This window comes from Acinetobacter sp. AOR18_HL (assembly GCF_027855145.1).
Classification (GTDB): Bacteria; Pseudomonadota; Gammaproteobacteria; order Pseudomonadales; family Moraxellaceae; genus Acinetobacter; species Acinetobacter pittii.
The window spans coordinates 1-57,671 of record NZ_JAKTIG010000005.1 but is presented as its reverse complement, the minus strand read 5'-3'; the positions used below and the strand labels follow the sequence as shown (position 1 = coordinate 57,671).

Genomic DNA, 57,671 nt, shown 5'->3' with positions numbered 1-57,671 from the left:
GTCGTCTGTTTTTTTGCGAAAACAGCGAGAGTTAAACTCGTCACAAAAAACAACGCTGTTAAGATAGCAGTAAGTCGAGTAAGGAAGTTACCTGAACCTGAAGCACCAAATACAGTTGCTGCTCCGCCACCGCCGAAAGAAGCACCAGCATCAGCACCTTTACCATGTTGCACTAGAATCAAGGCAATCATCAGTACCGCTAAAATAATATGTACGATCAGTACAAAAGAGTGCATACCCTATCCTCGTTATTTACTTTGTGCAAAGGCTTGTACAATTTGATAAAAAGATGCTGCATTTAATGAAGCACCGCCTACCAACGCACCATTAATATCTGGACATGCCGCCAATTCGACCGCATTTTCAGCTTTTACACTACCGCCATATAAAATCGCAATGTCTGAACCCGCTGAGGTAATCTGACTTAAACCTTCACGAATCTTAGCATGCATTGCCTGTGCATCTTGTGGAGAAGCAGTTTTACCTGTCCCAATTGCCCAGATTGGCTCATAGGCAATTACAATTTGCTTTTGCCACTGCTCAACAGTCACTACAGGAGCAATATCACAAATTTGTTGCAATACAACTTGCTCTGCCAAACCTTGTTCACGTTGTTCGAGGCTTTCACCAACACAATAAATGACAGTCAAGCCCGCATTTAATGCATTTTGGAGTTTAGCTTTCAAAATTTCAACGTTATCGCCAAAAATATCGCGACGCTCAGAATGTCCAACAAGTACAAAATTAATTTGGCTATCTTTTAATAGTTCTGCGCTGACTTCGCCAGTATACGCGCCAGTACCCGCTACACGCGATACATCTTGTGCAACTGTATATACTGTTCTTGCAGCATCTTGCAATTGTGTTTGTACCATTGCAAGTGCAATAGAAACCGGAGCAACCCCTACATGACAGCTTTCATCTGCAATTTGGTTTTGTTGCAATAGTTGTTTAAATTCTTCTATAAGTTGTTTGGCATTGGCACGCATTGGGTTCATTTTCCAGTTGCCAACTACCCAAGGCGTAATCGTCGAACCCGACATACGGCTCACCTTTCATCAAAAATGCAGCACATTCTACACGCATTTATACAAATTTCAGATACTTTTCTTTAACGGCTTTGCCCATATCTTTTCTACTAATTGAAAACAGTTATAAAACTTTATTGAATCTAAAGAATCGTCTTTCAAAAATTAATGAATAAAAACTTCGACTAGTTCAAGCTTTGGCGAATGGATCAAGACCAGAGCATCATTTTCTCAGGTAGTAATTTTAGATAACAAAAGTATAATTTTTTATATACCAATTATAAACATATGAGTACAGGTAGGCAGATGTCAGTCTTAAATACATCTCCAAAATTTTCGGGGTTTTTTCGGCGATTAGTCGAAGAAAAACATGTGTCGGCAGCGACCATGCAAACAGCATTAGATGCAGCAAAAAGAGCTAAACGGGATACGGTGGCGTACCTGATTGAAGAGGTTCATCTCTCCCCTTCTTTATTAGCAGAAACAATTTCTATTGAATTTGCTGAACCATATTTTGATCTGGATGTTTACGACACAAACCAAATTCCCAAAGATTTGGTTGATCAGAAACTTGTTTTAAAACATCGGGTCTTACCTCTTATACAAAGAGGACAGATTTTATATGTCGCGACTAGCAATCCAAGTAATATTGAAGCGATTGATGCCATTCGCTTCAATAGCAAGCTCATGGTTGAGCCAGTTATTGTCGAGCACCATAAGCTTGAGAAAATTCTGGCACAGCAATTTACCGAAGAAAGTAGCTTCGAATTTAGTGATGAAGAGTTTGATCTTGATGTAGATCTTGAAGCTCCACCCTCACAAGAGGATGAGGAAGAAACGCCTCAAGGCGATGAAGCACCTATTGTTAAATATATTAATAAATTACTCATCGATGCAATTCGTATGGGGGCTTCAGACTTACATTTTGAACCCTATGAGAAATCATATCGGGTCCGTTACCGAGTCGACGGCGTGTTGCGTCAGATTGCAAATCCGCCTTTGCAATTGGCTAACCGTTTAGCTTCTCGTTTAAAAGTCATGTCTCAAATGGATATTTCCGAAAAACGAGTGCCTCAAGATGGTCGTATCAAGCTTAAGTTATCAAAAACTAAAGCCATCGATTTTCGTGTGAACTCACTTCCAACTTTGTTTGGTGAAAAATTGGTTCTGCGTATTCTAGATCCATCTAGCGCAATGCTCGGCATTGATGCTTTAGGATATGAAGAAGATCAGAAAGCTCTTTTTTTAGAAGCACTCGATAAACCACAAGGTATGCTTTTAATTACTGGTCCTACCGGTTCTGGTAAAACGGTATCTTTATATACTGGCTTAAATATTTTAAATACTGAAAGCTCTAATATTTCCACTGCCGAAGATCCAGTCGAAATTAACCTTGAAGGCATTAATCAGGTTAACGTTAACCCAAAAGTAGGTCTTACTTTTTCGGCCGCACTGAAATCATTTTTACGTCAAGACCCTGACATTATTATGGTCGGTGAGATTCGTGACTTAGAAACGGCTGAAATTGCGATTAAAGCTGCACAAACCGGTCACATGGTCATGTCCACACTGCATACCAATAGTGCTCCAGAAACACTTACTCGCCTACGTAATATGGGTGTTCCATCCTTTAATATCGCAACGTCTGTCAATCTGGTGATTGCTCAACGTTTGGCGCGTCGGTTATGCCCACAGTGTAAAACACCTGCCGACATTCCTAAACAGAGCCTATTAGAAATGGGCTTTACCGACCAAGATTTAACCCATCCCGATTTTCAAGTTTTTCAACCTGTGGGTTGTACTGAGTGTCGTGAAGGCTACAAAGGTCGAGTAGGTATTTACGAGGTGATGAAAGTTACACCTGAAATTTCCAAGATTATTATGGAAGATGGCAATGCTTTAGAAATCGCTGCTGCTTCTGAAAAACTGGGGTTTAATAATCTGCGTCGTTCAGGATTAAAGAAAGTCATGCAAGGGGTTACTTCTTTACAAGAAGTCAACCGTGTGACCAGTGAATAAAAGACAATTTAAAATAAGGATAATTCATGACTGTCAAAAAGGCACAAATGATGCCGACTTTTGCTTATGAAGGGGTTGACCGTAAGGGCGTAAAAATTAAGGGCGAACTTCCAGCTAAGAATATGGCCTTAGCCAAAGTCACCCTACGCAAACAAGGTGTAACTGTCCGTAACATTCGGGAAAAGCGTAAAAATATTCTTGAGGGTTTATTTAAGAAGAAAGTATCAACACTCGATATCACAATTTTTACTAGGCAACTTGCAACGATGATGAAAGCAGGTGTGCCACTGGTACAAGGCTTTGAAATTGTAGCGGAGGGTCTAGAAAACCCAGCCATGCGCGAGGTGGTACTCGGGATTAAAGGTGAAGTTGAAGGTGGTAGTACCTTTGCTTCAGCTTTAAGAAAGTATCCTCAACACTTCGATAACTTGTTTTGTTCTCTCGTAGAGTCTGGCGAACAATCTGGTGCGCTTGAAACCATGTTGGACCGTGTAGCAATTTACAAAGAAAAAAGTGAATTACTTAAGCAGAAAATTAAGAAGGCTATGAAATATCCAGCAACGGTTATTGTTGTCGCTGTGGTTGTTACCATTATTTTGATGGTTAAAGTAGTTCCTGTTTTCCAAGACCTGTTTTCTTCTTTTGGTGCAGATTTACCTGCATTCACCCAAATGGTCGTGAACATGTCGAAATGGATGCAGGAATACTGGTTCATTATGATTATTGTGATTGGGGCAATTATTGCCGCATTTCTGGAAACCAAGAAGCGTAGTAAAAAATTCCGTGATGGTTTAGATAAACTCACACTGAAACTACCTATCTTTGGCGATCTGGTTTATAAGGCGATTATTGCCCGTTATAGCCGCACCTTAGCCACTACGTTTGCCGCTGGTGTCCCACTCATTGATGCGCTTGAGTCAACGGCTGGTGCAACCAACAATGTCATTTATGAAGAAGCCGTCATGAAAATTCGTGAAGATGTTGCTACAGGCCAACAACTCCAATTTGCAATGCGTGTTTCAAATCGTTTTCCATCTATGGCTATACAAATGGTCGCAATTGGTGAAGAATCTGGTGCACTAGACAGCATGCTCGATAAAGTTGCCACTTATTATGAAAATGAAGTTGATAATGCCGTTGATGGTTTAACTTCAATGATGGAACCTTTAATCATGGCAATTTTAGGGGTGCTCGTAGGCGGTCTAGTGATTGCGATGTACCTTCCAATTTTCCAAATGGGCTCAGTCATATAATGCAAGAAATTATTGCTTATTTTATTCAAAACTTAACTGCACTTTATATTGCAGTTGCACTATTGAGCCTATGTATTGGTAGTTTTTTGAATGTGGTGATTTATCGCACCCCGAAAATGATGGAACAAGATTGGCAGCAGGAATGTCAAATGTTGCTTAATCCCGAACAACCCATCATTGAGCATGAAAAGCTGACATTAAGTAAACCTGCTTCATCATGTCCAGAGTGTCATCAACCTATTCGTTGGTATCAAAATATTCCTGTCATCAGTTGGTTGGTTTTAAAAGGTAAATGTGGGCATTGTGAGCATGCAATTAGCATGCGCTACCCAACCATCGAACTATTAACAATGGCATGTTCACTGGTTGTGGTCATGGTATTTGGTCCAACCATACAAATGCTTTTTGGACTAGTCCTGACTTGGGTTCTGATTGCTTTGACATTTATAGACTTTGATACTCAGCTGCTACCCGACCGTTTCACTTTACCTTTGGCTGCTCTCGGCTTAGGTATTAATACATTTAATATTTACACCTCGCCTAACTCAGCCATTTGGGGATATTTAATCGGCTTTTTATGTCTTTGGATTGTGTATTACTTATTTAAAGTGATTACAGGCAAAGAAGGTATGGGGTACGGCGACTTTAAATTGCTTGCCGCATTAGGGGCGTGGATGGGGCCATTGATGCTGCCATTAATTGTGCTATTGTCATCTTTACTAGGTGCAATTATTGGCATCATTTTACTAAAATTGCGTAATGATAATCAGCCCTTTGCGTTTGGGCCATATATTGCCATTGCGGGTTGGGTTGCCTTTTTATGGGGTGACCAGATTATGAAAATTTATTTGGGAGGTTAAGATGGCTTTTATTCTGGGAATCACAGGTGGTATTGGCAGTGGAAAATCTGCTGCAACACAATGGTTTGAATCCCAAGGAATCCAAGTCGTCGATGCCGATATTGTTGCTCGCGAAGTGGTTGAAAAAGGCCAACCTGCCCTTCAAAAAATCCAACAAACTTTTGGAGATTGGGTACTTCAACCCGACGGCAATCTAGACCGCCGTGCACTACGTGAATATATTTTTCAAAACCCTGAAGCAAGACAAACACTTGAGAAAATCACGCATCCAGCCATTCGCCAATCCATTATTCAACAGCTACAAAACCCAAAAAGTCCGTATGTGATTTTAGTTTCACCCCTACTTTTTGAAACCAACCAGCATGAATTGGTTAATCACACTCTATTAGTTGATGCGAGTGAACAAACTCAAATTCAGCGTGCAAGCCAGCGAGATGGGCAAAACCAAGAACAAATCCAGAAAATTATTGCCGCACAAATGCCACGCGAGCGTAAACGTGAACTTGCCAATGACATTGTCTTTAATGACGGATTACTCGAACATTTATATCAGCAATTAGAGCATTTACATCAAAGCTATTTGAAGCGCGCCAACTAATCTTGCTTATTTTGCTGCTGAATCTTTTGTGCCAAGCTATCTGGTCGAAACCATCGCCAAGGTTGTAAGGCACCCACTCCCATTCCAACTAAACCTACAACAATCGATGGGCTTAACGCCTCCCCTAACAGAGGTACGGCCAATATGGCTGCAATAAAAGGCGCCAAAGTGACGATACTTCCAGTTTTAAAAGCACCAACTCGCTGAATGGCTGCCACATAAGTCAAAGTTGCAATAATGACTACAAACACCCCATGGAAAATGCCTTGTATGGCTAAATGAACAGGGCTAACTTCCATGAAATGCTTAGGCAAAAATAAAACATAGATGGGCAAATAAATAATTGCAGACCAAATCGCAACACTTGCCATTGAGTGCCATGCAGACAGTTTCCACTGTTTAAGTAATACAGTGAAAATGCCCCACCAAATCGCACTAATAAAAAGGAGTAAATCCCCCACACCAAAGGCCGAAGCATTACCTTGCAGCATCAAAACACTCATGAGACCTAAAGCAGCGATCATGATTGCTAGACTAGCCCATGTATGCTTATCAAATGGTTGTCTAAATAAAATATATGCTGCGAACGCAGTACAAATTGGAATACAACCATTTAAGAAAATTGCAGCATGAGCGGCGGGAGCATAGAGAAATGCGGTGTAGACGGTGAGACAATAAATGACCCCACCAATCAAGGCCAGAATAACCGCATGCTTACTCCATAAAAAAGCGAGATCTTTTTTATAGATCAAAATAGGCATTAAAATTAAGAAGGCTATAGCGAAGCGCAGTGCGGCAATATCCCAAGCACTGATGTGCCACTGTGCATTTAAACGGGCAAAAAGCGTAAACCCACCCCAAATGCACATGGTCACCAATACAAAGAAATAGCCTTGCTTACGGGGAGACATATCAAGATGACTTAAAAACTAGAAAGGCAGCTAAATTATACCTCAGAACGCTGACGACAAGCCTCATAAAGTGCCATACCCGTTGCCACACTCACATTTAGGCTTTGTAAATTTCCAGACATCGGAATATAAACTTTATGATCACACTGTGCCTGTGTAATTGGGCGTAAACCCGTATCTTCTGCTCCCATCACGATCACGACTGGACCAGAGAAATCACATTTTTGAATTGGCATTGCACTTTCATCAAGCATAGTGCCAATAACACGTGTATGAGTCGTCTCTTTGAGATGGGCTAATGTACGAGCCAAGTTTGTTACTTGAATGAATTTAACTTTCTCAGCTCCACCCGCTGCAACTTTACGAGCTGTTGGGGTTAAACTTGCCGAACGATCACGAGGTACAATCACCGCTTGCACGCCCATTGCAGCAGCGGTACGAATGCAGGCTCCTAAGTTATGCGGGTCTGTCACCTGATCTAATGCCAGCAATAAAGCATCTGGAGTTTCAGCCAAAATCTGATCTAGATCTTTTTCATTTAAAGTCGGATGCGGACGTACTGCTGCAACCACACCTTGATGAAACGGCAGACCTGCAAGCTTTTCGAGACTATCACGGCTTGCTTTTTGTACACTAATTCCAAAAGGCTCTGCCAATTGCAAAATCTTTTGCAAACGCTGGTCATCCCGTCCTTTTAAAGTAAACAGGGTTAGCACACGTTCCGGCTCAAGTTCTAACAATGACTCCACTGAATGAACGCCATAATAATATTCCGGTTTTGCCATGCATGACCTCTAACAACGTTTGAGCAAAAAAATAAAAATCCTGCAAAGCCAACTTCACAGGATTTCTTTGGGCATAGTGTACCCGATTTGAATAGGAATTTCTTAGCCTTCTAAATGGCACACGTAATCGAGCACTTCATCAGTTTCGATTTTAAAAAGACTATTACCAGGCACATAAAATGATTGGCCTGCACGGAACAACTCACTTTCATTACTGTCCGCAATTGTTACACGGCATTCACCTGAAATAATTTCCATACGCTCAGGAACATGAGTTTCAAAAGTTAAAGCTTGCTCAGTCGGCAAAATAACACCTAGTGTTTTCTTCGTTCCATCTTCAAATTGCACGGTATGGCTGATACATGCTCCACCAAAATAAACGTTTGATTTTTTGATGACCGTTACATGATCAAATTGGGTTGAACTCATGCACACTCTCCAGATAATGCCGTATTTATATAAATTATGATGAATGTAGTTTAATTGTGCCTAAATAACTAATCAATCAGTTTTCATACGGATAGACTTGTAATTTCCACTGCTGTGCCTGAATTTTTTTGGCAAAAGCATAAGGTAAGTTAATCTCAATATTTCGACTACTCGACACAATTGCATCGTATCTGCAAACTTCGACCTGATTTTCATCTAGAAGTATCCAACATACTCTTTGTGCAGTTGGATGGGCAACTGCTGTAGTAATTATTGGTGAACCGTCATTCATTCCTACATGAAAATTTTCACTGTCGTTTTGCATTAACGCCAGATCATAAGCTGGAAAATCGATAGCATCTGAATCAAATTGCTGACTATCGTGTATAAGCACACTTTGTTTTAAAGTCGGCCAAATACAATAGCGCAAATAATGTTGATCCATCACCCGATTATCGAGATAACGTCCGGTGGCAACATAATCCCTGATATGTGCTTCAATATTATGAAAAATCCCTGTACACCCGCCCCACATACCCGCCAGAATTAACTCAGTATGAGAATAATTATCTCGCATTAAGTGAAACCATTTATCACTCTTGAGCCACACATCTACAGCTGCTTTTTCGCGGTGCGAGACAATGGAGTCGGCATCACGTATCAGAAAACGCTTAATTGTCGGATCATCCATTACCAAAAAGCGCCAGAACAGACCAGATAGCTGTTTTTGAGAATCTGCAACCTGAATAACTTGCGCGCCCTTCTCTTTTAAACGCTGTTGCACCAATACTGGCACCGTATCATCGACATAAAAGCGACACGTCCATTCAGGATAAATTTGTTTGGCTAACTGAATATTTAAAATAGAGGTTTCACAATAACGAGGGTTTGCCCCAAACAAAGAAAAAGCAATAATATTTTCTTGAGGGTTTGCACTAAAGGTTGGTGGTACCTGATCTGGAATTGCCAAAACAGGTTCGCTCTTCGCTAGTTCTTTTTTGGTTGCAATTGCCAAGCGTCCAAATTTGATTGTTTCTTCTTTTTTCTTTAAATGATGACAAACTTCTGTGAGTCCATCATATAAATTTGTATTTACGTTAGCTCCACTTGCTTGAATCGCTTGTAAATAATGTTGATGGGCATCGTTATAACGGCCTAAGCGCAATTCGGTATAAGCTAAATCTGATAAGGCGCCAGCATGCTTGGGAACCAAATTAACAGCTTGTTTAACATGTTGATAAGCTTTGGCATAATCCCCTTGTGCTGCTGCCTGTTTAAATGCATTAAAATGCTGATTTAAAATTTTATTCATTTCCGCAGGATTATTTTTTTTATGGCGGTTGATCATCCCTATTGGTGGTTTCGGTAAGCTTAATGTTTTTTTCATTGTAAATATCCGCAATCTTGCTGTTCTATAATTTCAGTTAGAATAATAGATCACTTGTAGCAAATTCAAAACTTCTCTATCTTTAACCCATAATTTGGCGCGTTGGATGCGTTTATGCTCACACATTTAACTTTAATTAATTTTGCATTAGCTAATCATTTGGCTATTGATATAGAACAAGGATTTAATGTTCTAACAGGCGAAACAGGTGCCGGAAAATCATTATTACTGGATGCACTCTCTGCCTGCCTAGGGGAACGTACAGATACAAATTATGTCCGTTATGGTTCGGACAAAGCGGATATCACCGCTGTTTTTACCTATCAGAATAATAGTCCTGAAGCAAAATGGCTCCAAGACCATGAGCTAGATGATGATTCTGGGGAAATTCATTTACGTCGTGTTATTTTTGCAACCGGACGCAGCAAAGCATGGGTTAATGGTCGCCCGAGCAGTCTATCTGAACTTAAAGAGTTAGGCCGTTTACTGGTTCAGCTCTATAGTCAGCACAGCCAGCAGCAGCTGCTTGAACCGCCTTATCCAAAGCATTGGCTAGACCGTTATAACAATTTTTATGCTGAAGCGAACAATGTACGTGAAGCCTATAGCACATGGCAACGTACCATCCGTTTGCATCAAGCAGCCTTAGATGCACAAGCAACCCGACTACAACGTATTGGCACTTTAGAGCATCAAATTGAAGAACTCGAAGAGGTCATTCAAACTGACTATAAAGAAATTGAGCAAGAGTTCGATCGCCTCAGTCATCATGAACATATCATGCAAGACTGTAGCTATAGCTTAAATGTATTAGATGAAGCTGAGCAAAACATTACTCAAGAAATGTCTTCGATTATTCGCAGATTAGAATCTCACGCGGGCCGCAGCGAACAACTTTCCGAGATTTATAATTCTTTACTGAATGCTCAAAGTGAAATAGATGATGCAACGGCAAACTTGCGACAATTTATTGATCGACAAAGTTTTGATCCAGAACGAATGGAAGAGCTCAACTCTAAACTTGAAGTTTTCCATCGTTTAGCGCGTAAATACCGAACTCAACCAGAAACGCTTAAAGAAGAATATGAAGCTTGGCAAAGTGAGCTTGAGCAATTGCATCAACTTGAAGACCCAGAAACACTGGCAGAACAAGTTGAAAAGTCACATGAGGAGTTCTTAGAGAAAGCTCAGCATTTAGACCATATTCGTCGTGAAGCTGCTGCCCCACTTGCTAAACAATTAACCGAACAAGTTAAACCTTTAGCACTGCCAGAGGCACATTTTGAGTTTAAGTTTGAACCACTAGAGCAACCTACTGCTGAGGGTTTAAGTTTTATTCAACTATTATTTACTGCCAATAAGGGTATTCCTCCACAACCATTAGCACGAGTAGCTTCAGGTGGTGAACTTTCACGTATTGCACTTGTCATGCAAGTGATGAACGCTGAAAAAACCGAAGCAGAAGTGTTAGTGTTTGATGAAATTGATGTCGGAATTAGTGGTGGAACCGCAGAAGTTGTCGGACGTTTACTTGCTGACCTAGCCCAACATGTTCAACTTTTATGTATTACTCACCAAGCACAAGTTGCTGCTCAGTCAGATCAGCATTTATTAGTGAAGAAACAACAAACTGATCCAGCAAGCAGTACCATTGTACAACTTGATGAAAATCAAATTATTTCTGAGTTAGCACGCATGTCAGGCGGTGTTGAAATTAATGAAACAACCTTGCAACACGCAAAACAATTACGCCAACTTAAATTTCAGGCTTCTTCAAATTAATAAAGAAAATGAGAGAAAAAGATTGGCGAAAACCGATTAACTCTTGTATGTTGATAAAAAGAACCTATATAGATAAAAGGGTCGAGAGACCCTCTAGTGACATTTTTTGAGGGAGAACCGCTTAGGTGACCAAACAATATCTGACTCACCGTTGTCTGATTGCCCCGCCAGAAATGGCAGATGACTTTTTCGCAAACACTGTAATTTATCTTGCCCGTCATGATGAAGAAGGTGCTCAAGGCATTATTATTAACCGCCCTTCCGGCATTCAAATTAAAGAATTACTCAATGATCTCGACATTGAAGCAGATAATGTAAATCCACATGTGGTTTTACAAGGTGGGCCATTACGTCCCGAGGCTGGATTCGTTCTTCATACTGGACAACCGACATGGCATTCATCTATCGCTGTAGGTGAAAATGTTTGTATTACCACCAGTAAAGATATTCTTGATGCGATTGCCCATAATGAAGGTGTTGGTCGATATCAAATTGCTTTAGGTTATGCGAGCTGGGGTAAAAATCAGTTAGAAGATGAAATTACACGCGGTGACTGGCTCATTTGTGATGCGGATATGGATCTGATTTTTAACCTGCCTTATGACGATCGTTGGGATGCAGCTTATAAAAAGATCGGTGTAGATCGTGCATGGTTAGCATCTGAAATCGGACATGCTTAATGACCGAAACACAATCAAACTCGATTATGGCTTTTGACTTTGGTACTCAAAAAATGGGAATGGCGATTGGCCAGTCTTCAATTGAAAGTGCCAATCCTCTCCCTTTATTTGTGATGAAAGATGGAATTCCAAACTGGGATCAACTCTTAAAAATCGTGAAAGAATGGCAACCTGATCTATTTTTGGTTGGTTTGCCTTTGAATATGGATGATAGCGAGTCAGAACTTTCTACACGTGCTCGCAAATTTGCGAGACGTTTACGCCATCAAACCAATATTGAAACATTAATGGTAGATGAGCGTTTAACTACACGTGAAGCACGAGAAGAACTCGGTTTCTACCAAGAGCAAGGTCGAGCAAAAAAACTTTCTGCAGATAGTTTTGCAGCCGCCTTACTCATTCAGAGTTGGTATCGAAATCCAGTCGGTCTAACCCCGTAATATAAAAAAGGAAGGCTAAAGCCTTCCTTTTTAATTTCTTGTTTTATTTCTCGATAATATGCACAGTTGCCGTACGTCCAGAGACGAAAGCAAGCTGGTTCTTTGGTGTTTCATCCAATACGATTTTCACAGGCACACGCTGCGCTAAACGAACCCAACTGAACGTTGGATTTACATTGGCAAGAAGTTTAGAACTGCTTGAGCGTTCACGATCTTCGATACCAGATGCAATACCTTGTACATGGCCTTTAATTTTCTGGCTATCCCCCATTAACTGTACACTGGCCTGATCGCCGACATGAATACGGTTTAACTTCGTCTCTTCAAAATAGCCCACAACATAGAGTTGTTTACGGTCAAGTAGTGCCGCAACAGCCTGACCAACTTGAACATAGTTACCTGGGCGCATATCAAAGTTAGATAAAGTACCATCAGCTGGAGCAATCACCGCAGCACGATGCATATTAAGCTCGGCCAAATGCAAATTGCTCGTTGCCGCCTCAATCAGAGCCTGTTGTTGCTTAACAGTTGCTTCTGCTTGCTGAATGGCAGCTTGGAGTTGCTCATGTTCAGCATGGGATTGATCACGTGTTGCGAAAACTTGATCTTGTTCTTGTTTAGAGATAGCGCCATCCATAAGGTTTGAATAGCGGCTTGCGTTTTTCTCGGCTAACTTAATATTCGTTTCAGATTTAATCAGGTTCGCTTTTGCTTGTGCTAAACCCGCCTGCGCTTGGGCAAAGGCTGCATTTGCTTTTGCTAAATCAGATTTTGCCTGCTCTACGTCTAAAGCTCGGCGAGAAACATCAATTTTAAAGAGCACCTGACCTTTTTTTACAGTCTGGTTATCTTGAACCAATACTTCTGTCACAAGCCCCGCGACATCCGAAGATACTTGAATAACGTCACCACGAACTCGACCATCCCGCGTCCACGGCGCCGCGTTATAGTAATTCCACAAATGCACAATGGTATAGACCGCCACCATTAATGCGACAATCAAAATTACTGGACGGATGACTTTTTTCAAATCCACCTGATTCATTTCACTCACCTAACTCAATCTTTAATTTCGCAAACATCTCTACGCACCGACCCCAACAAAAATTTGATGTATTACCAAAAGTAATAAGAGGTAAAAACACAAATTAAAAATACTAGGTAATGCAATCCAGCCTTGTGCAATCAACTTATTTGTTAAAGGACTTAACCCACGGAAACAGAAATATGCCAAGAGTGCTTGAACGAGCAAAGAAGGCACATAAATACCATAAACATTAAACTCACCCATTTGCTGTGGCTCCTCTCAGGGTGCTATTTTCATTCATTTGCTCTGATGAAACGTGGCACATGCTATAAGCAATATTGTTCAGTGAAATGAGTAGTCTTTGTCGCATAGTCATATCTTCAACATTTGAAGCAAGCTGTTTTAATTCAAATAACGCTCGGTAGATCCGCTCTACTAAAGCAGTCATATCATTTTCATCGTTTTCTTTAGCTCTAAACAGCTCATCCAGATTTTGTTGCAAATCGCCAATATGCTGAGTGAGTTCAGATGCTTGAGGAAACTGATTGGCTAACTCTTGCAATCGGCTTAAATCAACAATACTACTCGACTCAATCAGGGCCTGATGAATTGAAGTTTTAATCTCGTCTGATTGCACCATTTTGCTGTTTAGAATCCCAATCCGATCTAGCATACTGCGTAGATGAACTTTAAAATCAAGACCATATGGCAGATAGATCGCTTGTCGCATGGCACGGTAATGCAAGGCTAAAATACGGCTTGCACTCGTGTCTGGTGACATGGCGCGAACAACATCAATGACAATCAAAGACACTAAAACACCTAAGATCATGGCAAATGAACTATCAAGATAAGACACTGCATCCATGCTATAAGCATTGTGCAGGTTTAATCCCATCATTGTATTAATACCCAAAACCATTCCTACCGGCATCAGCATCTGGTTAGCCATCATAGACACTGCGAATAAGAACATCGGTAATAAAACCAGTCCAAGTTCCCAGAAAGTGGTGACATGCGGGAAAATACCAAATGCATAAACGAAGACTAAAACTGCTGAAGCTATACTGCCCCAGATAAAAATACGCAGAACCGGAACCGGGTTATCTAAGGCCGTTAAAATACAGGCGGTTACTGCGCCCATCTGTGCCATCATAAATCCAGCTTTCCACCCCGAAACAATCCAGACTCCAGTCACAATAAATGTAATAAGGACTGCACTGATACCGCCTCGTATCGCTACACCATGGTCACGGTGCAAACTTGGATATTTGGTCGTCATTGGGGTAATGTTGTCAGGAATTTCTTTATTACCTTGCTGAATTCGCTGCCACAAAACTTTAACCGCTAAAACATTGCTAATGAAATGACGCACATCCATTTTCATGGCTGCAACTAAAACTTGTTGATGTGTAGAAGCCGACTCCATCAAACTTGCAAAATCGCTTTCAAACTCATCAGGCAACTGCAAAATATTTTCATCAACGATTAGATCTTTTTGCTCTAAAAACTGTACAACATGAGCTGAAAGCTGTTGCAGTTTTTCTGCATGAGTCTCGATAAACCGAAGTTCTTTAAGCTGCTTAATACGCTCAGATAAAGCGACTAGATTAGCCACCACCATTGAGATTTGATGAAGCATTTCCTGCAAGGGTTTGGTCATACCATGCAGTTCGCCCTTTTCATAGCTCAAATGTACTGCCAAGGCATGGATGTCTGTTGTGTCGCGAGTAATGGCAGCCAAAAGCTGGGTATTGTTCTGCTGCAAATCTGTATTTAATAAATTAGCAAACAGATTCTCTGTATCTTTTAGGGTTTTTATCACCCGCTGTTTAATTGCCGAGCCAATATGCATTGGAAGAATCGTGGCAGAAACCACTGCACTTGAAATCACGCCAATCGAAATTTCTATAACCCGAGCTAAAGCAATATCGAATATATTGTATTGATCAATATAGGTAATCGCATTGAAGACGATCATAGCTGTCGAGTAACCGGCCAGCATAAAAGCATAACTACGTGGAGTACGATCGAGTAACGACACATAAAGCGCAAAACCCACCCACAACGACAACACCACGGTAAATATCCAAGGTGTATTAATTAAATGTGGTGTTAGAGTTAAGGCAATCACAGCTCCGCCAATTGTCCCTACCACTCGATAGACACATTTAGAGGACACCATTCCTGAATATGGATTGGCAATAATCAGGACCGTACCAATCGACCACATCGGGTTAATCAGATCTAATTCAAACGAAACAAATAGTGCCAACATTCCGGCAATAAATGTTTTTAAGGCAAAGATCAGATCAAGCCTACTCGGGCGGAACGCCAGTATTTGCTTTAATAACATGAACTCATCTCAAATACAGATTTGAACTGATGAGCATGCCCTTCAATATTTGATCGTCTTTCTAAAGACAACACAACTTTGCCATTTGCCTCAAAGCAAATGATATGAGGAGCATCCTTCAATACAATGATTTTTCCACATCTCGCCTGATTGGCAGAGATGATTTCAGTTTGGGCGCCATTTAAACGGCCAAGCTTTGGAAAGAAGAGGTATCAAGAAATCAATCTGGAACCGACCAATTTCTCGATTAGATATTTTGTTTGTCAATTTTTTCAAAATAAAGCGATTTAGTCAACTAAAATATCTCTATTTGATAATTTGATATATTTTTTAATTATCGTATATGATGTATAAGCCAAGAGAAGTTTTCTCTTTGTCAGAGTAAAATACTCAAATCAGGCATTTATTTTAGAATTGAGACAAACCTTCTTTTTTTCTGTTATAAAAACTCAAAGATGACTCGTTGTTAAAGGATACGAACAAGACATTATGGCAATTTCAAGTTTTGGCAAAATTTTAACAGTACTGGATCTATTTTCAGTTTCGCGTCCAATCATTAATGTCGATATTATTTGCGAAGAACTTGGCTTGTCCAAACCAACGAGTTACCGTTACCTCAAAGAACTAGTATCGGCTGATCTATTAAAGCGTATTAATGGAACCTCTGGCGATTATACCTTAGGCTCAAAAATTGCTGTTCTTGACTATATATCCAGAACAACCGATCCATTAGTTCAGATCAGCACACCGTTTATGCGAAATATTGTAGAACGTACCGAACTGTGCTGTTTGCTTACCTATTTAAATGATGACTATTGCATTGACATACATCATGAAATATTTAAAGACACTGAGCTACTTTCATATGGCCGAGGGTGCCCAAGACCGATTTACGTTGGATCATCTCCAAAAACAATGGTTTCGCATTTAAGTAAGCAGCGCATGCAAGACTACTACCACCGTTATCAGCAAGAATTAAAACAATCAGGTTTTGCTGAAGATGAACCAAGCTTTATTCAGCGTATGCGTAAAATTAAAAAACAAGGGTTCTATTTCTCACAAGGTGAGATTGACCCAAATGTTTCAGGTCTAGCGGTTCCTGTTCGTTTTTCAAACAAAGAAGTACCTTTGGCTTTGACCTTAGTTGCCTCTAAAAATCGTTTTGACTTTTTAAATGTTGAAAAGCTCATCGAAATTTTGCAAGAAAATGCAGCACTTATTGAACAACGTTTTATGGAGTTATCTGAAAAAGGTGAAATCTAAAACCCCACCTTATGATAATTTAAACTTTTCTTACACTTTAAAACATTGAATATATCACAATATTCTCATATTATGATTTTAACTCCTATTGATGATTCTTTTCATCAGCAGCTCATCAATAGAAGCATCCCCCTCAGAGGAATAAGCTCATGCTGCCATCATGGGCTTTTTTCTTGCCCTATTTTTATAAAAACTTAAATTGCCGAAAAGTAAGATTAATACGTGGTTGTAAAATCTTTGTTGAGCGATTTAAACGGTGTTGCCAATATTGTTGAGTCTCACCACGCATCACAATGAGTTGGCCTGGCTGTAGCCACAATTCAACTTTCTCTTTACTTTGAATATGCCTAAAAGAAAATTTACGGGTAGCACCAAAGCTTAAAGAAGCGATTGTTGTCGTTCTTGCCAAAGAAACATCCGAGTCACTGTGCCAAGCCATACCTTGAGTTCCATCTTCATAAAGATTTGCCAAACAAGAATTAAATTTTTCTGAAAGTATTTGCTCTACCTGTTGTTTTAGTTTGGCGAGTGCTTTGTCCCAAGGTAAAGAATCACGTGCGACACCCGAATATTTATATTGATAGTAGTCATCTCCATACCATGCAACTTTTCGAGCTGTAATAAAGTGCTTGCCATACAACTTAGCCTCATCATGTTTCCATGCGAGGTGTCGGTAAAGGTAGTGAAAATATTGTTCAGCTTCTTCAGGGCTTAAAATACAACCATAGTCCTGAACTTCACCATCGTAGGGTAATAAATTCTCACAAGGCTCTGGAGAAAATAAATCCAAGGTCATACAGTTTCTCCGTGTTGCTTTGACATCTCCCAAGCTAACAATGCCAATTTACGCCCCTTTTGCCAATGATATTCTCCAACCATGCCTGTGGCACGGATCACTCGATGGCAAGGAATCAGATATGCAATCGGATTTTGTCCAATTGCAGTAGCAACGGCTCTAACTGCTTTAGGCTTCCCGATTTGCTCTGCAATATCTTGATAAGTACGCAATTGGCCTTCTGGAATGGTGAGCAAGGCCTCCCATACTTGTAGCTGAAATGGAGTTCCAGCCAAATTAAGAGGAAGTTTTTGCTGTAAATGTTCTGAAAAATCCTGTTCAAACCACTTTGCAATTTGTTGATGCCAAATCGGCGACTGATTTTTTAATCGAGCCTTTGGAAAGGACTGTTGAATAAGATGTTCAATATTGTCGTGAGTTTCGATAAATCGAATAGAACATATCCCTTTTTCACTACTGACCACCAACAACTCACCAAAGGGGCTTGCCTCAATCGAATAATTAAGTGTAACCCCTTCACCTTGCAGTTTATATTCACCAGGCGTCATGCCTTCAAGCTGAATAAACAGATCGTGTAAACGTCCTGTGCCAGATAACCCCGTATTTAAAGCAGTTTCCAATAAACTCCGTTGTTGCAACAGATGATATTTGGCCTGTTGCAAACTCATATATTGCACAAATTTTTTGGGGCTAATCCCTACCCATTCCTGAAACTGGCGTTGAATATAGCTTGGGCTTAAATTCATATGACTCGCAACATCGTCAAGACTGGGTTGCTGATCTAGATGTTCATATAAATATTCAATCACAGTGGCAATTACAGCAAATTGCCGAGAAGAAAGCATTTGCATGTGTCACCTCCTTAGCACTTATATCTTACATTAAAGTAGCCAAAGCCCTATGACGACCCAATTCTTGCACTCTTTAAAAATAAAAAAAGCCTTTCATTGTAGAAAGGCTTAATCATTCAATATGCAGCACTTAAGGTTGCTTTAAATAAGGCCAAGCTGCTTTAAGATAAATAAACATTGACCATAAAGTTAAAATGACTGCCGTATATAACAAAGCATATGCGAGCATTTCTAAAGGCTGCCAATTGAGTAAGAACACACTAATGGCAATCATCTGAAAGGCTGTTTTATATTTACCTACAGTCGATACTGCCACACTGGTTCGTGCGCCAAGTTCCGCCATCCATTCACGTAAAGCAGAAACTGTAATTTCGCGTGAAATAATCACAATTGCTGCAAAAGCCATTGAGATCGTTGGATTCCACTGTACTAAAACGATCAGTGCAGCCGCCACCATGAGCTTATCTGCAACTGGATCTAAAAAACGGCCAAATGCTGAAGTTTGGTTTAAAGTTCGTGCCAAATAGCCATCAAACCAATCGGTAATAGCAGCAAACACAAAAATAGCCGTCAAGATAATATGACGACTCATACTTCCTTCATGCTCACCAATACCCATTGCAGGCGGCCAATACGCGATCACCAAAAATACAGGAATAAGCGCGATACGCGCTAATGTTAGGATATTTGGGATATTCAGGATTCGCCCTGTGGTCATAAACACCGCCAATTAAGTCTTCATGCATCTTGTAACAGACAAAAATACTTTCTTCAATATTGTATCTATCTGTAACAGCCACTTTATACGAAATATATGAATCGAGGAAGTGGACTGCTTAGGTAAATACCGTAACAGTTTGCCGTAAAATTGCAATTAAATGATCATTTTGGTCCCAAAGATGGGCATATTCTGTGGAATAACCTTCACCTGCATATTCAGTTACCACTTTATATTTAAACCAGTCACACAATTGATGTGGAAACGGATGTACATAGGTAATGTGCCAAGTTAAAGAGCTCGCAGGAGCAACTTGCTTAAACATTGGCAAGACACCAGGCGGCCAAATATCCATCAAAACAATTAAATCTGGCAAAGTCATTTGACGATTTTCATGCTTATCGGGATTAAACCTTGACCATCCTCCAAAGTCAGCATACTGACTTCCTGTAACAGGATAATGACCTTCTGCCCAACATACATCAAAATGTTGATAGCATTCTGGCATTTGTCTAGCAAAAGGAATAGGTTGCAACTCTTCAGGTTGCCTATAAACTGGAACGATAGGCTCATGTCGCACTTCAATATTCGATGCACGAGGCACACCAAAGCTTGCGACCAAAATCGTTTGTACCGCCCCATCTTGCCATAAACGTGTTTCAAGTGTAGTGACCGACTTTCCTTCTCTTAAAATTTCAATAGTCAATTGGGCAGGTCCCTGCTGTACAGGGCCCACGAAAGTAACACTACAACTTAATAATCTTTTATTTGGATCTTGAATATTGCAGCAAGCTTTTTGCATGAGTAGTCCAGCAACAAGACCACCAAAAACAGTTCGTCCTTGTAACCACCCTTCGGGTATTTCAATCGATTCCTTTTGCTTTATTTCTTCAAACAATTGCAGTAATGACATTCACTTCCCTAAAGCACTCCGACTCTTGATGAAACATCTTTCATCATTTTAAAGAGAATGTGAATGATCATTCTTCTACTTATATGCCAACTATTTGGTCACTCGGCATAGAAACCTATCGTTATTCATGCAGAATTTTATAAATCGTTCTTGCCATCATTTCACCAAAACCAGGCACAAGGGTAAGCTCTTTTTCAGATGCTTTTAAAACACCTTGAATCCCACCAAAATGGGTTAATAAATCTCGACGGCGCTTTGGCCCTAACCCTGGAATTGCTTCTAAAACTGAGGTACTTCGACGTTTGTCACGTTTAGCACGATGCTTGGTAATCGCAAAACGATGGGCCTCATCACGCACCTGCTGAATTAAATGCAATGCCTTATGGTCTTCCGGTAACTGGATTTTTGTGCCATCGGTAAAATGCAGAGTTTCAAGTCCGGGTTTACGCCCTTCACCTTTAGATACACCTACCATAAAAGCGTCCAGCCCAAGCTCTTGCATGACTTCCATTGCCATATGGAGCTGGCCTTTACCACCATCAATCAACAGCAAATCAGGCAATATGGCCTTTTTATAACGTCGTGTTAAGGCTTGACGCATAGCAGCATAGTCATCGCCTGCTGTAATGTCTTGAATCGCAAATTGGCGATAGTCACGCTTACGAGCGCCCCCTTGATCAAACACAACACATGAGGCAATTGGGGCTTCCCCCATGGTATGACTAATATCAAAACACTCAATACGATCGACAGGTCTTCCCACTACTTGCTCTAACTGATGGAAACGCTCATTAAGCTCTAAATGATTACTCAACTGCCCCTTAATGGCATGTTGAACGTTCATTTCGGCTAGCTCCAGCCACTCGGCACGAGTTTCTCGAACATTATTCTTAATCTGAACTTTTTTGCCAAACTGCTGTGCCAATGCTTCTTCTAATTCTTTGCAGTCAGGCAAAGCAATATTTACGATAAGCTCATTGGGAACTTCATCTGCAACCTGAAAGTAAAAATTCGCCATAAAGTCACTGAGCATTTGCCCAAGATCATCACCGAGCATGTCTGGGAAATAACTTTTTCCACCCAGCATTCGCCCGTTGCGTACATACATAATTTGCACGCATGTCACACCTGCCTGGTATGCAATTGCCAGAATATCCGCTTCGCCTTTGACTTTAAACACGGCTTGTTGCGCTTGAACTTCACGCAGTAAAGACAATCGATCACGGTAAAAAACAGCTTTTTCAAATTCAAGCTCAGCCGCTGCTTGTTCCATTTTGGCAATGAGTTCTTGATTAAGCTCTTTGGTATCACCTTGCAAAAAGCGAATACTATTATTAACGTCTTCTTTATAATCTTCGGGTGAAATCAGACCTACACAAGGGGCTGAACATCGCTTGATTTGATATTGCAAACATGGACGCTTGCGCTGTGCAAAATAACTATTTTCGCACTGACGCACATTAAAAAGTTTTTGCAAAACCAGTAACGTATCGCGTGCACTATAGGCACTTGGGTACGGGCCAAAAAACTTACCAATTTGGTGCTTACCTTTACCACGCCCACTAGCAAGCCGAGGATAAGGCTTATCAGCCGAAACAAAAATATAGACATAAGACTTATCGTCCCGCAGCATAATGTTATACGGCGGGCGGTGTTGTTTAATTAAGTTTTGTTCTAAGAGTAAAGCTTCGGTTTCTGAACGAGTAACCAAAGTTTCAATATCATAAATTCGCGCAACTAAAGCTTGTGTTTTAGGATGCTCAATCGTTTTAACAAAATAACTCGACACCCGATTTTTTAGATTTTTTGCTTTACCGACATATAACAATTCACCCTCCTTCCCTAGCATTTTATAAACACCTGGAAGCTGGGTCATGTTGGCTAAAATTTTTTCAATATGAGGACGAGCGTTTTGATTCACTATTGGCATGCATGGCTTAATACTGAATACCTAATGTGATGTTTTCATCCTTACTTTTCAAGTGCTTTACTGTGCCAGAACATAAATTTGGAAAGCGATTTAAATATGGTCCGACAGATTGTGTCGTACTTGCTTAAGAGTCTAGACGATAGTAACTATATTTAACGTCTTTTTCTTTGTAGACAGCATAGGTTTTTTGACGAAAATCCGAGAACCAACCATTGCCTGTATAGCCTGCAATATGACCATAAGTGTGGCCACTAGTTCGCTCAATAATGTAAATGTCACCTTCTTGTGGACGGTTGAAAGCAGGTTTAATTTTCTTATAACCATTCTTTTCTAGCGTTTGCCCCCAATCAGAAGCAGCTACAGGATGCTTTGACACATCTGCTCCAGCCGCTTGTAGAGCAATACGGATATTTTGGGCGCATTTCTCTTTACTATGGTTGGCAGAGATACTTTCGAGCTTACTCGAGAACTTATGCAGATTAATATTTTGATCTTCAGTTTTATGATTTTTAGTTCTAGATCGTTTAGATTTTTCAGTCGTCGAAGCGGCTTGTCTTAACATCACTTTTGTTTTTAAATCGCCTTGAGAACGGTCTTCTTTTCTCTCTTCGATATGATGAACATGTGCATGAGCTGCGTGATGAGCATGAGCCATTTTAAAACCTACTTCCGCTGACCAGTCTTCGAAAAAACCGCGCCATTGTAGAATCAAAATTACCTATTGGCTTTTAATAGTTGTAACAAATTGCCAGCACTGTGAAATAGGTCACAAAAGTTATTAAATGCTTTATGTCATAAAAAACGCCCTTTCGGGCGCTTTAATATTTGTATAAATATACATTACAAATCAAATTCAATTACTGAGCTTAAAACCCTACTTGTAAAAGTAGAGTATTTGCCCGTAATTGGTTAATCGCATTCCTTTCAATACGACTGACTAAGCATTTATAAAGAGTTTTAGGATTAATTTAAATTATTTAAATAAACCGTTCGCTCTATCGTTTTTTGAGTAAAGCACTGTGTATATTGCATCTCTTGGTTTTGTTTACGCATATCAGCCGTCCAATAATCGGATTGCTTTTGGTAAGTTTCTAAGTCTTTTTCAGGAATTTCATCTACAGTCTTTTGTGCCAGCACCTTACATTCAACATCACGTTTTTTAAACCAATCCAATTGATCTTGTTTAAATTGAATTTTTTTCTCAGCACTCAATTTGTCCCAAGTCTGATTTAAGCGGTCCACTTGCTTCGCTTTGTCACTATCCAATTCTTTTTTACGAACATCCATGGCTTCCTGAGCCAAAACAGTCTGCTCTTCATTATTTTGTTCAGATATTTGCTGATTTTCTTCAATATTTTCTTCGATCAACTCATTTTGTTTAACATAGGCTGCATATTGCACAGCTTTAGTGGCAACAAAAACCAATCCTTCAATCACACTATTTTGAGTTGGCAAGTCAAACACCAAACCCTCTTTATCTGTTTTTGTGATGTTATAGAAAAAGTCACCTTTCAATTGGTCATTTTCAAGAGTCAAAGATGATTCATTATCCGAAAAATAGTCATTGAGCGTCTGTGATTCTTCATCAGAATGACGCAGCTCTTCAATATATGCTTTTTCCGCACGTTTTTGTAAACCTTTCGGCAGTGAAATGACCAATTGGCTTTCACAGCTTAATTGTGTATTTTTTTGGCTTTCGTCTTCTAATGGTAAAGTGCGGATATTTTTAATTTCAAACTTCAAACCTTGATTAATTTTATTAAGAATATCTGCATCAACCTGATATTGACTTTGTCTTAAGCTACGTTCAATTTGCTTCAAATATTCTTTTTTCAAAGAAGTTTGAATCTGTTTTAAATTCTCAGGGTGTGTACAACTCCAATCCGAAACTACCTCAACTTTTTCTGTTTTTGATTTTGGCTCTGGCTTAGATTTATCACATCCAGTCAATATTACTGCTGCACTGAATGTAGTTATTACTAAAGCTTGTTTTATCACCGTATTCATTTATATTCCACGCAAATTTTTAAATTTTTTAAGTACAAGAAAGGTATATATTTACCAGTTGTATTATCATCCCAATAATTAATATAAAATTCACCTAAAATTTTAAATAAAGTACTATTCATGCTAATAATCTTTTTCTAAATGCATAAAATAAATGCAAATTATTTAAATAATCAAAATAAAAAAACGCCCTTTCGGGCGCTTTAATTAAAATACATATGGTCGAACAAAAATCAGGAAGAAAATTCCAAGCATCAAGAACCATTTTAAGACGTAATACAACTTACGGTTATTAGCTTTTAAAGCCTTAGCTTTAATACGAATTTGATAGATATAACCAAAAGCTTTATTTAGACCACCTGTTTGGTCGCCTGTTTCATTCGGTGAACTTGCCGCAGTCATTACATTACGACCAAACCAATGGTTGAAACGCTCCATCCATTTTACTTTCATTGGACGTTCAACGTCTGCAAAGAAAATAATACGGTTTTGGTCAGTCTTATTTTCAGCATAGTGAATATAAGTTTCATCAAACACGACACTTTGACCATCACGCCAAGAATATCTTTCGCCATCGACATCAATAAAACAACGGTCATCATTTGGTGTAATTAGACCTAAGTGATAACGCAATGAACCTGCATACGGATCACGGTGTCTTACCAAACGGCTGTCAGGTGCAAGCTCGGTAAACATTGCTGCTTTAATTGTCGGCAATGTTTTAAGAAGTGCTGTAGTTTTTGGGCAAAGCTCAGCAGCAGATGGATGACTCGATTCATACCATTTGAGGTAAAAACGCTTCCAACCTGTTTTAAAGAATGAGTTAAAACCTAAATCGTTATAGGTACTTGAAGCTTTAATCCCACCTTGGTCATATAAAGCTTTCGCTTCATCACGAATCATTTCCCAATTTTCATCCAGCACTTTTAAATCTTTAAAATGCTGTGTGTCGATATAAGGCTGATTCGGCACCTTTGAAAAGATGTACATTAAAAAGTTAATCGGTGCGAGCAAGGTTGAATGGTCAAAAAATTGACGATAAAACGAGTGACGCACTTTGCCGCGATGTTGGATATACAATGCTGATATCACAAAAATCGCTAATATGATCCACTTAATCATATTGCTACTCTTTCAAAAGATTAGGGGCAACTTCACCTTATATTTAAGGTAAAAGAAACCAGAAGTTTATTTAATTGGCGCAAATTTTAACAAAATTGACTTAGAAAAAGCGAATGTAAAAAAATTAAGTCAAATAATAGACAATACTGTTGTAATAAAAATTTTAAATATAGTGTATTTTTCCATAACTTTAAGGAAGTGAAAATTTATCACTATTGCTACTGTTATTTACAGATGACCCTATTAACAATTGACATTTTTGACAAAAAATTAACTTTTAAAAGTTACTCGTTTTTATATAAAAATTTGATAATTGCGATGCGTTATAAAGAAAAAATTAAATTAAAACAAATGTGTTGGACTAGCACCTATCTTTATGATTTCTTTTATGCATTTCATATAGATGAATTGAATAGTAAATAAGATGACCCTTGCGTCACGGCTTGATACAACTTGTCAGGTTTTTTTTAGATATAGTTATCGTAAGATTAGCGAAGCATAAATGTGTACCTAAGATGTGCACACGCTTCATAACATCAACTTAGAAGTCCTCCAAAACTAAGGAGATCAGGCATGATCCACGCTGGCAATGCCATTACCGTCCAAATGCTTTCGGACGGAATTGCAGAATTCCGCTTTGACTTACAAGGTGAGTCGGTCAATAAATTTAACCGTGCAACAATTGAAGATTTCCAAGCTGCTATTGCTGCGGTAAAAGCAAATAATGATATTAAAGGCTTAGTTGTTACCTCAGGCAAATCGACATTTATTGTTGGGGCAGACATTACCGAATTTGGTGAAAACTTCGCACAAGGCGAAAAAGCGATTGTTGACTGGCTTATGCCTGTTCACGAAATCTTCAATAGCTTTGAAGATTTAGAGATTCCAAAAGTTGTTGCTATTAACGGTATGGCGTTAGGTGGCGGTTTTGAAATGTGTTTAGTTTGTGACTATCGTGTGATGTCAGAAGCTGCACAAGTGGGCTTACCGGAAATTAAACTTGGTATTTACCCAGGTTTCGGCGGTAGCGTACGTTTAAGCCGTCTGATCGGTATCGACAACGCGGTTGAATGGATGGCGATGGCTGCTCCTAAAAAACCGGCTGCTGCCCTAAAAGATGGTGCGGTAGATGCGGTTGTAGCTGCTGATAAATTACTTGAAGCTGCAACTGACTTAGTTAAGCAGGCAATTTCTGGTCGTTTAAACTGGAAAGCAAAACGTCAAGAAAAGCTTGAAGCTGTAAAATTGAACCCACTTGAACAAATGATGGCGTTCAATACTGCAAAAGGTGCAGTGCTTGCTAAAGCAAACCCTGCTCAATACCCTGCTCCAAAATTATTACTTGATTCATTACAAGCGGGTGCAAGCCTTGCGCGTGACGAAGCATTAAAAGCGGAAGCGGAAGGTTTTGCAAAAGCTGCGATTACGCCACAAGCTGGTGCATTGATTGGTTTATTCCTCAATGACCAAGTTGTTAAGAAAACTGCTAAAAAATATGAAAAAGGTGCACACCCTGTAAACCAAGCAGCTGTACTTGGCGCTGGTATCATGGGTGGTGGTATTGCTTACCAAGCAGCAAGCAAAGGTACACCAATTATCATGAAAGATATTGGTAATCCACAACTTGCTTTAGGTATGAAAGAAGCGAACAGCTTGCTAACAAAACAAGTTGAACGCAAGAAAATGAAACCTGCGCAAATGGGTGAAACGCTTGCACGTATCCGTCCTACTTTAAGCTACGATGAGTTTAAAGAAGTCGACATCGTGATCGAAGCGGTTACAGAAAATCCAAAAGTTAAAGAAATCGTTCTTGCAGACACTGAAAAGCATGTTCGTGAAAACACGATTATTGCGTCTAACACGTCTACAATTTCAATTACACGTTTAGCGAAAGCATTACAACGTCCTGAAAACTTTGTAGGTATGCACTTCTTCAACCCAGTTCACATGATGCCGCTTGTAGAAGTCATTCGTGGTGAAAAGACTTCTGAAGAAGCGATTGCAACTACTGTTGTGCTTGCTCAAAAAATGGGTAAAACACCAATCGTTGTAAACGACTGCCCAGGGTTCTTGGTTAACCGTGTATTGTTCCCTTACTTTGGTGCGTTTGACCTTCTTGTAAAAGACGGCGCAGACTTCCAGCAAGTTGACAATGTAATGTCTAAGTTTGGCTGGCCAATGGGCCCTGCTTACCTCATCGACGTTGTTGGTATCGACACGGGTGTTCATGGCGCAGAAGTTATGGCTGAAGGTTTCCCAGACCGTATGAAGCCAGACTACAAAGGTTCAATCCAAGCAATGTACGAAGCTAAACGTCTTGGTCAAAAGAATGACGTTGGTTTCTACAAATATGAACTCGATAAGAAAGGCAAGAAAGCAAAAACTGTTGATCCAACAGCGTATGAAATCATTGCTCCTTTCGTAACGGGTGAAAAACGCGAGTTTGATAACCAAGAAATCATTGACCGCATGATGCTTGCTTTCTGTAACGAAACAGTTCGTTGCTTAGAAGACAATATCGTTGCAACTGCTGCTGAAGCAGACATGGCAATGATTATGGGTGTAGGTTTCCCTCCATTCCGTGGTGGTCCATGTCGTTATATCGACCAGACAGGTGTTGCTGAATATGTTGCACTTTGCGACAAATATGCGCACTTAGGTAAGGCTTATGAAGCGCCACAAATGTTGCGTGACATGGCTGCTAACAACAAAAAATTCTACGGTTAAGGAGCAACGTGAATGGCTACTTTAAATCCACGTGACGTTGTCATCGTTGATGGCGTACGTTCTGCAATGGGTAAAACCAAAAACGGTATGTTCCGTAATGTACGTGCTGACAGCTTATCTGCTGAATTGGTTCGTGCACTCGTTGCCCGTAACCAGTTTGATGTAAACGAAGTTGAAGACCTGATCTGGGGCTGTGTAAACCAGACTCTAGAACAAGGTATGAACATTGGCCGTAACATCGGCTTATTGGCTGACTTACCAAAAACTGTTGCTGGTCAAACAGTAAACCGTCTTTGTGGTTCTTCTATGCAAGCGCTTCATACTGCTGCTGCACAGATTGCAACAAACCAAGGTGATATTTTCATTATTGGTGGTGTAGAGCACATGGGCCACGTAGGTATGATGCATGGCATCGACCTAAACCCAGAAGCATCTAAACACTATGCAAAAGCATCTAACATGATGGGCTTAACTGCTGAAATGTTAGGTCGTATGAATGGCATTAGCCGTGAAGAGCAAGACGCTTTTGGTGTTGAATCTCACCGCCGTGCTTGGGCTGCAACTCAAGAAGGTCGTTTCAAAAACGAAATCGTTGGTGTTGAAGGCCACGATGCTAATGGCTTTAAAATCCTTTGCGACATCGATGAAGTAATTCGTCCAGATGCAAACCTTGAAGCGTTCAAAGCATTACGTCCTGTATTTGACCCGAAAGGTGGTACGGTAACGGCTGCTACATCTTCAGCTTTATCTGATGGTGCTTCTGCAATGTTACTTATGTCTGCTGAACGCGCACAAGCGTTAGGTTTAAAACCACGCGCTGTAATTCGCTCTATGGCCGTTGCAGGTTGTGATGCAGCAATCATGGGTTACGGTCCAGTTCCAGCAACTCAAAAAGCGCTTAAACGTGCTGGTTTAACGATGGCTGATATTCAAACTATCGAGTTAAACGAAGCATTTGCTGCTCAAGGCTTATCAGTAATGAAAGGCTTAGGTATTTATGACAAGCAAGACATCATTAACTTAAATGGTGGTGCGATTGCTTTGGGTCACCCACTAGGCTGTTCTGGTGCACGTATCACCACTACATTGTTGAACGTAATGGAACAACAAGATACTCAAATCGGTCTTGCGACCATGTGTATCGGCCTTGGTCAAGGTATTGCAACAGTGATCGAACGTGTTTAATTAACACCAAGATAAAAAAAATCCCCGCTCAATGCGGGGATTTTTTATGCTGATTTACTTATATCAGCAGAATCTAATAATTTTTGAATCTCGTATTTAACATATGGAGGTGTTTTACCAGAAATAAGTGCACCTTCTCTAATCCGACACAATAAACCATATTCAACTGGAGTATGTAAAGACAGGCGTCCATTTTCTACACCTCTTTTGATTGGCTCATATTCCTCGTATCTCAAACCTCTATAATTAACATAGCTTTGATGGCTAATGAACTCATGCTCACCAGATTCAATAATACAACTAGTATCATGTATCATACCTGGACGTACAGATGTAAAATTAACTTGAGCTAAGTGAAGTTTTTTTCCAAAACTTGTATCTATTGGTACCTGAGGATCAAATAATACAACAAATAGATGATTTCCAGATGGTCCCGAAGGCACTAATAAAGTGTCACCAGCTTTTGCATCCCACTGTATACTCGATAAAGTCTTTGTAATTTGTTCTTCATTCGCTTTTTTATTATCTTCTGAATTATTACCTTCGACCATGAAATTAAGCAGTCCTATACCAAATTTGAAAAAAAACTATCTATATCTGATTCTTCATTCAGGTAATCTTCAATGCTTGAAGCAGTTTGTTCATCAAACTCTAAAGCTTTAAATAAATCTCTATATGTTATTGGTCTACTTGACCCATTCGGATCTGACCATTCTGGACATCCACCATTGTGCGTATAGTCTCGAATTTCCCATTTATTCATATGACCAAACTCATTCCATACTTCTTCTAAAATATTTTGGTCATCTTTACTCAAGTATTTTAAATCACTATTTATAGAAATATTTGATTTTAGAGAAATATTATAATTTTCTTTATCAGATAAAAGTTCTCTCATATATGTATTTCTACAATTTCCATTTAATCTATCATAAGTTAAGGACAGAACTGGACCATGAGGCATTGAGACAAGATAGTCGCCAATTATAGGAAAATGGTGCTGTTTAAAAGACTCTCTTTCAGCAAGATACATCAATTTCATTAATTTTAAAACAGGCAATTGACCATCAGATCTAGAAAGAAAGTACGCAGCTACTTCTGCTGCTTTAACATCACTAAATAGATTCATAATAATCACCTTTAAACATCTCATTTATAAATATTAGAATATAGAGATTACAAATATTAAATTAATGCTAATTTTATCATTTTTGTCTAAAAAATGTCTATCAGCTACAGATGAATAGCAAAAAATTCAAAAACTATTTTGAGAGAAGTTATCTTCACAGATTAATAAAATTACGCAATACGAATTAATTTTTTCATTCTACTGATACCTTTCGCACAAAACCATATACTATTTCATATAATCCATTGATAAATTTATAAATAAAAAAAATAAGTTACATAATAATCTTGGAAAGGACCTTCTAGTGTTTATTTTTAACGGCCTTTTAAACCATCTTGAATTTGCTGTTGTAAATTTATGAGGTCATTAAGGTTAACTTTCATCGTACCATCACGATAAGCACCAACATTACTTCGGTTAATATTCAAAGGTCTTAACATTTCAAAAATGCCATTGGTTGGATCAGAAGACTGTATTCCACCCGCTACCGCTAAAATGTATTGTTGTAAGAATGGAGAAAGTTGAGACAAATCAGGCTGTGCCATAACTGGCTGATAATCTACTGTAGTCATACCTTCAGGGACTAAAGCATTCTGTATATCGTAATGAGTTTTATACTCATGATGTTGCAGCGCCTGACGCACTTTTTTATCTTCTTGGAAGGGTACAAATCCCACCTCTTCACGTAGCTCAGATTCAGCCATAACGCGAATTGTTGGTAAAGTAGCCACTTCTTCTGCTTGAACAGTCGGTAAACCCATAAAAGCAAATGCAGCAATGAAGGCTGATTGTTTTAGAAAGTTCATAACTTGCTCCAAAAATCAGTCACCCTATTTCAATTAAAAGATGATGATTAAATTAAAAGTATCTATAAATAGGCTACAACAAAGTCGAATATGATTCAGTAAGGCTCAGATAAACGGTAAATATAATTAAAATTTTTAATGTAATAGTAAGGGACTTTATTTATTCAAGAATGAAATTTATATAAAACACTCTATAACTTGAACAAAACAAAAGTATTCAGATTATAGAGTGCAATTTAACTTATTGGTTTTATTTGCTATCTAACATCTCTTTTAGAGAATCAACTAATTGCTGAAATTTCGTATAACCTTCTCTACCCAAAAAATGCCCACCATTAGGAACGGTAATGTACGGCGCATCAATTTCTTTCGCCAATTCAATAGTCAGTTTGGGCTGAACCAAATCATCATTATCAGATAAATACACCAGCTTTTTCTTTATGCCCTTAAAGTAATTTGTATCGACTTTACTCTTGGTTATATAACTATTAAGTACAGAAGAATCTGAAATGAAACCAGAGAATCCGGATACTAAAATCATTCCTCCAATATTTTGATAATCATGTCTTTGCAAAAAGTGCAGTAACGTAATCACCCCTAAACTGTGCGCAACAAAATAGGTATTCTCATCCACCTTAGGGATCTGTTGGTCTAAAACCTTTTGCCATGCATCTACATCAGGATTCTCAGAATCTGGAAATGGAATTAAGGTAACGGTTGTATGTTCATTTTCTATTTGATGTTTTAAATCTAGAAACCAATGATCATCGATAGAAGCAGAGTAACCATGAAGCACAAATATTTGACGCATGTTCTTCTCCTGAAGTTCAAGTGTTTTGGCATTTGCAACAAATGACATTAATCCGAATAACACCCATAAAATGAGTTTTCTGATCATTGAACAAGTACCATTTTGAAAGATAAAAACATGCTAAACTATGACACCACTGTTAAGGTCAACCCCATTTTATGAACTTAGCTAAAGTTGCCGAACTCACGAAAGTTAGCCCGCGTATGCTGCGTTATTACGAAAGTTTAGGACTTATACATCCTCATCGAGCAAGTAATAATTATCGAAGCTATACACAAAAAGATATTGAAAATATTAAGAAAATTAAAATATTAAATGATGCGGGCATGCACTTAAAAGACATTCAAGCCTTGCTGCCTTGTTTTGATTTAGATGAACGCGTATTTACGTTGTGCTCAGTGGTTCAAGAAAAACTGCAAACTGAACTGATGCATGTGTCTGAGCAGTTAAACAAACTACAAACTTCTCAAAGTTTATTACAATCTTTTTTAACCAAAGGAAAAGTCGAGAGCACCAAATCATAATATTTGATGCTCATATTTCGCTTATTCTTTTAAATCTCCTTCGAGCGCAGCCACATTTTTTTTCTTAATTTTTTCAATTTTTGCATTTAGCTTTAGAACATCTTGATAAAGCCCGTTAAATTTTTTGACCTGAGCATTTTCATGGAAAAGAATCATCTGATCTTTCTTCTGCCATTCATAGTTTTTTAGAAGCTTAAACATTTCTTCTGCTTTATCTAAAATTTGTAGCTCAATCATAAAAATTGCATGATCTTGATCAGCTTTTTGCTGAGTTCCTAATTTCATTTCAAGGAGTTGTCTCATCTCTGCATCAACAGATAACTCTTGAACCTTTGCTAAGAAAGTTTTATGAATCTTTTCATATTCAGTCTGGTACTGATCTGATGCTTTACGGACATCGGCTAGCATCTTTTCGGTTTCTGCAAATTTTTGTTTTTTATCAAGATCTAAACGGTCCACATTTAAAAAAGTATCCCATTTGGCTGCTTTGAGTTCTCTTAAATATGCATTACGTGCATTAATATTTTGAATCCAATAACTTAAAAGGAATTCTGAAATTTGCTTATAGTGTCCTGCCAAACGCTTATCGTGAATATCGAGCTGGACGGGTTTAGACCAGTCTTGTGCTTGGTCATAAAGCTGATTCATTTTTTCAGTCATGACGACATCAAACATTTGACTACTGTCTTTGGCTTGCTGCTGTTTGATATGCTGATAGGTGAAAAAAATAATGCTTGTGATAACAATCAGACTTGCAATCGCAATCAAAACTCGGCGCATACACACCTCCTATTTCCCTTCTTATAGTTTTGCTCTTTATAGTTATAAAATAGAGCTTATTCTTCTTTATATGCCATTTATTTCACAATACGCAACACTGTATTCGCTACCCAAAGCTTTCAATCCTTGTGCATCATCCCTATTATGATGGGTAATTAAAATTTATGAGATTCTCCCATGCGTGTTGATGTCTGGTCTGATGTAGTTTACCCTTTCTGTTATATCGGCAAAAAACGCCTTGAACATGTAGCTGCGGAAGCAGGTATTGATCTTGAAATTCACTGGCATAGTTTTGAATTAGATCCTGATGCGCCAGCTAAACATGACACTTCAAATACTGAACGTCTAGCTAAAAAATATGGCCGTACCTATGAAGAGATGGAAGAAATGGAGCGCAATATTGCGGCCATGGCTGCTTCTGAAGGTATTGATTTCCAATGGCAAAAGGCGAACTCAGGCAATAGTTTCAATGCACACCGTATTATTCACCTTGCGCAAAGCAAAGGTTTAGGTAATGAAGCTAAAGAAGCTTTTTTCCATGCTTATATGACCGAAGGTCTCGCAATTGGCGAACGTGAAGTTGTAGAAGAAATTGCATCTCGTATTGGTTTAGACAATGCTGAAGTTGAATACGTACTAGATACCAACGAACTATCTGACTTTGTCCGCCATGATGAAAAAATTGCACGTGAGCAGCTTAATGTAACTGGCGTGCCATTTTTTGTATTCGACCAAAGAATCGCTCTTGCTGGCGCTCAACCACGTGAAGTCTTTTTACAAGTTTTGGAAAAAGCACAAATCAAAGCAAATACTGAAGAAGTCGAGCAAGATGATGCAGCTGTTTGTACTGATGAATCATGTGATATTCCACAGAAATAGATCAACACAATTAAAATGTGATCAAATCGTATGTTTTATCACCATTTTAGCAATAGAGCGTTCTAAAAAAAGAACTATCTAATTGCTAAAAATCAGTTTATTATTGCCGCTTAGAATATTCGCGCTGTAATGTTCTGTTTTTTATGTGTTTAATGATCGGAATTTAAAGTTTCCTTGATCTATCATCCCCCTTCACTGGGGGATTTTTTTTGGCTAAAAATAACCGCTACTAGCTTAAACTTTTTCATTTATTTCAAATATGTAAAAAAAGTTAAATTTACTTAACTTTTGTGTCTCCCTCTTGATTTTATTAGAAAAATCAACAAAAGTGGAAACAACAACAAAACATAAAGATAGATATGAAAACATTTCATGTAATGCCATACCGGCAGCTTTTTGCACTTTTAACTATTGGATTTGGTTCAGTATGCATCGCTCATGCAGAGACTGCCTCTTCTTCTACAAACCAACAAGTAGGAAGTACATCATCTGGAGTACAAACCGAAGTTAACTCAGATGAAAATCTGTTAGATCAAATTCCGCGCTGGGTGGACGCGACTCCAACCATTTTTCCAGAGCAGTCTAATCAACCTATTGTTCCACCTACCGAACAAACAGAAGATCAAACCTGGGTTGACCGTAAGCAAAAGAAAATTCGTAATTGGGCCGATCGTACTTCTGAAAAAATTGATAATTGGTTTGGTGAAGTTGATCCACAAAAACCAGCTAGTGCAACTATTCGGGTAATGGTGGATAACTATTGGAATGAATACGACAACTTTGAAATTAAGCCCAGAATTCGCGGTAAAATTAAGCTCCCTACGCTAGAAAAACGTTTAAGCGTGGTATTTGGTGATGATTCTTTAGATGATGAATTTAATAACAGTCCAGCCAATATTAATCAGAATCCGAATCAAGATCCAAATAAAAAATTAGATGGCAAACGAACTCGAGATGACAACAGCTCAATTGCCTTACGTTGGTCAAATTTTTCTAAAAAACTGCCTTTCGAAACCGATGCCGACTTAGGTATTCGTTCTGGGGACGATATTTATGTTCGTTTAAAAGCATCGAGAGATTGGCAACTTCGTAATGATTTTAAGTTTTATGCTGAACAAATTTATCGTTACGGCATAGACAGCGAAAACTACTTACGTACTAATCTTGAACTTACCCATGCTAGACCGAATCAACCGATTTTATCCAATCAGTTCAGCCTAACCTATGCCGATGATCAAGATGACGATCTAGCTTGGGAAAACCGAACATTCCGCGAGCACAGTTTCTTTGCAAACAACCGTTTTAACTATGGTATTTATACTAGCGGTTATTACAACGACAATGACTTACGTTTAAACAGTTGGGGACCCTTTGTTTCATGGCGCCAACCCGTTTTACGTGAATGGTTCTTTGTACAAGGCGATGTAAATTACTTTAATGACCACCGCGAAGACCGTAATCATTTTGTCAGCACCTTCTTACGTTTAGAAGCACTTTTCTAAGCTAGCAAACATCACCTTGGACCTCATCCAAGGTGATAAATAACAAAATACTTTTAAATAAAATTTTAAGCTTAGCCTTCTAAAGTACTGTTCTAATTTTTGTTTTTGATTCCTTATCTTTAAAAATGAATCAATTTTCTTCTCCACTTCAAAATAAATCGACAGTCTTCATTTGTATTTATAGTTTAGGTGTATTAGCTTTACTTCCACATACTCATTTTTTTTATAACTCTTTAAAACACCAACGGTCACGGCGTTATCCCTATTCTTCTACGAGTTTCGCTAAAGTAAAAAGACAATCACTTTCACGCTCACCTTGTGAAGTAGAAGCAAACAATACTTTATCTGATGCTGGTTTAATTCAAGAGCTTATGGCTGTATTTGGAAATGATACGTTATGGAAACGTGCGACTCAACCTGAACAAACGTATAAAGCTTTGGGTAAAAGAAAGAAGAAGAATTCATCAACTCAGGTTTTAGTCACAAATCCACTGAGTGCGAGCTGGGCCACCATTTCAACATGGATGCCTTTTGAAAATGACCTCGATTTAGGCTCAAATTCAGATAGTGATATCTACGTACAATTTTTAGCAAAGAAGAAATGGAATTTGAGACATAACATTAGAATTGATACAGAACAGATCTTTCGTTACGGCTCTACCAGCCGAAACTACACTGAAACCACGCTAAACCTAACGCAAAAAATGCAAGATAACACATTATTTTCTAATAAATTTAATGTGAACAAGAGCGAAAATGAAGATTACAACTGGGGCAATTGGACTTTTCAACAATTTGAGTTTGTGAAAGATAATAGCCTGACTTACGGTATTTATAGCGGTGGCGTATATACTAAAAATGATATTCGACTAAATAGCTGGGGTCCTTATATTTCATGGCGCCAACCGATATGGAGAGATTGGATTTTTATGCAAAATGATCTTAATTTTTTTAACCATATTGATGATGATCCGAAACACCAACTCAGCGTTCAAATAAATCTAGAAGCTAATTTTTAATCATAAATTCCCAAATTGTGGATAACTCTTTCTTTATCCACAAAAAAAAGCCCCTGACAGTTCAGAGGCTTTTTTATATCAAAAAATTATTTCAACAATAAGCTATTAATACGTTTCACATAAGCTGCTGGGTCTTCTGGTAAACCACCTTCTGCAATCACAGCCTGATCAAAAATCACGTTTGCCAAATCATCAAACTGTTCTGAACCTTCAAGTTTTTTCACCAAAGGATGCTCAGGGTTAATTTCTAAAATTGGCTTGATTTCAGGTACAGCTTGCCCCGCTTGTTTAAGCATACGAATAAGTTGAGGAGACAACTCACCCTCACTTGTTACTAAACATGCAGGAGAATCTACCAAACGAGTTGTTACACGTACTTCTTTAGTTTTAGCCTTCAACGAATCACTTAATTTCTCAACCACAGGCTTAAACTGTTCAGCCGCTTGCTCAAGTGCCTTTTTCTCTTCGGCATCTTGCAAATCACCTAAATCAACCGCGCCTTTAGATACATTCTTTAATGGCGTATCGTCAAACTCTTGGACAAAATTCATTGCCCATTCGTCAACACGCTCTGCCATTAATAACACTTCAATACCTTTTTTCTTAAACAACTCAAGCTGCGGCGAGTTTTTCGCTGCTGCTAGACTGTCAGCAGTCACATAATAGATGGCTTTTTGGCCCTCTTTCATACGTGCCTTATAATCAGCAAAAGAAGTCGTTACTTCATCATTTGTTGAAGTCGCATAACGTAATAATTTTAAAATACGTTCACGGTTACCAAAGTCTTCGCCCAAGCCTTCTTTAAGTACTGAACCAAATTCACTGTAGAAAGTCTTGAATTTTTCTTGGTCTTTTTCATCTTCCGATTTAGCCAAACCATCAAGTACAGTTAATACACGGCGTGCATTACCTTCACGAATCGTTTTGACATCACGGCTTTCTTGCAACAACTCACGGCTAACATTAAGCGGCAAATCAGCACTGTCCACTACACCTTGAACAAAGCGTAAATAGTTCGGAATTAAATTATCCGCATCATCCATAATAAAGACGCGTTTTACATATAGTTTAATTCCCGCTTTTGCTTCACGAGTAAAAATGTCATGTGGAGCTTTACTTGGAATATAGAGTAATTGGGTATATTCCGTACTACCTTCAACACGGTTATGTGCCCAAGCCAGTGGTGCTTCAAAGTCATGAGTTAAGTTTTTATAGAACTCAATATATTGCTCTTCAGTCACTTCACTTTTATTACGTGTCCATAAAGCACTTGCCGAGTTAATCGCTTCCCACTCGTCAGTTTTAACCATTTGGCCGCCTTTAGGCTCTTCACCTTCCGCAACCTCTTCTTCTTGCCAAACTTCTTTTTGCATTTCAATTGGCAAGCTAATGTGGTCAGAGTATTTATTAACAATCTGCTTAACTTTATAAGATTCTAAATAATCAAGCGCATCATCACGTAAGTGAAGAATAATGTCGGTACCACGGGAAGTTTTATCAATTTGCTGAACTTCAAACTCACCTGTACCGCCACTAATCCAGCGCACCCCTTCAGATGCATCTAGACCCGCACGGCGTGATTCAACCGTAATCTTGTCTGCAACAATAAAACCTGAATAAAAACCAACACCAAATTGACCAATCAATTGAGCATCTGCTTTTTGATCACCAGTCAATTTTGACATGAAATCTTTAGTGCCTGACTTAGCAATTGTACCTAAGTTATCAATTGCTTCTTGTTGGCTTAAACCAATACCGTTATCAGAAATCGTTAAGGTTTTATCTTCTTTATTTAAGCTGATTCGTACATGTAAGTCTGGATCATTTTCATAATATTCAGGATGATTAATTCCTTCAAAACGTAACTTATCACATGCATCTGATGCATTAGAGATAAGCTCACGTAAGAAAATCTCAGGGTTAGAATAGAGAGAATGCGTCACTAAATGTAAAAGCTGGGCAACTTCTGCTTGGAAACTATAATTTTGTGATGCTTGTTCACTCATAAATCACTCCTTAAATTTTGAAGCTGTTTGTTCTCGAATGCTTTATGAATGGAGTACTTCTAGAATTTTTCAATCCTGAATATTAAAAATTTTTACTCTAATTAAAATGGGCCGTGGCTTAACACCCTATCTTGCAATATCGTATCTAACTGCTTTTGACGTTGTTGGTAAGCTTTGCTAATACAACTTACATTGGCAGCACAAGCATTTCTTTTTTTCAGCCATTGCTGCTGGGTATCTTTCTGGTTATCTCGCCCACCCATAGGTAAAGCATGCAGAACGATTTGATATGTCGTTGCCATTTTTACATCTGCATCATTTAAAGAACGGTTCTTACAAATACTTTTTTCCGTTTTCGTTTTTGCAGCATCGCACGAAAAACTTGCAGCTTGTAAATTTTGAGTAAAAGCAATACCGCTCAAAAGTGCTAAACAAATCGCTAATTTGTTATTCATGTTTTTATTCCCATGCTTGTAATGAATAGAAATTAGTTTAGAAAAAAACTTGCAGAAAATATGTGTAAAACTGTCTGTTTTATGCTTTTTTTAGTGCATATAAAATCCATAAAAAAACCTCACATAAAATATATGTGAGGTGCCTGAGTCTAGGTTTATTATTATATTTTTCTATTTATTATTATGCTTAAAATTTATAGCTATAACCCAAAGTATAAACAAAAGGATTAATATCTAGATCAAACTTGTAGTTAGCAATTGATGGATCAATTGTTACTTCCGGACTAATATCAGCATAACGTACATCTACAAATACACCCCAGTTTTTAGCATCAGCAGGTTGGAAATTAAAACCAACTTGACCTGCCAAACCAAAATCTTCTTTAACCTTTACCGCTGCACCTTCTTCATCCCAAGGAATAAATGCTGTAGCACCAATACCAATATACGGTGTGAAACGTGTAGAGTTTTTAAAATGATATTTTGCAGTAATTGTTGGTGGTAATTGTTTTATACGTGCTGCATTTTTACCATCTAGCAATACATCATGATTAATAGGCGTTGCTAATAATAATTCTGCCGAAAATGGAGACTGACCAAAAAAGTATTCTACCGATGGTGTAAATGCATATTCATGATCTGCTTTTACCACGCCTAAAGGTGTTGTTGTATCTTCAGATGGAGCAATAACACTACCACCAAATTTCACTTGCCAGTTACCAGCAAAAGTAAAAGAAGACATCCCCATTAATGCAATAACCAAAGCTTTTTTGAACACTTTAATATCTCCAACCTTATTTATATTTATAATAAACATTTATTTTAAAACCATGCAATACTCATTATAAAATTATTTTATAGTTTATTTTTAAACTACTGTTTTAAATAAAATTATATATTATCCAACTATTTTAATAGGTTTTTATCCCAACCTCATTAATCAAGATTATTTTATATTACCAACTATTTTAATATACTTTCAAATTCCGAGTATTTTAATATAATTTATTTTAAATACATGTTTTATTTAGACAATAAAAAACCTTCTTAATTTAAATCTAAAGATCATGATTAAGAAGGTTTATACTTTAATATTTTATAAAAACTTTATAAAACCATTGCAGCAATCCAGCCAAAAATTAATAGCGGAATATTAAAGTGAATAAAGGTAGGTACGACTGTATCCCAAATATGATCGTGTTGCCCATCTACGCCTAAACCAGCTGTTGGCCCTAAGGTTGAATCAGAGGCTGGTGAGCCAGCATCACCTAATGCTGCTGCTGTACCAATAAGTGCAATCGTTGCTAATGGTGAGAAACCAAACTGCACGCATAAAGGCACGTAAATAACAGCTAATACAGGAACACTTGAGAAAGATGAACCAATACCAATTGTCACAAATAAGCCAATACAAAGCATTAGGAAAGCAGCAAGCGCGCGGTTATCTCCAATAATCTCGACTACACCATTTACTAGCTGATTAATATCACCAGTATGAGTCATTACTGAGGCGAAACCGGCAGCAGAAATCATGATGAAGCCCACTAAAGCCATCATTCGCATGCCTTGTACAAAGACATCATCTGCATCTTGCCATTTAAAAATTCCGGCGGTAGATAGAACAGCAAAACCGACTAAACCACCCAAAATCATCGAACCTGAATATAGCTGCGCAGCAAGCGTCAAGCCAATTGCGAGCAATGCCATCAAGATCGTTTTCTTTGCAATAACTGGTGCTTGCTCTGCTTCATGCTTTAACTCTTCAGCATCTGCTTTTAAGTCAGCTGTTTCATCCTGGGTTGTTGCGCGAAGAGGTTTATCTAGATCAATCGTGGTCACAGGTGTAATCGCACGATCAGCATAAATTCTTGGTTTACGGTAGCTAATAAATACAGCAACCAAGGTGCCTAACACCATACCTAAAACAGGAATGGCCATGCCAATTGGCATCATTGCCCGATCAACATGTAAGCCGTACGCTGCCCCAATTTTGTTGATATTTCCCATCAGAATCTGTTCAAGGAAAATTGCACCAAATCCAACCGGAAGAAAAATATAAGTACCAACCAAACCTAGCGTAAGTACACAGGCTGCGGCGCGGCGGTCTAATTTTAAATGGTTCATTACCCGTAACAGTGGCGGAACCAGTACAGGAATAAAGGCAATATGAACTGGAATAAGGTTTTGAGAGAAAATAGCAGAAATTAATAAAATACCTAAGAGGAGATACTTCACTTTAGTCTGACGGCTTTTCCCGGCTTCCATTCCCAATAAACCAATCAGCTTATGGGCAAGTAAATCAGGTAAACCAGATTTTGATAGCGCCAGAGCAAATGCCCCTAACACTGCATAGGCAAGTGCAACTTCAGCACCATCGCCAAGACCAGCGTTAAAAGCTTCAACGGTTTGAGAAAGGCTTAAACCTGCTACGAGGCCACCCACAATGGCAGAAACCACTAAAGTCAGTACGACAGAAACGCGCGCCAGTGATAATAAGAACATCACTGCAATCGCAATAACGACAGCATTCATGAATAAGTTCAGAGCAAAACAAAAGGCGATATTCTAGCAGATTCATATCTATGAAGCCGAAAATATCGCCGAATTAACAGTTTTATGCAGTTATTTCACTGTTACGCTTGAGCTTTAATAAACTCACGAATATGAGTTGCTATTTTCTCTGGCTCACTCAGAATGGCCCAGTGATTTGCATTAAGCTCTACATATTCAAATTTTTCAACCCACTTTGGCATGGCCTCAGTAATGTATTCTGGGCTTACAAAAGTATCATATTTTAAAATAACAGCTTTTACTGGGCACTGCGCATAACGTTGACGTGGGTCAGTTAAGCGGGGAATAAAATTGGCACGATATAAATTAATGCCATATTTACCATCAGCATTAATATTATTATTTAAAGGTAAATTACTTTTCCTTTCTAGCTGAGTAAGAACTTTACCCCATTTTTCTGGGCTAAATAGAGACCATACTATGGGTGCTAATAACGGAAGATGGAATGCCCCGATATACCAAGATTTGGTTAATATTTTTAAGATTTGAGCTGGTGAAGATTTAAATTTATCACGTAAAAATAAAGCGGCATGATCAAGACATGGTCCAGAAATAGTGGTGTATGATAATAAACGACCTTTGAACTTAGGCTCGGTGACCGACTCCCAAGACTGAATTGATCCCCAATCATGTGCAGCCATATGGAATTGACGATTTGGTAATAACTCATCAACAACTTCTTGGAGATCTAGAGATAAACGCTCTAAACGATAATCACGTATACGTTTTGGTATAGATGACAAACCAGCTCCACGCACATCGTAAGTAACAATATAGAAGTCATTGATCAAATGCTCAATGATTGATTCCCATACTTCTTGATTGTCTGGATAGCCATGTACTAAAACTAAGGGAGTATTTTTTTCGTCACCCCATGTTTTAGCACAAAGCGTTTGTTGATCACTTGTTGTTACTGTATGAACTTTTGGCTGCATAATCATTTCCTATCTTGTTTTTCAATCGATCATGTCGTTAGTCGGATAGAGCATTGCCATCAATATAAAAAAGATGATACTTATCTAGTATGAATACTGTTGCAATAAAAAAAATTGACTATTATGGCTATTTTAAGAAGACTTCAGAACAATCCTACGATTTCAAAATTTCTATTTAATCACTATCCCCCTTATCGTGGTGCAGGGATTTATATTGAAATCATGAATTTAGAACTTTGCCATGTGCGTGTAAAAATGCCGCTGACTTGGAAAAACCAAAATTTAGTTGGTACACATTTTGGTGGAAGCCTTTATTCAATGGTTGACCCATTTTATATGATGATTCTTATGCATCATCTCGGATCAAAATATATTGTTTGGGACAAAGCTGCCGAAATCAATTTTCTTTCTCCAGGACGCAGTACTGTACATGCAGATATTCGAGTTGATTTAGCTGAAATAGAACAAATTCGTGAACTTGCCGAGAACTATGAACCTGTTTTAAGAACATATCATCTAAACATTTTTGATGAATCTGGGGTAAGAATTGCAGAGGTTCAAAAAACGCTTTATATCAGACGTAAAAAAGCGAAACCTTTTCCTCAATAAAAAATAAGCGCTAAAAGCGCTTATTTTTTTATTTGTTAATTTTTTATCTTTTCTCTTCAATCGCAGCACCAGCACCACCACCGATCGCACCGCCAATTGCAGCACCAGAGTCACCACCAATCAGTGCTTTACCTACGACTGAACCGATACCAGCACCAATCGCACTCTTAGTCGTTGTCTGTTTACTGCCGCCTTGGGTATTAGAGCCTACGCCTGCACCTACCGCTGCGCCTAAGCCTGCACCAATACCTCCACCTACATGGTTACCTAAACCACCACCAAGTGCTCCACCTGCTGCTGCTGCACCAATACGTTGGTCAGATGGGCTCATATTTTGGCAGCCTGTGAACATAAGTGTAGACAACATTAAAGCAGAAACTAATCCAATTGTTTTTTTCATGACCGTTCTCACAATGATCTGTTCTAGAGAAAAGAATAATCCCCTTTTATGAGGAATTTGATCAGATTGTGTTATCCGTCTGTCCTAATCGATTGATATTTTGTAAAGCTCTGCCTTTTATATTTATTAAGCAAAATTTTAATTATAAAAAAGAAGTCTTTAATCACATAAAGACTTCTATAGTTTAACAATTATTAAGGATACTTTTAATACTTCCCTTTCTTCTCTTCATAGGCTGCACCGGCACTACCACCCAATGCTCCACCTGTAGCAGCACCAGCATCGCCACCAATAATTGCTCCACCTAATACAGCGCCGACACCAGCACCAATTGCACTATTACGTACAGTTTTACTGCTAGACCCTTTTGCATTAGCCGCAACACCTGCACCGAGTGCCGCTCCTAGACCTGCACCTATATTACCGCCCACGTGTTTTCCTACTGCACCACCTGCACCACCACCAATAGCAGCTGAACCAATACGTTGACTTTCTGGGCTTGCATTCTGACAACCAACAAACAAAGTTGTAGACATCAGGCCAACACTAACAATCATCATCATTTTTTTCATTAGATTTACTCCAGTCTTCATAAGCAGGTAGCCTAATGTGTTTTTGTGGAGTCTTTATCCCGCTTAAGTAATAAAATAATGGCTCTTTAATATGTTTATGTAATTACAATTTAAAATTGTTATAAATAAATGTATATAAAAAAGGCACCCTAAGGTGCCTTTTTTAGTGCCAGTCTAAACTTAGAATTGTTCAGAGTTTAATGCTTGGCTAAATGCTTGGTCTACTTCGCTGAAGTCATTATGAAGCTCATGCTCTGCAGCTTCTGCTTCTTGACGACGACGCTCTAAGTGATATGCAAGACCAGTACCTGCTGGAATCAAACGACCTACTACAACGTTTTCTTTCAAGCCACGTAAATCATCTTCTTTACCTGTTACAGCCGCTTCAGTTAACACACGAGTTGTTTCCTGGAACGATGCAGCAGAGATGAACGAGTCAGTAGAAAGCGATGCTTTCGTAATACCCATCAATTGACGTTCAAACTTCGCAGGGAACTTGTTCTGAGCCAAGACAGCTTGGTTCTCTTGAACAACGCGGATGTAATCCACTTGCTCGCCTTTAATGAAGCTTGTATCACCGCCATCAGTGATATCAACTTTACGCAACATTTGACGTACGATAACTTCAATGTGCTTATCGTTGATTTTTACACCTTGGAGACGGTAAACGTCTTGAACTTCGTTCACGATGTAGTTAGTTAATGCAACTTCACCTTTCAAACGCAAGATGTCATGTGGGTTTTGTGGACCATCAGAAATAGTCTCACCACGGTTCACATGCTCGCCCTCGAATACGTTGATTTGACGCCATTTTGGAATCAATTCTTCGTAAATCTCAGAACCATCATCAGGAGTAATTACCAAACGGTTTTTACCCTTAGTCTCTTTACCGAAGCTTACAACACCTGATACTTCAGCAAGAATTGCATGCTCTTTTGGCTTACGCGCTTCGAACAAGTCAGCTACACGCGGAAGACCACCGGTAATATCACGAGTACGTGATGTTTCTTGTGGTACACGACCAATAACGTCACCCACACCGATCGTTTCGCCGTCACGGACAGTTACGATTGTATTTTGTGGCAAGAAGTAGAACTGTTCGCCGCCATCTGTTGTATCCAACACGATTGCAGGACGTAAATCCTTACCAGAAGCAGGACGAGCTGTTACAGGCAAGATTTCAACAGTAGTCATACCAGTTGCATCATCAGTTTTCGATGTTGCAGTTACGCCATCAGCGATTTGGCTGAAGCGCGCTTTACCAGCAACTTCTGTTACTAATGGATGTGTATGCGGATCCCAAGTCGCTACGATACCGCCAGCTTCTACAGCTTCACCATCTTTCAACAAGATGCTTGCACCGTACGGAAGTTTATAACGCTCGCGCTCACGACCTAAATCATCGGCAATACCAATTTCACCTGAACGTGAAACTGAAACCAAGTGGCCTTTTGCATGTTGTACAGTTTTCACGTTATGGAAACGTACAGTACCTTTGTTACGTACTTGAACACTGTTCGCAGCAGAAGTTCGGCTCGCAGCACCACCAACGTGGAACGTACGCATCGTTAACTGTGTACCCGGCTCACCGATTGACTGTGCAGCCATTACACCGACTGACTCACCTGGGTTCACCAAGTGACCACGTGCGAGGTCACGACCATAACAACGGGCACAAACACCGAATGTTGATTCACATGCGATTACTGAGCGTACTTTAACTTCATCGACACCAGCTTCTTCAAGCTGAGCTGCGATTTTCTCGTCAATTAACGTACCGCGAGGTAATACAACTTCATCATCAGATGCACGACGTACGTCTTCAGCAGTTACACGACCCAATACGCGGTCACGTAATGGCTCGATGACATCACCACCCTGAATGAATGGAGTCATTACTAAACCACCCGCTGTACCACAGTCAGGTTCAGTAATTACCAAGTCTTGCGCTACGTCTACAAGACGACGAGTCAAATAACCAGAGTTCGCAGTTTTCAATGCTGTATCGGCCAAACCTTTACGCGCACCGTGTGTTGAAATAAAGTACTGAAGTACTGTTAAACCTTCACGGAAGTTCGCTTTAATCGGAGTCTCAATAATCGAGCCATCCGGTTTTGCCATCAAACCACGCATACCAGCAAGCTGACGAATCTGCGCCGCACTACCACGGGCACCCGAGTCAGACATCATATAGATGCTGTTGAATGATTTTTGTTTCTCGTCTTCACCTTGTTTGTTTTTAACAAGTGTATAAGACAAGTTATCCATCATTGCTTTAGCAACTTGGTCGTTTGTACGCGCCCAGATATCGACAACTTTGTTATAACGCTCACCAGCAGTTACGAAACCTTGTTCGAACTGTTGTTCGATTTCACGAACTTCTGTTTCTGCTTTATCAATAATTGTGTGCTTAGTAGGTGGAATGAGCATGTCTTCCATACCTACAGATACACCTGAACGAGTCGCTTGACGGAAGCCCAAGTACATTAATTGATCAGCAAAGATAACTGTATCTTTCAAACCAAGTTTACGGTAGCAAGAGTTGATCAATTTAGAGATGTTCTTTTTAGTCATCTCAAGGTTGATCATGTCAAAGCTCAAGCCTTGTGGAACAATTTCCCAAAGCAAACAACGACCAGGTGTTGTATCAACAATAATAGTTTGGTGTTCACGTTCACCATTTTCATTGATAACAGTTTGGTGTACACGTACTTTAACACGCGCATGGATCGCAACCTGACCAGTAGCAAGTGCACGGTTTACTTCATGAGTATCCGCGAACACCATGCCTTCACCTTTGGCATTTACAGCATCACGTGTGATGTAGTAAAGACCCAAGACAACGTCCTGAGAAGGAACGATGATTGGCTCACCGTTTGCTGGTGACAAGATGTTGTTTGTTGACATCATCAATGCACGAGCTTCTAACTGTGCTTCAAGTGTCAATGGAACGTGTACCGCCATTTGGTCACCATCGAAGTCGGCGTTAAACGCAGCACAAACGAGTGGGTGAAGACGGATTGCCTTACCTTCAATAAGAATAGGTTCAAATGCTTGAAGACCTAAACGGTGAAGTGTTGGCGCACGGTTCAACATTACTGGGTGTTGACGAATTACAGAAGCAAGAACGTCCCAAACTTCCGGAGTTTCACGCTCAACCATTTTCTTCGCAGCTTTAATGGTTGTTGCCTGACCTGAAGCTTGTAATTTCGCGAAAATGAATGGCTTGAATAATTCAAGTGCCATTTTCTTCGGAAGACCACATTGGTGAAGACGTAAAGTAGGACCTACAGTAATTACCGAACGACCAGAATAGTCAACACGCTTACCTAATAAGTTCTGACGGAAACGACCTTGTTTACCTTTGATCATATCTGCCAAAGATTTTAATGGACGTTTGTTAGAACCAGTAATTGCACGACCACGACGACCGTTATCAAGCAATGCATCTACAGATTCTTGTAACATACGTTTTTCGTTACGTACGATGATATCTGGAGCAGCAAGGTCAAGAAGACGCTTCAAACGGTTGTTACGGTTAATGACACGACGGTATAAATCGTTCAAGTCAGAAGTCGCGAAACGACCACCTTCAAGTGGAACTAATGGACGTAAATCAGGTGGAAGTACCGGAAGTACATTCATCACCATCCATTCTGGCTTGTTGTTTGAATCTTTGAATGCTTCCATCAATTTCAAGCGCTTAGACGCTTTTTTCAACTTCGTTTCAGAAGTTGTTTGAGGAATTTCTTCACGTAAACGTGCGATTTCAGCTTCAAGATCGATATCTTTCAACAAGTCCTGAACCGCTTCTGCACCCATTTTCGCAGTGAATTCATCACCGTGTTCTTCAAGTGCATTGAAGTATTCTTCGTCTGTTAAAAGTTGATACTTTTCAAACGGAGTCATACCTGGGTCAGTTACAACGTATGATTCGAAATACAATACACGTTCGATATCACGAAGTGTCATATCTAATAATAAACCGATACGGCTCGGTAACGATTTTAAGAACCAGATATGTGCAACTGGAGAAGCAAGTTCAATGTGACCCATACGTTCACGACGAACTTTCGCTGTAGTTACTTCAACGCCACATTTTTCACAAATGACGCCTTTGTATTTCATACGCTTGTATTTACCACACAAGCATTCGTAATCTTTTACTGGACCAAAAATTTTGGCACAAAACAAACCGTCACGTTCAGGTTTAAAAGTACGGTAGTTAATTGTCTCAGGTTTTTTAACTTCACCATGAGACCATGACTTAATCATTTCTGGTGACGCAAGACCAATACGGATACGGTCAAACTCAATTGGTGCATGACCATCTGAGTCCGTTTTCTTACGCATGATATCGAGCAAGTCTTTCAATTTTTTTCTCCGTGTGTCGGGAAGCAACGCTTACCCGACTGGGTCACAAATATTGTTTTTACCTAAAAAATCGTGAGTCTTACGACTTAATCACCATTTTTCAGTTCAATGTTGATACCTAAAGAACGGATCTCTTTGGTCAATACGTTGAACGATTCAGGCATACCCGGATCCATATAATGGTTACCATCTACAATATTCTTATAGATGCGTGTACGACCTTCAACGTCATCCGACTTAACAGTTAACATCTCTTGGAGAGTATATGCTGCGCCGTAAGCTTCGAGTGCCCAGACCTCCATCTCACCGAAACGCTGACCACCGAATTGTGCTTTACCACCAAGCGGTTGCTGTGTAACAAGAGAGTAAGAACCAGTTGAACGCGCATGCATCTTGTCATCAACCAAGTGGTTCAATTTGAGCATGTACATGTAACCCACAGTTACAGGACGATCAAACTGTTCACCAGTACGGCCATCAAACAATACTGTTTGACCTGTACGAGAGATACCAGCTAACTCAAGCAAGTCTTTAATTTGGCTTTCTTCAGCACCATCGAATACAGGAGTAGCCAAAGGTACACCAGCACGTAAGTTGCCTGAAAGTGCCAAGACTTCAGCATCAGTTAAGCTATCAAGATCTTCTTGCTCACCACCGACTTTGTTATAAATCTTGTCTAAGAATTCACGCAGTTCTAAAACTGTACGCTGTTCTTTCAACATTTTCTCGATTTTATCACCAAGCCCTTTAGCCGCCATACCTAAGTGAGTCTCAAGAATCTGACCCACGTTCATACGAGATGGTACGCCCAACGGGTTCAATACGATATCTACTGGTACACCGTTAGCATCGTGTGGCATGTCTTCAACAGGTAAGATGTTAGATACAACACCCTTGTTACCGTGACGACCAGCCATCTTATCACCAGGCTGAATACGACGTTTAACAGCTAAGTAAACTTTAACAACTTTCAATACGCCAGTTGTTAATTCATCACCTGTTGCAAGCTTACGTTTCTTCTCAGCGAATTTCTCATCAATTTCTGCGCTCTTTTCTTTTAAGAACACTTGAATTTGAGTTAAACGCTCAGCGATTGCTTCATCTGCCGGTTGAATTTCAAGTAAATCAACAAGCTCTAAACCAGATAACACTTCTTCAACGAGTTTGTCACCACGTTTAGTTGAACCACCGCCATTAGACTCTTGGCCTTTAAGCAAACGAATTACACGCTCACGAGCTGCTTCTTCAAAGATCTTGTATTCTTCTTTCAAGTCTTTACGGTAAGCATCAAGTTGTGCTTTTTCGATCGCCAATGCACGGTCATCTTTCTCTAAGCCATCACGAGTGAAGACTTGAACATCGATAACTGTACCTTTTGTACCAGATGGAACACGTAAAGATGAATCTTTAACGTCAGCTGCTTTCTCACCAAAGATTGCACGAAGCAATTTTTCTTCAGGAGTTAACTGAGTTTCACCTTTAGGCGTTACTTTACCAACAAGGATGTCACCTGCTGTAACTTCAGCACCGATATAAACGATACCTGATTCATCAAGTTTAGAAAGTGCAGCTTCACCAACGTTAGGAATATCGGCAGTAATTTCTTCTGCACCTAACTTAGTATCACGCGCTACACAAGATAATTCTTGAATATGAATAGAAGTTAAACGATCTTCTTGAAGTACGCGCTCAGATAATAAGATCGAGTCTTCATAGTTGTAACCATTCCAAGTCATGAACGCAACGCGCATGTTTTGACCAAGCGCAAGCTCACCCATATCTGTAGACGGACCGTCTGCCAAGATATCACCGCGAGCAACTTTGTCGCCCAAATTCACGATAATATTTTGGTTGATACAAGTGTTCTGGTTAGAACGCGTATATTTAATGAGGTTGTAGATATCTACACCCGCCTCACCAGCGATCATTTCATCTTCGTTTACACGAATAACGATACGAGAAGCATCTACGTATTCAATTGCACCACCACGGTTTGCGATCACACACACACCTGAGTCACGTGCAACGTTCGCTTCCATACCTGTACCTACAAGCGGTTTATCCGCACGTAGAGTAGGAACTGCCTGACGTTGCATGTTTGAACCCATAAGCGCACGGTTCGCATCATCGTGTTCAAGGAATGGAATAAGTGATGCAGCAACAGATACGACCTGCTGAGCAGAAACGTCCATATGCGTCACTTTTTCTGGTGGCATACGTACGAATTCACCTTGATGACGAACAGAAACAAACTCTTCTGTTAAGTTGCCATCTTTATCTACTGCAGAATCGGCCTGTGCAATAACAGTACCTACTTCTTCAATCGCAGAAAGGTATTCAACTGCATCGGTTACTCGACCATCTACCACTTTACGGTAAGGTGTTTCCAAGAAACCAAAGTCATTTGCTTTTGCATATACTGAAAGCGAGTTGATCAAACCAATGTTTGGACCTTCCGGCGTTTCAATTGGACATACACGACCATAGTGAGTTTGATGTACGTCACGTACTTCAAAGCCCGCACGTTCACGTGTTAAACCACCAGGCCCAAGCGCTGATACACGACGTTTATGAGTAATCTCAGATAATGGGTTGTTTTGGTCCATGAACTGAGATAATTGGCTTGAACCAAAGAATTCTTTGATTGCAGCAGCAACTGGTTTAGCGTTAATTAGATCTTGTGGAGACAAGTTATCTGTTTCTGCTTGGCTTAAACGTTCTTTAACTGCACGTTCAACACGAACCAAACCAACACGGAATTGGTTTTCAGTCATTTCACCAACAGAACGTACACGACGGTTACCCAAGTGATCGATATCGTCGACTTCACCTTTACCGTTACGGATTTCAACTAATGTACGTAATACATCAATGATATCTTCGTGCGATAAAATACCTTCTACTTCACGTGACTTCTGGTCAGTACCAACTTCGTATGGACGGCCCAAACGACGGTTGAACTTCATACGACCTACTGGAGATAAGTCATAACGCTCAGAAGAGAAGAATAAGTTGTTGAATAAGTTTTCAGCAGCTTCTTTTGTTGGCGGCTCGCCTGGACGCATTACTTTATAAATTTCAACTAATGCTTCTTCACGACCAGCCGTTGTATCTGCACGTAAAGTGTCAGCAACAAACGAACCACGGTCAATATCGTTCGTAAACAAGATATTGAACTGTTTAACACCACCTTCTGCCAACTTCACCATAACTTCATGGCTTAACAAAGTATTCGCAGCAATTACTTCACCATCACGTAAAGTAATGTTTTCAGCAGTGATACGCTCATATAAGTATTCATCAGGAACTGAAAGTTTTGTTAAACCAGCAGCTTCCATTTGACGTACATGACGAGCATTAATACGTTTACCTTGCTCAACAATAACTTTACCGTCATTGTCAGCAATATCAAATTGAGCCATTTCCCCACGTAAACGTTCAGGTACTAGGTCAATCTGGTAACTGCCCATATCAAGATACACAGGTACTTTTTCATAGAACAAGTTCAAGATTTGTTCGTTGTTATAACCTAGTGCACGTAACACAACAGTAGCAAGTAATTTACGACGACGGTCAATACGTACGTAAACTAAGTCTTTCGCATCAAATTCGAAGTCTAACCATGAACCACGGTAAGGAATGATACGTGCTGAATACAACACTTTACCACTTGAGTGGGTTTTACCTTTATCGTGATCAAAGAAAACGCCTGGTGAACGATGTAATTGAGATACGATTACACGCTCAGTACCATTAATGACGAATGTACCGTTTTCAGTCATGAGTGGAATTTCACCCATATAGACTTCTTGTTCTCTTACGTCTTTAATTGATTTAGTTTCGCGATCTTTAATAATCAAACGAATTTTAACGCGCATTGGTGCCGCATAAGTCGAACCACGAAGAATACATTCGCGTACATCGAACTCAGGTTTACCAAGGCTATACTCAACAAATTCTAAAGCAGCATTGCCAGAATAACTTTCGATAGGAAAAACTGAACGAAATGCGGCTTGGAGACCGATATCTTCGCGGTTTTTTGGAGTTTTGCCATCTTGCAAGAATGTTCTGTACGAATCGACCTGAATCGATAGTAAGTACGGTGCATCCATTACTTGGGGCAATTTACCAAAATTCTTACGGATCCGTTTCTTTTCGGTATATGAGTATGCCATCTGGAGTCCTCGGAAAGTAAACCAAGCCCGCCTGCAGAACGGGCTCAGAAGGAATTACGCAGGCCGATATGGCCACCACTGTTTACAAATGCTGCAATTTTTAGTGGTATAAAAACGCTTAACAATATTTTTAAAAAAGAAAAATATTGGTAAACATTTGAAATTACTTGTTTTATTTGAATTTTTCTAAAAAACAAACAAAACTAACAAAAATCGAGCCGATTATTGTAACGCAAAAAGGCTGATGACCCAAGAGCCATCAGCCATTTTATGGAGCCGATTTAAAAACCGACTCCTTTTACAATTACTTAAGTGTAACTGTAGCACCAGCTTCTTCAAGTTTCTTCTTAAGTTCTTCGCCTTCTTCTTTAGAAACGCCTTCTTTAAGAACTTGAGGAGCACCTTCAACTAGGTCTTTAGCTTCTTTAAGACCAAGGCCAGTTGCTTCACGAACTGCTTTAATTACAGCTACTTTGTTAGCACCGAAAGAAGTCAACTCAACGTTGAATTCAGATTGTTCTTCAGCAGCAGCAGCAGCGCCACCAGCTGGAGCAGCAACAGCAACAGCTGCAGCTGAAACGTTAAATTTCTCTTCGAAAGCAGAAATTAATTCAACAAGTTCAAGAACAGTTTTTTCAGCAACTGCGTTTAAGATTTCTTCGTTAGTTAAAGCCATGAGAATAACTCCAAATGGATATTGAATGGTGTGTAAAATTGATTAAGCAGCTTCTGACTCGTTTTTCTCTTTGAGCGCTGTAATAAGGCGACCCAATTTCGAAATAGGAGCTTGAAGGACAGAGGCAAGCATAGTAAGAGCTTTCTCTTGGTTCGGAAGGTTTGCAATTACGCTAACGTCAGCACCTTGATAAACTTTGCCGTCAAATGCAGCAGCTTTTAACTCAAATGCTTTGTTAGTTTTAGCAAAATCTTCGAACAAACGTGCAGCTGCACCCATGTCATCTTCAGAAGTTGAAAAACCTAGAATTGTTGGACCAACAAGGTTGTCGTTCAAGATATTGAATTGAGTATCTTGAAGTGCGCGTTTAGCCAAAGTGTTACGTACAATACGTGTAGAAACACCTAACTTACGAGCTTCAACACGAAGTGTTGTTAATTGCTCTACGCTTAAGCCTTGGTAGTCAGCAACAACGGCTGCAAACGCCTTAGAAGCAACTTCACTTACTTCCGCAACGATCTGTTTTTTGTCTTCAATAAGAAGAGCCATTGTAAAACCTCCTAAGGTGATTTATGTACCCAATGGGCACACTCCCAATTCGTAAGCCTTTCGACTTACACGCGGAGGAGGAACAAATCACACCACCGCGTCTACGCAGGCTGGTTTATTAAGAAAAGTGCTATTCGAAAATGACAACTCTTCGCCTGAGGTCTTTGACGCTGATAAATTCTCATTTATCAATTCAAAGTCCGCCTGACGGGTAAGGGATAAAGCTTCGCTCCACCCAACCAAATAGAAAACATTTCTATTTAAGTTCTGTCCCCAATCAGGACTTTAAAATTCTTTACTAAGTCTAAACTTAGTTAGAAACGTTGTTTACATCAACTGTAAGACCAGGACCCATAGTTGAGCTCAAAGTGATCTTTTTGATGTATACACCTTTAGAAGTTGCAGGTTTTAACTTTTTCAAGTCAGCAACTAAGGTTTCAACGTTTTGACGGATAGCAGCAGCATCAAAGCCTAATTGACCGATCGCAGCATGGATAATACCCGCTTTGTCTACACGGTAACGAGCCTGACCAGATTTAGCGTTTTTAACAGCATTCGCTACGTCAGGAGTTACAGTACCAACTTTAGGGTTTGGCATTAAACCACGTGGACCAAGAATTGTACCGAGCTTACCAACAACACGCATAGCGTCAGGAGCAGCGATTACAACATCAAAGTCAAGATTTCCACCTTGGATGCTTTCAGCAAGGTCATCAAAACCTACAACATCAGCACCAGCTTCTTTAGCAGCTTCTGCTTGCGCGCCTTGAGCAAATACAGCTACACGTACAGTTTTACCAGTACCTGCAGGTAATGTAGTTGCGCCACGAACAACTTGGTCAGATTTACGTGGGTCTACACCAAGATTTACAGCTACATCCAAAGATTCTTTGAACTTTGCAGCAGGTAGGCTGTTAAGAACTTGTACTGCTTCTTCCAAAGTGTAAACTTTGTTTGCTTCAACAGCAGCAGCAATGGCTTTTTGACGTTTAGTTAACTTTGCCATGTCTTATAGCTCCACTTCCAAGCCCATAGAACGTGCAGAACCAGCGATGGTACGAACACGTGCGTCTAAATCAGCACCAGTTAAATCCGGTTCTTTAGTAGTCGCAATTTCTTCTAACTGAGCACGAGTCAACTTACCAACTTTAGTTTTGTTTGGTACAGATGAACCCTTTTGAATACCAGCAGCTTTCTTAAGAAGAATAGAAGCTGGAGGAGTTTTCATGATGAATGTGAACGACTTGTCGTTGTACACAGTAATCACTACAGGAATTGGAAGACCTGGTTCAACTTTTTGTGTAGCAGCATTGAATTCTTTACAGAATGCCATGATGTTTACACCACGTTGACCTAATGCAGGACCAATTGGTGGAGATGGATTTGCTTTACCAGCTGGAACTTGCAGCTTGATATAGCCGTCAATCTTCTTAGCCATTTTAAAATACCTCTGGGTACAAACGCCGCTAGGCTCCCCAATCTTTATCTTTACGCAACACTACTGTTACAACAACAATGCCCGATAAAATCGGGCGCTTTTCAACCAATTGAGATTAAATCGTTTTTTCGACTTGGCGAAACTCGAGTTCAACCTGAGTTGGTCGATTAAATACATTAATCGTCAACGTTAAACGGGACTTATCGTATTGAACTTCTTCCACCACACCTTTAAAGTCTGTGAATGGACCGTCAATAACAAGTAATTCTTCACCTGGCTCAAACATCGTTTTAGGACGTGGCGCTTCACCAGTATTACGTACACGCGCAAGAATCGCATCTGCTTCACGTTGAGTGATTGGTGCTGGTTTTTCAGGTGTACCACCGATAAAACCTAGAACCTTTGGACATTCTTTAACAATATGCCAAGTATCATCATTCATTTCCATTTCGACTAACACATAGCCAGGAAAGAATTTACGTTCAGATTTACGTTTCTTACCATCCTTCATTTCTACCACTTCTTCGGTAGGAACAAGGACATCACCAAAGCTATCGGCAACAGCGCTACGCTGGATTCGTTCTGTAAGTGAACGCATCACTTGTTTTTCATAGCCAGAGTAGGCATGAATAATGTACCAACGTTTCATAGCTCTTTTACCCGATAATCAACTTAATTAACCAACCCAAACCATAGTCAAAGCACCATAAAACCAATGATGCAACAACTACAACCAATAGAACCTGCCACGATGTAGTGACTGTTTCTTGTTTTGTTGGCCAAGTTACTCGACGCAATTCGACTCGTGCATCTTTTAGCAAGCGAACGAAGCCTTTACCTTGATGGGTGGCGTATAATAAACCTAAAGCCACAACGATACAAGCAAAAATTGCCCCAACGCGCACCCAAACATTATTTGCAGGTGCCCAATACGCTGGCAAATGCTGATTCACCATGGTAGCTAAAAGCAACAGTGCTATTGCTATCACCCATAGAACAATATCTAAAGGCGAACCAGAACGAACAACTTCAGCAGAATTATTTCTTTGAGGAATTGGCGCGTCGCTCAATGCGTCACGCGATTTATCATTCGACATTTTTGTACTCGTCGTAGAACTCGCGACTTATTATATGAACAACTAAGCCAGCATCAAGCTTTTTATTTCAAAATATGGCAGGTCAGGAGGGACTCGAACCCCCAACATTCGGTTTTGGAGACCGACGCTCTACCAATTGAACTACTGACCTATAATGCAAGTTGAGAGCCAAAGCCCTCAACCTGAGACGTAATCCGTCACTATAATATGCTTATGCAGTTACTTTCGCAACAACACCAGCACCTACAGTACGACCACCTTCACGGATCGCAAAACGTAGACCTGGGTCCATTGCGATTGGGTGGATTAATTCTACTGACATTTCAACGTTGTCGCCTGGCATAACCATTTCAACGCCGTCTTGTAATTGGATTGCACCAGTTACGTCAGTTGTACGGAAGTAGAACTGTGGACGGTAACCATTTAAGAATGGAGTGTGACGACCACCTTCTTCTTTAGAAAGTACGTATACTTCTGCGTCGAATTTAGTGTGCGGCTTGATTGTACCTGGTTTAGCAAGTACTTGACCACGTTGTACGTCTTCACGCTTAGTACCACGAAGTAAGATACCACAGTTCTCACCTGCACGGCCTTCGTCAAGAAGTTTACGGAACATTTCTACGCCAGTTACAGTTGTTTTAACTGTATCTTTAATACCAACGATCTCTACTTCTTCACCAACTTTAACGATACCAGCTTCTACACGGCCTGTTACTACAGTACCACGACCAGAAATTGAGAATACGTCTTCGATTGGCATTAAGAATGCTTTGTCGATAGCACGTTCTGGTTCTGGGATGTAAGAGTCAAGCGCTTCAACAAGAGCAAGAACTGAAGACTCACCATATTGACCAGCATCGCCTTCCAACGCTTTAAGCGCAGAACCACGGATAACTGGAGTGTCATCACCAGGGAAGTCATAAGTAGAAAGAAGTTCACGAACTTCCATTTCTACTAATTCAAGTAATTCTTCATCATCAACAAGGTCACACTTGTTCAAGAATACGATGATGTAAGGTACACCAACCTGACGAGAAAGAAGGATGTGTTCACGAGTTTGTGGCATTGGACCGTCAGTCGCAGCACACACAAGGATCGCGCCGTCCATCTGAGCAGCACCAGTAATCATGTTTTTAACGTAATCGGCGTGGCCCGGGCAGTCAACGTGCGCGTAGTGACGAATTGGAGAATCGTATTCTACGTGTGAAGTATTAATTGTAATACCACGTGCTTTTTCTTCAGGTGCTGAGTCGATTTGTGAGTAATCTTTCGCTTCACCGCCGTAAGTTTTTGCACA

General features: G+C 39.5%; 56 protein-coding genes and 1 tRNA gene (1 of these 57 running past the window's edge). 16 read left to right on the top strand and 41 right to left on the bottom strand.

Translation table 11 applies throughout. The features are described from left to right. Together secG and tpiA are read right to left on the bottom strand one after the other, a co-directional pair. On the bottom strand, nt 1–236 hold the 5' portion of the coding sequence (secG, locus tag MKL51_RS01055; RefSeq protein ID WP_032005670.1) for a preprotein translocase subunit SecG. 94 nt of this gene lie to the left of the window's left edge; only the first 236 of its 330 coding nucleotides appear in the window; it begins with the start codon at nt 234–236; its stop codon lies beyond the left edge, outside the window. A gap of 12 nt (nt 237–248) precedes the next feature. Next, nucleotides 249–1,043 (bottom strand): triose-phosphate isomerase, encoded by a 795-nt coding sequence (gene tpiA, locus MKL51_RS01050; protein ID WP_017481951.1) that lies wholly within the window; start codon nt 1,041–1,043, stop codon nt 249–251. A gap of 291 nt (nt 1,044–1,334) precedes the next feature. Between tpiA and pilB the strand changes: the two genes are divergently transcribed. The 4 genes from pilB to coaE are packed head-to-tail and all read left to right on the top strand — an operon-like array spanning nt 1,335 to nt 5,758. Then, on the top strand, nt 1,335–3,047 hold the full coding sequence (gene pilB, locus MKL51_RS01045) for a type IV-A pilus assembly ATPase PilB (protein WP_032005672.1): 1,713 nt from the start codon (nt 1,335–1,337) through the stop codon (nt 3,045–3,047). A gap of 26 nt (nt 3,048–3,073) precedes the next feature. After that, nucleotides 3,074–4,300 carry a type II secretion system F family protein gene (locus MKL51_RS01040; protein ID WP_032005674.1) on the top strand — a complete coding sequence of 409 codons (1,227 nt, stop codon included), beginning with the start codon at nt 3,074–3,076 and terminating at the stop codon, nt 4,298–4,300. After that, nucleotides 4,300–5,160, top strand: coding sequence for a prepilin peptidase (locus tag MKL51_RS01035; RefSeq protein ID WP_032005676.1), 861 nt, complete (start codon nt 4,300–4,302; stop codon nt 5,158–5,160). The genes MKL51_RS01040 and MKL51_RS01035 overlap by 1 nt, the downstream gene beginning before the upstream one ends. 1 nt (nt 5,161) lies before the next feature. Continuing rightward, complete coding sequence (gene coaE, locus MKL51_RS01030; RefSeq protein ID WP_032005677.1) at nt 5,162–5,758, top strand: dephospho-CoA kinase; 597 nt, start codon at nt 5,162–5,164, stop codon at nt 5,756–5,758. Here coaE and MKL51_RS01025 read toward each other — a convergent pair. The 4 genes from MKL51_RS01025 to MKL51_RS01010 form a co-directional block, all read right to left on the bottom strand. Further along, nucleotides 5,755–6,669, bottom strand: coding sequence for a DMT family transporter (locus MKL51_RS01025; RefSeq protein ID WP_032005679.1), 915 nt, complete (start codon nt 6,667–6,669; stop codon nt 5,755–5,757). The genes coaE and MKL51_RS01025 overlap by 4 nt on opposite strands. Before the next feature lie 35 nt (nt 6,670–6,704). Beyond that, nucleotides 6,705–7,454 carry a 23S rRNA (guanosine(2251)-2'-O)-methyltransferase RlmB gene (gene rlmB, locus MKL51_RS01020; RefSeq protein ID WP_005079348.1) on the bottom strand — a complete coding sequence of 250 codons (750 nt, stop codon included), beginning with the start codon at nt 7,452–7,454 and terminating at the stop codon, nt 6,705–6,707. Between the two features lie 102 nt (nt 7,455–7,556). Beyond that, entirely contained in the window at nt 7,557–7,883 is a 327-nt protein-coding gene (gene ppnP / locus MKL51_RS01015; protein ID WP_002115102.1) for a pyrimidine/purine nucleoside phosphorylase, read from the bottom strand. 76 nt (nt 7,884–7,959) lie between these two features. Continuing rightward, nucleotides 7,960–9,270 carry a tetratricopeptide repeat protein gene (locus tag MKL51_RS01010; RefSeq protein ID WP_032005681.1) on the bottom strand — a complete coding sequence of 437 codons (1,311 nt, stop codon included), beginning with the start codon at nt 9,268–9,270 and terminating at the stop codon, nt 7,960–7,962. A 114-nt stretch (nt 9,271–9,384) separates the two neighbouring features. On the opposite strand from MKL51_RS01010, the gene recN reads away from it, so the two are divergent. From recN to ruvX, 3 genes are all read left to right on the top strand, one after another. Beyond that, nucleotides 9,385–11,052: a DNA repair protein RecN gene (gene recN / locus MKL51_RS01005; protein ID WP_032005683.1), complete on the top strand. Its 1,668-nt coding sequence runs from the start codon at nt 9,385–9,387 to the stop codon at nt 11,050–11,052. 125 nt (nt 11,053–11,177) lie between these two features. Continuing rightward, nucleotides 11,178–11,732 carry a YqgE/AlgH family protein gene (locus tag MKL51_RS01000; RefSeq protein ID WP_002114753.1) on the top strand — a complete coding sequence of 185 codons (555 nt, stop codon included), beginning with the start codon at nt 11,178–11,180 and terminating at the stop codon, nt 11,730–11,732. Continuing rightward, on the top strand, nt 11,732–12,172 hold the full coding sequence (gene ruvX / locus MKL51_RS00995; protein WP_032005685.1) for a Holliday junction resolvase RuvX: 441 nt from the start codon (nt 11,732–11,734) through the stop codon (nt 12,170–12,172). Before MKL51_RS01000 ends, ruvX begins: the two co-directional genes overlap by 1 nt. 43 nt (nt 12,173–12,215) lie before the next feature. Here the strand turns inward: ruvX and MKL51_RS00990 are convergent, their stop codons facing one another. The 4 genes from MKL51_RS00990 to MKL51_RS00975 are packed head-to-tail and all read right to left on the bottom strand — an operon-like array spanning nt 12,216 to nt 15,677. Continuing rightward, on the bottom strand, nt 12,216–13,217 hold the full coding sequence (locus MKL51_RS00990) for an HlyD family secretion protein (RefSeq protein ID WP_032005687.1): 1,002 nt from the start codon (nt 13,215–13,217) through the stop codon (nt 12,216–12,218). A 39-nt stretch (nt 13,218–13,256) separates the two neighbouring features. Next, nucleotides 13,257–13,463, bottom strand: coding sequence for a DUF1656 domain-containing protein (locus MKL51_RS00985; protein WP_032005689.1), 207 nt, complete (start codon nt 13,461–13,463; stop codon nt 13,257–13,259). Continuing rightward, the gene (locus tag MKL51_RS00980; RefSeq protein WP_057089885.1) at nt 13,456–15,555 is read right to left on the bottom strand and encodes an FUSC family protein; all 2,100 of its coding nucleotides are present in this window, start codon (nt 15,553–15,555) and stop codon (nt 13,456–13,458) included. The genes MKL51_RS00985 and MKL51_RS00980 overlap by 8 nt, the downstream gene beginning before the upstream one ends. Further along, nucleotides 15,546–15,677: a hypothetical protein gene (locus MKL51_RS00975; protein ID WP_014208220.1), complete on the bottom strand. Its 132-nt coding sequence runs from the start codon at nt 15,675–15,677 to the stop codon at nt 15,546–15,548. The genes MKL51_RS00980 and MKL51_RS00975 overlap by 10 nt, the downstream gene beginning before the upstream one ends. A gap of 367 nt (nt 15,678–16,044) precedes the next feature. Between MKL51_RS00975 and MKL51_RS00970 the strand changes: the two genes are divergently transcribed. Continuing rightward, nucleotides 16,045–16,818, top strand: a complete 774-nt coding sequence (locus MKL51_RS00970) for an IclR family transcriptional regulator (RefSeq protein WP_002114686.1) — start codon at nt 16,045–16,047, stop codon at nt 16,816–16,818. A gap of 184 nt (nt 16,819–17,002) precedes the next feature. Here MKL51_RS00970 and MKL51_RS00965 read toward each other — a convergent pair whose 3' ends face one another. The 9 genes from MKL51_RS00965 to lpxO form a co-directional block, all read right to left on the bottom strand. Next, nucleotides 17,003–17,614 (bottom strand): alpha-ketoglutarate-dependent dioxygenase AlkB family protein, encoded by a 612-nt coding sequence (locus MKL51_RS00965; RefSeq protein ID WP_032005693.1) that lies wholly within the window; start codon nt 17,612–17,614, stop codon nt 17,003–17,005. Continuing rightward, the gene (locus MKL51_RS00960; protein WP_032005695.1) at nt 17,611–18,465 is read right to left on the bottom strand and encodes a methylated-DNA--[protein]-cysteine S-methyltransferase; all 855 of its coding nucleotides are present in this window, start codon (nt 18,463–18,465) and stop codon (nt 17,611–17,613) included. The genes MKL51_RS00965 and MKL51_RS00960 overlap by 4 nt, the downstream gene beginning before the upstream one ends. 130 nt (nt 18,466–18,595) lie before the next feature. Next, on the bottom strand, nt 18,596–19,183 hold the full coding sequence (gene pgsA, locus MKL51_RS00950) for a CDP-diacylglycerol--glycerol-3-phosphate 3-phosphatidyltransferase (RefSeq protein ID WP_002114808.1): 588 nt from the start codon (nt 19,181–19,183) through the stop codon (nt 18,596–18,598). Nucleotides 19,184–19,301: 118 nt separating this feature from the next. Next, nucleotides 19,302–20,096 (bottom strand): thioesterase family protein, encoded by a 795-nt coding sequence (locus MKL51_RS00945; RefSeq protein ID WP_032053002.1) that lies wholly within the window; start codon nt 20,094–20,096, stop codon nt 19,302–19,304. A gap of 121 nt (nt 20,097–20,217) precedes the next feature. Beyond that, nucleotides 20,218–22,017, bottom strand: a complete 1,800-nt coding sequence (gene uvrC / locus MKL51_RS00940) for an excinuclease ABC subunit UvrC (RefSeq protein ID WP_032053005.1) — start codon at nt 22,015–22,017, stop codon at nt 20,218–20,220. A gap of 133 nt (nt 22,018–22,150) precedes the next feature. Beyond that, the gene (locus MKL51_RS00935) at nt 22,151–22,681 is read right to left on the bottom strand and encodes a peptidoglycan hydrolase (protein ID WP_032005700.1); all 531 of its coding nucleotides are present in this window, start codon (nt 22,679–22,681) and stop codon (nt 22,151–22,153) included. A gap of 308 nt (nt 22,682–22,989) precedes the next feature. Beyond that, nucleotides 22,990–24,033, bottom strand: coding sequence for a DUF1311 domain-containing protein (locus tag MKL51_RS00930; RefSeq protein ID WP_081032076.1), 1,044 nt, complete (start codon nt 24,031–24,033; stop codon nt 22,990–22,992). Beyond that, nucleotides 24,030–24,155 carry a hypothetical protein gene (locus tag MKL51_RS00925; protein WP_081032075.1) on the bottom strand — a complete coding sequence of 42 codons (126 nt, stop codon included), beginning with the start codon at nt 24,153–24,155 and terminating at the stop codon, nt 24,030–24,032. The genes MKL51_RS00930 and MKL51_RS00925 overlap by 4 nt, the downstream gene beginning before the upstream one ends. Nucleotides 24,156–24,240: 85 nt before the next feature. Beyond that, on the bottom strand, nt 24,241–25,155 hold the full coding sequence (gene lpxO / locus MKL51_RS00920) for a lipid A hydroxylase LpxO (RefSeq protein ID WP_032005703.1): 915 nt from the start codon (nt 25,153–25,155) through the stop codon (nt 24,241–24,243). Between the two features lie 306 nt (nt 25,156–25,461). Here lpxO and MKL51_RS00915 point away from each other — a divergent pair, with 306 nt between their 5' ends. From MKL51_RS00915 to fadA, 3 genes are all read left to right on the top strand, one after another. Further along, on the top strand, nt 25,462–25,578 hold the full coding sequence (locus MKL51_RS00915; protein WP_086264367.1) for a hypothetical protein: 117 nt from the start codon (nt 25,462–25,464) through the stop codon (nt 25,576–25,578). A 150-nt stretch (nt 25,579–25,728) separates the two neighbouring features. Then, nucleotides 25,729–27,882: a fatty acid oxidation complex subunit alpha FadB gene (fadB, locus tag MKL51_RS00910; protein ID WP_032005705.1), complete on the top strand. Its 2,154-nt coding sequence runs from the start codon at nt 25,729–25,731 to the stop codon at nt 27,880–27,882. A 12-nt stretch (nt 27,883–27,894) separates the two neighbouring features. Further along, nucleotides 27,895–29,067 (top strand): acetyl-CoA C-acyltransferase FadA, encoded by a 1,173-nt coding sequence (fadA, locus tag MKL51_RS00905; protein WP_005065826.1) that lies wholly within the window; start codon nt 27,895–27,897, stop codon nt 29,065–29,067. Nucleotides 29,068–29,111: 44 nt separating this feature from the next. On the opposite strand, the gene MKL51_RS00900 is transcribed toward fadA, so the two are convergent. The 4 genes from MKL51_RS00900 to MKL51_RS00885 form a co-directional block, all read right to left on the bottom strand. Next, entirely contained in the window at nt 29,112–29,618 is a 507-nt protein-coding gene (locus MKL51_RS00900) for a hypothetical protein (RefSeq protein ID WP_050450586.1), read from the bottom strand. Between the two features lie 14 nt (nt 29,619–29,632). Next, complete coding sequence (locus MKL51_RS00895; protein ID WP_032005709.1) at nt 29,633–30,196, bottom strand: Panacea domain-containing protein; 564 nt, start codon at nt 30,194–30,196, stop codon at nt 29,633–29,635. 314 nt (nt 30,197–30,510) lie between these two features. Continuing rightward, nucleotides 30,511–31,002 (bottom strand): hypothetical protein, encoded by a 492-nt coding sequence (locus MKL51_RS00890; protein WP_032005710.1) that lies wholly within the window; start codon nt 31,000–31,002, stop codon nt 30,511–30,513. 250 nt (nt 31,003–31,252) lie between these two features. Further along, nucleotides 31,253–31,900 (bottom strand): RBBP9/YdeN family alpha/beta hydrolase, encoded by a 648-nt coding sequence (locus tag MKL51_RS00885; protein WP_068967831.1) that lies wholly within the window; start codon nt 31,898–31,900, stop codon nt 31,253–31,255. Nucleotides 31,901–31,971: 71 nt separating this feature from the next. Between MKL51_RS00885 and MKL51_RS00880 the strand changes: the two genes are divergently transcribed. Then, complete coding sequence (locus MKL51_RS00880) at nt 31,972–32,337, top strand: MerR family transcriptional regulator (RefSeq protein ID WP_032005714.1); 366 nt, start codon at nt 31,972–31,974, stop codon at nt 32,335–32,337. A gap of 21 nt (nt 32,338–32,358) precedes the next feature. On the opposite strand, the gene MKL51_RS00875 is transcribed toward MKL51_RS00880, so the two are convergent. Further along, on the bottom strand, nt 32,359–33,117 hold the full coding sequence (locus MKL51_RS00875; protein WP_002114707.1) for a hypothetical protein: 759 nt from the start codon (nt 33,115–33,117) through the stop codon (nt 32,359–32,361). Nucleotides 33,118–33,294: 177 nt separating this feature from the next. Here MKL51_RS00875 and MKL51_RS00870 point away from each other — a divergent pair, with 177 nt between their 5' ends. The 3 genes from MKL51_RS00870 to MKL51_RS00860 all read left to right on the top strand — a co-directional run bounded on the left by MKL51_RS00870 (nt 33,295) and on the right by MKL51_RS00860 (nt 36,517). Then, a complete protein-coding gene (locus MKL51_RS00870) occupies nt 33,295–33,996 on the top strand; it encodes a DsbA family oxidoreductase (RefSeq protein ID WP_057089883.1) in 702 nt (233 codons plus the stop codon). Nucleotides 33,997–34,355: 359 nt separating this feature from the next. Further along, the gene (locus tag MKL51_RS00865) at nt 34,356–35,498 is read left to right on the top strand and encodes a hypothetical protein (protein ID WP_032005717.1); all 1,143 of its coding nucleotides are present in this window, start codon (nt 34,356–34,358) and stop codon (nt 35,496–35,498) included. Between the two features lie 125 nt (nt 35,499–35,623). Beyond that, complete coding sequence (locus MKL51_RS00860) at nt 35,624–36,517, top strand: hypothetical protein (protein ID WP_057089882.1); 894 nt, start codon at nt 35,624–35,626, stop codon at nt 36,515–36,517. Nucleotides 36,518–36,603: 86 nt separating this feature from the next. Here MKL51_RS00860 and htpG read toward each other — a convergent pair whose 3' ends face one another. The 5 genes from htpG to MKL51_RS00835 all read right to left on the bottom strand — a co-directional run bounded on the left by htpG (nt 36,604) and on the right by MKL51_RS00835 (nt 42,490). Then, entirely contained in the window at nt 36,604–38,523 is a 1,920-nt protein-coding gene (gene htpG / locus MKL51_RS00855; RefSeq protein ID WP_032053020.1) for a molecular chaperone HtpG, read from the bottom strand. Nucleotides 38,524–38,624: 101 nt separating this feature from the next. Further along, the gene (locus MKL51_RS00850) at nt 38,625–38,978 is read right to left on the bottom strand and encodes a lysozyme inhibitor LprI family protein (RefSeq protein ID WP_001060531.1); all 354 of its coding nucleotides are present in this window, start codon (nt 38,976–38,978) and stop codon (nt 38,625–38,627) included. 187 nt (nt 38,979–39,165) lie between these two features. After that, nucleotides 39,166–39,756, bottom strand: a complete 591-nt coding sequence (locus MKL51_RS00845; protein WP_005065804.1) for an OmpW/AlkL family protein — start codon at nt 39,754–39,756, stop codon at nt 39,166–39,168. Between the two features lie 329 nt (nt 39,757–40,085). After that, nucleotides 40,086–41,510, bottom strand: a complete 1,425-nt coding sequence (locus MKL51_RS00840) for a Na+/H+ antiporter family protein (RefSeq protein WP_032005724.1) — start codon at nt 41,508–41,510, stop codon at nt 40,086–40,088. A gap of 101 nt (nt 41,511–41,611) precedes the next feature. Then, nucleotides 41,612–42,490 carry an alpha/beta fold hydrolase gene (locus MKL51_RS00835; RefSeq protein ID WP_081032073.1) on the bottom strand — a complete coding sequence of 293 codons (879 nt, stop codon included), beginning with the start codon at nt 42,488–42,490 and terminating at the stop codon, nt 41,612–41,614. A gap of 117 nt (nt 42,491–42,607) precedes the next feature. Between MKL51_RS00835 and MKL51_RS00830 the strand changes: the two genes are divergently transcribed. Then, complete coding sequence (locus MKL51_RS00830) at nt 42,608–43,093, top strand: DUF4442 domain-containing protein (protein WP_005079397.1); 486 nt, start codon at nt 42,608–42,610, stop codon at nt 43,091–43,093. 43 nt (nt 43,094–43,136) lie between these two features. On the opposite strand, the gene MKL51_RS00825 is transcribed toward MKL51_RS00830, so the two are convergent. The 12 genes from MKL51_RS00825 to tuf all read right to left on the bottom strand — a co-directional run. Further along, complete coding sequence (locus tag MKL51_RS00825) at nt 43,137–43,493, bottom strand: hypothetical protein (protein WP_002115127.1); 357 nt, start codon at nt 43,491–43,493, stop codon at nt 43,137–43,139. A 206-nt stretch (nt 43,494–43,699) separates the two neighbouring features. Further along, nucleotides 43,700–44,065 (bottom strand): hypothetical protein, encoded by a 366-nt coding sequence (locus MKL51_RS00820; RefSeq protein WP_005065793.1) that lies wholly within the window; start codon nt 44,063–44,065, stop codon nt 43,700–43,702. Between the two features lie 180 nt (nt 44,066–44,245). Further along, entirely contained in the window at nt 44,246–48,439 is a 4,194-nt protein-coding gene (gene rpoC, locus MKL51_RS00815; RefSeq protein WP_002114988.1) for a DNA-directed RNA polymerase subunit beta', read from the bottom strand. An 86-nt stretch (nt 48,440–48,525) separates the two neighbouring features. After that, nucleotides 48,526–52,614, bottom strand: a complete 4,089-nt coding sequence (gene rpoB, locus MKL51_RS00810) for a DNA-directed RNA polymerase subunit beta (RefSeq protein ID WP_002114857.1) — start codon at nt 52,612–52,614, stop codon at nt 48,526–48,528. A gap of 304 nt (nt 52,615–52,918) precedes the next feature. Further along, on the bottom strand, nt 52,919–53,290 hold the full coding sequence (gene rplL, locus MKL51_RS00805) for a 50S ribosomal protein L7/L12 (RefSeq protein ID WP_001229360.1): 372 nt from the start codon (nt 53,288–53,290) through the stop codon (nt 52,919–52,921). 42 nt (nt 53,291–53,332) lie between these two features. After that, a complete protein-coding gene (gene rplJ, locus MKL51_RS00800) occupies nt 53,333–53,839 on the bottom strand; it encodes a 50S ribosomal protein L10 (protein WP_002115099.1) in 507 nt (168 codons plus the stop codon). Between the two features lie 310 nt (nt 53,840–54,149). Beyond that, the gene (gene rplA / locus MKL51_RS00795; RefSeq protein ID WP_005065788.1) at nt 54,150–54,845 is read right to left on the bottom strand and encodes a 50S ribosomal protein L1; all 696 of its coding nucleotides are present in this window, start codon (nt 54,843–54,845) and stop codon (nt 54,150–54,152) included. Nucleotides 54,846–54,848: 3 nt separating this feature from the next. Then, a complete protein-coding gene (rplK, locus tag MKL51_RS00790) occupies nt 54,849–55,277 on the bottom strand; it encodes a 50S ribosomal protein L11 (RefSeq protein ID WP_001074682.1) in 429 nt (142 codons plus the stop codon). A gap of 115 nt (nt 55,278–55,392) precedes the next feature. Next, nucleotides 55,393–55,926: a transcription termination/antitermination protein NusG gene (gene nusG / locus MKL51_RS00785; RefSeq protein ID WP_002115092.1), complete on the bottom strand. Its 534-nt coding sequence runs from the start codon at nt 55,924–55,926 to the stop codon at nt 55,393–55,395. Between the two features lie 7 nt (nt 55,927–55,933). After that, nucleotides 55,934–56,374 carry a preprotein translocase subunit SecE gene (gene secE, locus MKL51_RS00780; RefSeq protein ID WP_002114837.1) on the bottom strand — a complete coding sequence of 147 codons (441 nt, stop codon included), beginning with the start codon at nt 56,372–56,374 and terminating at the stop codon, nt 55,934–55,936. Nucleotides 56,375–56,449: 75 nt separating this feature from the next. Next, a tRNA-Trp gene (locus MKL51_RS00775) sits at nt 56,450–56,525 on the bottom strand. Between the two features lie 60 nt (nt 56,526–56,585). After that, nucleotides 56,586–57,671 (bottom strand): elongation factor Tu (tuf, locus tag MKL51_RS00770; protein ID WP_032063212.1); only part of this gene is annotated, 1,086 nt, incomplete at its 5' end.

What these genes read in the sequence shown, in the direction of transcription:
- MKL51_RS00830 (WP_005079397.1), top strand. Translation starts at nt 42,608, where the DNA reads ATGGCTATTTTAAGAAGACTTCAGAACAATCCTACGATTTCAAAATTT.
- pgsA (WP_002114808.1), bottom strand. Translation starts at nt 19,183, where the DNA reads ATGACCACAGGGCGAATCCTGAATATCCCAAATATCCTAACATTAGCG.
- rplK (WP_001074682.1), bottom strand. Translation starts at nt 55,277, where the DNA reads ATGGCTAAGAAGATTGACGGCTATATCAAGCTGCAAGTTCCAGCTGGT.
- ruvX (WP_032005685.1), top strand. Translation starts at nt 11,732, where the DNA reads ATGACCGAAACACAATCAAACTCGATTATGGCTTTTGACTTTGGTACT.
- rplA (WP_005065788.1), bottom strand. Translation starts at nt 54,845, where the DNA reads ATGGCAAAGTTAACTAAACGTCAAAAAGCCATTGCTGCTGCTGTTGAA.
- pilB (WP_032005672.1), top strand. Translation starts at nt 1,335, where the DNA reads ATGTCAGTCTTAAATACATCTCCAAAATTTTCGGGGTTTTTTCGGCGA.
- rpoB (WP_002114857.1), bottom strand. Translation starts at nt 52,614, where the DNA reads ATGGCATACTCATATACCGAAAAGAAACGGATCCGTAAGAATTTTGGT.
- MKL51_RS01025 (WP_032005679.1), bottom strand. Translation starts at nt 6,669, where the DNA reads ATGTCTCCCCGTAAGCAAGGCTATTTCTTTGTATTGGTGACCATGTGC.
- MKL51_RS00935 (WP_032005700.1), bottom strand. Translation starts at nt 22,681, where the DNA reads ATGGCTCATGCTCATCACGCAGCTCATGCACATGTTCATCATATCGAA.
- MKL51_RS00925 (WP_081032075.1), bottom strand. Translation starts at nt 24,155, where the DNA reads ATGAATAGTACTTTATTTAAAATTTTAGGTGAATTTTATATTAATTAT.
- MKL51_RS00990 (WP_032005687.1), bottom strand. Translation starts at nt 13,217, where the DNA reads ATGAATCAGGTGGATTTGAAAAAAGTCATCCGTCCAGTAATTTTGATT.
- coaE (WP_032005677.1), top strand. Translation starts at nt 5,162, where the DNA reads ATGGCTTTTATTCTGGGAATCACAGGTGGTATTGGCAGTGGAAAATCT.
- MKL51_RS00895 (WP_032005709.1), bottom strand. Translation starts at nt 30,196, where the DNA reads ATGAATCTATTTAGTGATGTTAAAGCAGCAGAAGTAGCTGCGTACTTT.
- MKL51_RS00825 (WP_002115127.1), bottom strand. Translation starts at nt 43,493, where the DNA reads ATGAAAAAAACAATTGGATTAGTTTCTGCTTTAATGTTGTCTACACTT.
- MKL51_RS00970 (WP_002114686.1), top strand. Translation starts at nt 16,045, where the DNA reads ATGGCAATTTCAAGTTTTGGCAAAATTTTAACAGTACTGGATCTATTT.
- MKL51_RS00840 (WP_032005724.1), bottom strand. Translation starts at nt 41,510, where the DNA reads ATGAATGCTGTCGTTATTGCGATTGCAGTGATGTTCTTATTATCACTG.
- MKL51_RS00875 (WP_002114707.1), bottom strand. Translation starts at nt 33,117, where the DNA reads ATGCGCCGAGTTTTGATTGCGATTGCAAGTCTGATTGTTATCACAAGC.
- MKL51_RS00985 (WP_032005689.1), bottom strand. Translation starts at nt 13,463, where the DNA reads ATGGGTGAGTTTAATGTTTATGGTATTTATGTGCCTTCTTTGCTCGTT.
- rplJ (WP_002115099.1), bottom strand. Translation starts at nt 53,839, where the DNA reads ATGGCTCTTCTTATTGAAGACAAAAAACAGATCGTTGCGGAAGTAAGT.
- ppnP (WP_002115102.1), bottom strand. Translation starts at nt 7,883, where the DNA reads ATGAGTTCAACCCAATTTGATCATGTAACGGTCATCAAAAAATCAAAC.
- MKL51_RS00865 (WP_032005717.1), top strand. Translation starts at nt 34,356, where the DNA reads ATGAAAACATTTCATGTAATGCCATACCGGCAGCTTTTTGCACTTTTA.
- MKL51_RS00835 (WP_081032073.1), bottom strand. Translation starts at nt 42,490, where the DNA reads ATGATTATGCAGCCAAAAGTTCATACAGTAACAACAAGTGATCAACAA.
- secE (WP_002114837.1), bottom strand. Translation starts at nt 56,374, where the DNA reads ATGTCGAATGATAAATCGCGTGACGCATTGAGCGACGCGCCAATTCCT.
- MKL51_RS00945 (WP_032053002.1), bottom strand. Translation starts at nt 20,096, where the DNA reads ATGTCATTACTGCAATTGTTTGAAGAAATAAAGCAAAAGGAATCGATT.
- nusG (WP_002115092.1), bottom strand. Translation starts at nt 55,926, where the DNA reads ATGAAACGTTGGTACATTATTCATGCCTACTCTGGCTATGAAAAACAA.
- MKL51_RS00850 (WP_001060531.1), bottom strand. Translation starts at nt 38,978, where the DNA reads ATGAATAACAAATTAGCGATTTGTTTAGCACTTTTGAGCGGTATTGCT.
- lpxO (WP_032005703.1), bottom strand. Translation starts at nt 25,155, where the DNA reads ATGATTAAGTGGATCATATTAGCGATTTTTGTGATATCAGCATTGTAT.
- MKL51_RS00960 (WP_032005695.1), bottom strand. Translation starts at nt 18,465, where the DNA reads ATGCAAATGCTTTCTTCTCGGCAATTTGCTGTAATTGCCACTGTGATT.
- fadA (WP_005065826.1), top strand. Translation starts at nt 27,895, where the DNA reads ATGGCTACTTTAAATCCACGTGACGTTGTCATCGTTGATGGCGTACGT.
- MKL51_RS00860 (WP_057089882.1), top strand. Translation starts at nt 35,624, where the DNA reads ATGAATCAATTTTCTTCTCCACTTCAAAATAAATCGACAGTCTTCATT.
- htpG (WP_032053020.1), bottom strand. Translation starts at nt 38,523, where the DNA reads ATGAGTGAACAAGCATCACAAAATTATAGTTTCCAAGCAGAAGTTGCC.
- MKL51_RS01035 (WP_032005676.1), top strand. Translation starts at nt 4,300, where the DNA reads ATGCAAGAAATTATTGCTTATTTTATTCAAAACTTAACTGCACTTTAT.
- MKL51_RS00980 (WP_057089885.1), bottom strand. Translation starts at nt 15,555, where the DNA reads ATGTTATTAAAGCAAATACTGGCGTTCCGCCCGAGTAGGCTTGATCTG.
- MKL51_RS00890 (WP_032005710.1), bottom strand. Translation starts at nt 31,002, where the DNA reads ATGAACTTTCTAAAACAATCAGCCTTCATTGCTGCATTTGCTTTTATG.
- MKL51_RS01010 (WP_032005681.1), bottom strand. Translation starts at nt 9,270, where the DNA reads ATGAAAAAAACATTAAGCTTACCGAAACCACCAATAGGGATGATCAAC.
- MKL51_RS01040 (WP_032005674.1), top strand. Translation starts at nt 3,074, where the DNA reads ATGACTGTCAAAAAGGCACAAATGATGCCGACTTTTGCTTATGAAGGG.
- MKL51_RS00900 (WP_050450586.1), bottom strand. Translation starts at nt 29,618, where the DNA reads ATGGTCGAAGGTAATAATTCAGAAGATAATAAAAAAGCGAATGAAGAA.
- recN (WP_032005683.1), top strand. Translation starts at nt 9,385, where the DNA reads ATGCTCACACATTTAACTTTAATTAATTTTGCATTAGCTAATCATTTG.
- MKL51_RS00965 (WP_032005693.1), bottom strand. Translation starts at nt 17,614, where the DNA reads ATGACCTTGGATTTATTTTCTCCAGAGCCTTGTGAGAATTTATTACCC.
- MKL51_RS00885 (WP_068967831.1), bottom strand. Translation starts at nt 31,900, where the DNA reads ATGATCAGAAAACTCATTTTATGGGTGTTATTCGGATTAATGTCATTT.
- tpiA (WP_017481951.1), bottom strand. Translation starts at nt 1,043, where the DNA reads ATGTCGGGTTCGACGATTACGCCTTGGGTAGTTGGCAACTGGAAAATG.
- MKL51_RS00870 (WP_057089883.1), top strand. Translation starts at nt 33,295, where the DNA reads ATGCGTGTTGATGTCTGGTCTGATGTAGTTTACCCTTTCTGTTATATC.
- rplL (WP_001229360.1), bottom strand. Translation starts at nt 53,290, where the DNA reads ATGGCTTTAACTAACGAAGAAATCTTAAACGCAGTTGCTGAAAAAACT.
- rlmB (WP_005079348.1), bottom strand. Translation starts at nt 7,454, where the DNA reads ATGGCAAAACCGGAATATTATTATGGCGTTCATTCAGTGGAGTCATTG.
- fadB (WP_032005705.1), top strand. Translation starts at nt 25,729, where the DNA reads ATGATCCACGCTGGCAATGCCATTACCGTCCAAATGCTTTCGGACGGA.
- MKL51_RS00930 (WP_081032076.1), bottom strand. Translation starts at nt 24,033, where the DNA reads ATGAATACGGTGATAAAACAAGCTTTAGTAATAACTACATTCAGTGCA.
- MKL51_RS00820 (WP_005065793.1), bottom strand. Translation starts at nt 44,065, where the DNA reads ATGAAAAAAATGATGATGATTGTTAGTGTTGGCCTGATGTCTACAACT.
- MKL51_RS00880 (WP_032005714.1), top strand. Translation starts at nt 31,972, where the DNA reads ATGAACTTAGCTAAAGTTGCCGAACTCACGAAAGTTAGCCCGCGTATG.